General features: G+C 70.7%; 50 protein-coding genes, 1 tRNA gene and 1 pseudogene (2 of these 52 running past the window's edge). 13 read left to right on the forward strand and 39 right to left on the reverse strand.

The window, feature by feature from the left end; genetic code table 11:
* The 5 genes from JG616_RS09890 to JG616_RS09910 form a co-directional block, all read left to right on the forward strand.
* Window positions 1–629, forward strand: the 3' portion of a protein-coding gene (locus tag JG616_RS09890; protein ID WP_199392461.1) for an acyl-CoA dehydrogenase C-terminal domain-containing protein. 1,159 nt of this gene lie to the left of the window's left edge; 629 of the gene's 1,788 nt are visible here — the last part of the coding sequence; its start codon lies beyond the left edge, outside the window; it ends in the stop codon at window positions 627–629.
* Between the two features lie 89 nt (window positions 630–718).
* Window positions 719–1,327, forward strand: coding sequence for an HNH endonuclease (locus tag JG616_RS09895; RefSeq protein ID WP_234446640.1), 609 nt, complete (start codon window positions 719–721; stop codon window positions 1,325–1,327).
* Between the two features lie 158 nt (window positions 1,328–1,485).
* Window positions 1,486–2,628: a hypothetical protein gene (locus tag JG616_RS09900; RefSeq protein WP_199392462.1), complete on the forward strand. Its 1,143-nt coding sequence runs from the start codon at window positions 1,486–1,488 to the stop codon at window positions 2,626–2,628.
* Between the two features lie 67 nt (window positions 2,629–2,695).
* The gene (gene dxs / locus JG616_RS09905) at window positions 2,696–4,618 is read left to right on the forward strand and encodes a 1-deoxy-D-xylulose-5-phosphate synthase (protein WP_199359895.1); all 1,923 of its coding nucleotides are present in this window, start codon (window positions 2,696–2,698) and stop codon (window positions 4,616–4,618) included.
* 69 nt (window positions 4,619–4,687) lie between these two features.
* Window positions 4,688–5,788: a diguanylate cyclase gene (locus JG616_RS09910; protein WP_199359894.1), complete on the forward strand. Its 1,101-nt coding sequence runs from the start codon at window positions 4,688–4,690 to the stop codon at window positions 5,786–5,788.
* Between the two features lie 36 nt (window positions 5,789–5,824).
* Here the strand turns inward: JG616_RS09910 and JG616_RS09915 are convergent, their stop codons facing one another.
* From JG616_RS09915 to JG616_RS10015, 21 genes are all read right to left on the reverse strand, one after another.
* On the reverse strand, window positions 5,825–6,904 hold the full coding sequence (locus JG616_RS09915; protein WP_199392463.1) for a TraB/GumN family protein: 1,080 nt from the start codon (window positions 6,902–6,904) through the stop codon (window positions 5,825–5,827).
* 121 nt (window positions 6,905–7,025) lie between these two features.
* A tRNA-Pro gene (locus JG616_RS09920) sits at window positions 7,026–7,102 on the reverse strand.
* Window positions 7,103–7,168: 66 nt separating this feature from the next.
* Window positions 7,169–7,525, reverse strand: a complete 357-nt coding sequence (locus tag JG616_RS09925) for a MerR family transcriptional regulator (protein ID WP_189496771.1) — start codon at window positions 7,523–7,525, stop codon at window positions 7,169–7,171.
* Entirely contained in the window at window positions 7,518–7,820 is a 303-nt protein-coding gene (locus JG616_RS09930; RefSeq protein WP_199359892.1) for an integration host factor subunit alpha, read from the reverse strand. The genes JG616_RS09925 and JG616_RS09930 overlap by 8 nt, the downstream gene beginning before the upstream one ends.
* Window positions 7,821–7,833: 13 nt before the next feature.
* Window positions 7,834–10,209, reverse strand: coding sequence for a phenylalanine--tRNA ligase subunit beta (gene pheT / locus JG616_RS09935; protein ID WP_199392464.1), 2,376 nt, complete (start codon window positions 10,207–10,209; stop codon window positions 7,834–7,836).
* Between the two features lie 43 nt (window positions 10,210–10,252).
* Complete coding sequence (gene pheS, locus JG616_RS09940; protein ID WP_199392465.1) at window positions 10,253–11,281, reverse strand: phenylalanine--tRNA ligase subunit alpha; 1,029 nt, start codon at window positions 11,279–11,281, stop codon at window positions 10,253–10,255.
* 166 nt (window positions 11,282–11,447) lie between these two features.
* A complete protein-coding gene (gene rplT, locus JG616_RS09945; RefSeq protein ID WP_132985197.1) occupies window positions 11,448–11,807 on the reverse strand; it encodes a 50S ribosomal protein L20 in 360 nt (119 codons plus the stop codon).
* A 13-nt stretch (window positions 11,808–11,820) separates the two neighbouring features.
* A complete protein-coding gene (gene rpmI / locus JG616_RS09950) occupies window positions 11,821–12,018 on the reverse strand; it encodes a 50S ribosomal protein L35 (protein WP_055249161.1) in 198 nt (65 codons plus the stop codon).
* A 239-nt stretch (window positions 12,019–12,257) separates the two neighbouring features.
* Window positions 12,258–12,845: a translation initiation factor IF-3 gene (gene infC / locus JG616_RS09955; protein ID WP_199359889.1), complete on the reverse strand. Its 588-nt coding sequence runs from the start codon at window positions 12,843–12,845 to the stop codon at window positions 12,258–12,260.
* Window positions 12,846–12,869: 24 nt separating this feature from the next.
* A complete protein-coding gene (thrS, locus tag JG616_RS09960) occupies window positions 12,870–14,774 on the reverse strand; it encodes a threonine--tRNA ligase (RefSeq protein WP_199392466.1) in 1,905 nt (634 codons plus the stop codon).
* Between the two features lie 241 nt (window positions 14,775–15,015).
* Window positions 15,016–16,017: a type IV secretion system protein gene (locus JG616_RS09965; RefSeq protein ID WP_199359887.1), complete on the reverse strand. Its 1,002-nt coding sequence runs from the start codon at window positions 16,015–16,017 to the stop codon at window positions 15,016–15,018.
* Between the two features lie 7 nt (window positions 16,018–16,024).
* The gene (locus JG616_RS09970) at window positions 16,025–16,651 is read right to left on the reverse strand and encodes a hypothetical protein (protein WP_199359886.1); all 627 of its coding nucleotides are present in this window, start codon (window positions 16,649–16,651) and stop codon (window positions 16,025–16,027) included.
* A gap of 159 nt (window positions 16,652–16,810) precedes the next feature.
* Complete coding sequence (locus JG616_RS09975; protein ID WP_199392467.1) at window positions 16,811–19,249, reverse strand: VirB4 family type IV secretion/conjugal transfer ATPase; 2,439 nt, start codon at window positions 19,247–19,249, stop codon at window positions 16,811–16,813.
* Window positions 19,246–19,551 (reverse strand): VirB3 family type IV secretion system protein, encoded by a 306-nt coding sequence (locus JG616_RS09980; protein WP_199359884.1) that lies wholly within the window; start codon window positions 19,549–19,551, stop codon window positions 19,246–19,248. Before JG616_RS09980 ends, JG616_RS09975 begins: the two co-directional genes overlap by 4 nt.
* A complete protein-coding gene (locus JG616_RS09985) occupies window positions 19,544–19,939 on the reverse strand; it encodes a TrbC/VirB2 family protein (RefSeq protein WP_199392468.1) in 396 nt (131 codons plus the stop codon). The genes JG616_RS09980 and JG616_RS09985 overlap by 8 nt, the downstream gene beginning before the upstream one ends.
* 54 nt (window positions 19,940–19,993) lie before the next feature.
* Complete coding sequence (locus tag JG616_RS13795; RefSeq protein WP_199392469.1) at window positions 19,994–20,743, reverse strand: lytic transglycosylase domain-containing protein; 750 nt, start codon at window positions 20,741–20,743, stop codon at window positions 19,994–19,996.
* Window positions 20,740–21,795, reverse strand: a complete 1,056-nt coding sequence (virB11, locus tag JG616_RS09995; protein ID WP_199392470.1) for a P-type DNA transfer ATPase VirB11 — start codon at window positions 21,793–21,795, stop codon at window positions 20,740–20,742. Before virB11 ends, JG616_RS13795 begins: the two co-directional genes overlap by 4 nt.
* The gene (locus JG616_RS10000; RefSeq protein ID WP_199359880.1) at window positions 21,795–22,943 is read right to left on the reverse strand and encodes a TrbI/VirB10 family protein; all 1,149 of its coding nucleotides are present in this window, start codon (window positions 22,941–22,943) and stop codon (window positions 21,795–21,797) included. Before JG616_RS10000 ends, virB11 begins: the two co-directional genes overlap by 1 nt.
* Entirely contained in the window at window positions 22,940–23,710 is a 771-nt protein-coding gene (locus tag JG616_RS10005; protein ID WP_199359879.1) for a TrbG/VirB9 family P-type conjugative transfer protein, read from the reverse strand. Before JG616_RS10005 ends, JG616_RS10000 begins: the two co-directional genes overlap by 4 nt.
* Entirely contained in the window at window positions 23,707–24,552 is an 846-nt protein-coding gene (locus JG616_RS10010) for a type IV secretion system protein (protein WP_199359878.1), read from the reverse strand. Before JG616_RS10010 ends, JG616_RS10005 begins: the two co-directional genes overlap by 4 nt.
* Window positions 24,553–24,594: 42 nt before the next feature.
* Window positions 24,595–25,011, reverse strand: a complete 417-nt coding sequence (locus JG616_RS10015; RefSeq protein WP_199359877.1) for a hypothetical protein — start codon at window positions 25,009–25,011, stop codon at window positions 24,595–24,597.
* Window positions 25,012–25,282: 271 nt separating this feature from the next.
* On the opposite strand from JG616_RS10015, the gene JG616_RS10020 reads away from it, so the two are divergent.
* A complete protein-coding gene (locus tag JG616_RS10020; protein ID WP_199392471.1) occupies window positions 25,283–26,554 on the forward strand; it encodes an alkaline phosphatase family protein in 1,272 nt (423 codons plus the stop codon).
* Between the two features lie 88 nt (window positions 26,555–26,642).
* Here JG616_RS10020 and JG616_RS10025 read toward each other — a convergent pair whose 3' ends face one another.
* The 6 genes and pseudogenes from JG616_RS10025 to JG616_RS10050 all read right to left on the reverse strand — a co-directional run bounded on the left by JG616_RS10025 (window position 26,643) and on the right by JG616_RS10050 (window position 33,028).
* Window positions 26,643–26,996 carry a RidA family protein gene (locus tag JG616_RS10025; protein WP_255529243.1) on the reverse strand — a complete coding sequence of 118 codons (354 nt, stop codon included), beginning with the start codon at window positions 26,994–26,996 and terminating at the stop codon, window positions 26,643–26,645.
* Window positions 26,991–27,905, reverse strand: a pseudogene (locus JG616_RS10030) (M14 family metallocarboxypeptidase); the annotation flags it as partial. The pseudogene JG616_RS10030 and the gene JG616_RS10025, both read right to left, overlap by 6 nt.
* Before the next feature lie 49 nt (window positions 27,906–27,954).
* Window positions 27,955–29,622 carry a serine hydrolase gene (locus tag JG616_RS10035; protein WP_199359875.1) on the reverse strand — a complete coding sequence of 556 codons (1,668 nt, stop codon included), beginning with the start codon at window positions 29,620–29,622 and terminating at the stop codon, window positions 27,955–27,957.
* 64 nt (window positions 29,623–29,686) lie between these two features.
* The gene (locus JG616_RS10040) at window positions 29,687–30,274 is read right to left on the reverse strand and encodes a hypothetical protein (RefSeq protein WP_199392472.1); all 588 of its coding nucleotides are present in this window, start codon (window positions 30,272–30,274) and stop codon (window positions 29,687–29,689) included.
* Between the two features lies 1 nt (window position 30,275).
* Window positions 30,276–30,746 carry an RNA polymerase sigma factor gene (locus JG616_RS10045; RefSeq protein ID WP_199392473.1) on the reverse strand — a complete coding sequence of 157 codons (471 nt, stop codon included), beginning with the start codon at window positions 30,744–30,746 and terminating at the stop codon, window positions 30,276–30,278.
* Between the two features lie 152 nt (window positions 30,747–30,898).
* Window positions 30,899–33,028 carry an N-acetylmuramoyl-L-alanine amidase gene (locus JG616_RS10050; RefSeq protein ID WP_199359872.1) on the reverse strand — a complete coding sequence of 710 codons (2,130 nt, stop codon included), beginning with the start codon at window positions 33,026–33,028 and terminating at the stop codon, window positions 30,899–30,901.
* A gap of 198 nt (window positions 33,029–33,226) precedes the next feature.
* On the opposite strand from JG616_RS10050, the gene JG616_RS10055 reads away from it, so the two are divergent.
* Window positions 33,227–34,147 carry a hypothetical protein gene (locus JG616_RS10055; protein WP_199392474.1) on the forward strand — a complete coding sequence of 307 codons (921 nt, stop codon included), beginning with the start codon at window positions 33,227–33,229 and terminating at the stop codon, window positions 34,145–34,147.
* A 32-nt stretch (window positions 34,148–34,179) separates the two neighbouring features.
* Here JG616_RS10055 and JG616_RS10060 read toward each other — a convergent pair whose 3' ends face one another.
* Window positions 34,180–35,445, reverse strand: coding sequence for a formimidoylglutamate deiminase (locus JG616_RS10060; protein ID WP_235973076.1), 1,266 nt, complete (start codon window positions 35,443–35,445; stop codon window positions 34,180–34,182).
* Between the two features lie 119 nt (window positions 35,446–35,564).
* Here JG616_RS10060 and hutI point away from each other — a divergent pair, with 119 nt between their 5' ends.
* Both hutI and JG616_RS10070 read left to right on the forward strand, forming a co-directional pair.
* Window positions 35,565–36,788, forward strand: a complete 1,224-nt coding sequence (gene hutI, locus JG616_RS10065) for an imidazolonepropionase (RefSeq protein WP_199392476.1) — start codon at window positions 35,565–35,567, stop codon at window positions 36,786–36,788.
* A gap of 132 nt (window positions 36,789–36,920) precedes the next feature.
* A complete protein-coding gene (locus JG616_RS10070) occupies window positions 36,921–38,138 on the forward strand; it encodes a dipeptidase (RefSeq protein WP_199359868.1) in 1,218 nt (405 codons plus the stop codon).
* Between the two features lie 78 nt (window positions 38,139–38,216).
* Here JG616_RS10070 and JG616_RS10075 read toward each other — a convergent pair whose 3' ends face one another.
* Window positions 38,217–38,408: a 30S ribosomal protein THX gene (locus JG616_RS10075; RefSeq protein ID WP_199359867.1), complete on the reverse strand. Its 192-nt coding sequence runs from the start codon at window positions 38,406–38,408 to the stop codon at window positions 38,217–38,219.
* 80 nt (window positions 38,409–38,488) lie between these two features.
* Entirely contained in the window at window positions 38,489–38,890 is a 402-nt protein-coding gene (locus tag JG616_RS10080) for a MerC domain-containing protein (protein WP_199359866.1), read from the reverse strand.
* Between the two features lie 156 nt (window positions 38,891–39,046).
* Here JG616_RS10080 and JG616_RS10085 point away from each other — a divergent pair, with 156 nt between their 5' ends.
* The 3 genes from JG616_RS10085 to JG616_RS10095 all read left to right on the forward strand — a co-directional run bounded on the left by JG616_RS10085 (window position 39,047) and on the right by JG616_RS10095 (window position 43,471).
* Window positions 39,047–41,314, forward strand: coding sequence for a TonB-dependent receptor (locus JG616_RS10085; protein WP_235973077.1), 2,268 nt, complete (start codon window positions 39,047–39,049; stop codon window positions 41,312–41,314).
* Window positions 41,315–41,408: 94 nt separating this feature from the next.
* Entirely contained in the window at window positions 41,409–42,950 is a 1,542-nt protein-coding gene (locus JG616_RS10090) for a DNA-3-methyladenine glycosylase 2 (RefSeq protein WP_199359864.1), read from the forward strand.
* A complete protein-coding gene (locus tag JG616_RS10095; protein WP_199359863.1) occupies window positions 42,950–43,471 on the forward strand; it encodes a methylated-DNA--[protein]-cysteine S-methyltransferase in 522 nt (173 codons plus the stop codon). The genes JG616_RS10090 and JG616_RS10095 overlap by 1 nt, the downstream gene beginning before the upstream one ends.
* Here the strand turns inward: JG616_RS10095 and JG616_RS10100 are convergent.
* Window positions 43,468–43,968, reverse strand: coding sequence for a transcriptional repressor (locus JG616_RS10100; RefSeq protein WP_199359862.1), 501 nt, complete (start codon window positions 43,966–43,968; stop codon window positions 43,468–43,470). The genes JG616_RS10095 and JG616_RS10100 overlap by 4 nt on opposite strands.
* Window positions 43,969–44,255: 287 nt before the next feature.
* Window positions 44,256–45,656 carry a glutamate--tRNA ligase gene (gene gltX / locus JG616_RS10105; RefSeq protein ID WP_199392478.1) on the reverse strand — a complete coding sequence of 467 codons (1,401 nt, stop codon included), beginning with the start codon at window positions 45,654–45,656 and terminating at the stop codon, window positions 44,256–44,258.
* A gap of 662 nt (window positions 45,657–46,318) precedes the next feature.
* On the opposite strand from gltX, the gene lpxH reads away from it, so the two are divergent.
* Window positions 46,319–47,059, forward strand: coding sequence for a UDP-2,3-diacylglucosamine diphosphatase (gene lpxH, locus JG616_RS10110; protein WP_199392479.1), 741 nt, complete (start codon window positions 46,319–46,321; stop codon window positions 47,057–47,059).
* 144 nt (window positions 47,060–47,203) lie between these two features.
* Here the strand turns inward: lpxH and JG616_RS10115 are convergent, their stop codons facing one another.
* From JG616_RS10115 to JG616_RS10145, 7 genes are all read right to left on the reverse strand, one after another.
* Window positions 47,204–48,049 carry a ferritin-like domain-containing protein gene (locus tag JG616_RS10115; protein ID WP_199392480.1) on the reverse strand — a complete coding sequence of 282 codons (846 nt, stop codon included), beginning with the start codon at window positions 48,047–48,049 and terminating at the stop codon, window positions 47,204–47,206.
* 4 nt (window positions 48,050–48,053) lie between these two features.
* The gene (gene purF / locus JG616_RS10120) at window positions 48,054–49,526 is read right to left on the reverse strand and encodes an amidophosphoribosyltransferase (RefSeq protein ID WP_199392481.1); all 1,473 of its coding nucleotides are present in this window, start codon (window positions 49,524–49,526) and stop codon (window positions 48,054–48,056) included.
* Between the two features lie 36 nt (window positions 49,527–49,562).
* Complete coding sequence (locus JG616_RS10125; protein ID WP_199392482.1) at window positions 49,563–50,726, reverse strand: SPOR domain-containing protein; 1,164 nt, start codon at window positions 50,724–50,726, stop codon at window positions 49,563–49,565.
* 30 nt (window positions 50,727–50,756) lie between these two features.
* A complete protein-coding gene (folC, locus tag JG616_RS10130; RefSeq protein ID WP_199392483.1) occupies window positions 50,757–52,058 on the reverse strand; it encodes a bifunctional tetrahydrofolate synthase/dihydrofolate synthase in 1,302 nt (433 codons plus the stop codon).
* A gap of 3 nt (window positions 52,059–52,061) precedes the next feature.
* Window positions 52,062–52,706: a histidine phosphatase family protein gene (locus JG616_RS10135; protein WP_199392484.1), complete on the reverse strand. Its 645-nt coding sequence runs from the start codon at window positions 52,704–52,706 to the stop codon at window positions 52,062–52,064.
* Entirely contained in the window at window positions 52,703–54,796 is a 2,094-nt protein-coding gene (locus tag JG616_RS10140) for a S46 family peptidase (RefSeq protein ID WP_235973098.1), read from the reverse strand. Before JG616_RS10140 ends, JG616_RS10135 begins: the two co-directional genes overlap by 4 nt.
* A 136-nt stretch (window positions 54,797–54,932) precedes the next feature.
* A protein-coding gene (locus JG616_RS10145) for a S46 family peptidase (protein WP_235973078.1) crosses the window boundary here: on the reverse strand, window positions 54,933–57,029 show its 3' portion. The gene runs 102 nt beyond the window's last position; the window shows 2,097 of its 2,199 coding nt (coding positions 103–2,199); the start codon falls outside the window, past its right edge; its stop codon occupies window positions 54,933–54,935.

Consider the following 57,029-nt stretch of genomic DNA (forward strand, 5'->3'; position numbering starts at 1 on the left):
AAATCCTGGTGAGCTTCCTGACGCCGATTTCCAAGGCCTGCCAGACCGAGTGGGGAATCGAGAACACCTACAACGCGCTGCAGTGCTTCGGCGGCCATGGCTATATCGCCGAGCACGGCATGGAGCAGCTGGCACGCGACGCCCGGATCACCACGCTCTACGAGGGCACGACCGGCATCCAGGCCCTGGACCTGGCCGGGCGCAAGACGGCCTCCTCGCGCGGCGCCGGCCTGAAGCTGTTCCTGGCCGACGTCGAAGCCTTCTGCACGGCGCACGCCGGCGACGCCGATGTCGCGGCCGACATCGCAACCCTGCGCGCCCGGTGCGCCGAGTGGACCACGCTGACCACCGGCATGCTGCAGGCGGCCGCGGCCAATCCCGACGAGATCGGTGCCGCGTCCTGGGACTACCTGTTCTATTCCGGCTACGTCGTGCTGGCGTACTGGTGGCTGCGCGCCAGCGTAGCCGCCCGCGACGCGTCACTGCCGGCGGCGTTCAAGGATGCCAAGCGGGAAACCGCGCGCTTCTACTTCGCCCGCATCCTGCCGCGCACCCTGGCGCACGCCGAGGCCATGCGCGCCGGCGCAGGCCCGCTGATGGACCTCGACGCGGACAGCTTCGGCAGCTGACCGCGGGCGCTACACAAGGCGTCACCGGGGGCGTATAAGCTGTTGTTCCCATGGAACCCGACAGAGCTCGACTGGGCCTCGTCAGCGGCATGGAATCCCCGGCGACCGCCCAGGTGGCCGGCACGGGGGTCCCGGCGCTGGGACGCGTGCGCCTGCTGGCCCTCGATGCCCACGGCCGCGCACTGGACTGGATGAGCTGGCAGGAAGCGACCTGCCTCTATGTCCGCGGCGCGGTGGCCTGGACCCTGGGCCAGCCCTGCCTGGCCGTGCGCGGCGGCACCAGCCGCGCCACCGGCCAGCGCAGCCTGGTCGAACTGCATCCGATCGTGGCCGCACGCGGCCATGCCCACGCCCGGGCCATCGACCCCACGCCGGCCCTCACCAACAGCGCGCTGTTCGCGCGCGACCAGCACCTGTGCATGTACTGCGGCCACGGCCATGCCCGCCAGCAGCTCACACGCGACCATGTGCACCCGGTCTCGCGCGGTGGTGCCGACATCTGGGAAAACGTGGTCACCGCCTGCTTCGCCTGCAACTCGCGCAAGGGCGGACGCACGCCCGCGCAGGCCTCCATGCCGCTGCTGGCGGTGCCCTACCGCCCGAGCTGGATCGAGCACCTGATCCTGTCCAACCGCAACATCCTCGCCGACCAGATGGCCTTCCTGTCGAGCCAGCTGCCGAAGCGGCGCCGGCACTGACGCCCGCCGCGTTGCAGTTCGCAAAGCGCGCGCGACCGCGGTCACCAATCACCGCCGCAGGTGACGCGCAGCAGCCGTAACTGCCGTCCCGCGCGCGTTGACGCGGCTTGCGGGCTCCGCAACACTTCCTGACTCACCACCGTCGGGAATGCCGCGCGATGTCCTTGACCCTCGGCCTGACCGGGATGGATCCAGCCACCGAAGCCGCCCTCAAGGCCGCCTTCCTCGAGGCCAATGCGCGCCTCGGCCAGCGCTGGGCGCTGGTGCCCGACGCCGACGCGAGCCATGTCGTGGTCGACATGGACAGCATGTACGGACCGATGAGCTGGCTTCGCCTGCACGCCGCCGGGCGCCAGGTGATCGGACTGACGTCGGCACCGCGCACGCAGACCGACTACCGGTTGGGACGACCGTTCGACGTCGAGCAGCTCGCCGGACTGCTGGTTGATGTGGCGCGTGGCGCCGGCGTCGAGCTGCAGGCTGCTGACGCGGCGGCAGGCGCGCCAGCCACGGCCAGCGAGCCTGCTGCCGCAACGCGGACGGATGAAGCGCCGGCTGCGAGCGCGCCGGTCGAGGAGGCGGCCCCGGTACAGGCGGCTGTCGTCTCCGCGCAGGTCGAAACGCGTGGGACAGCGGTCGAGCTGGAGGGGCCGGACACGACGGCATCCGCACGACCCGCGGATGAATCCGCTGACAACTCCCCGCCGGCGGCCGCTGCAGCCGACATCGCGCGCATTCCCGGACTGGCCAGCTGGCTCGGACAGGGCGCGCTCAGCCGCCGCGTCCGCTTCCGCCACGCCGGCGGCACCACGCTGTTCATCGATCCTGCGGCCGATGCCTGGCACGGCCCGACTGCGCTGAAGTCGATCGCCGCCTGCTTCGAACATCCGGTTACCGCGGACGACTTCGAGGCGCTGGACGACGCCACCTGGCTGCGCGAGACCGCGTCGGCGGGCGCGCCGCAGCCGCTTCCGCGCCTGCGCTGGCTGGGCGGCCTCCTCGCGGGCAAGGGCGAACTCCTGCCGGGCTACGACGCCTCGGACCGCTTCCAGCTCAACAAATGGTCGCAGACCGAGCGCGAGTACCCGCGCCACTTCCGCATCGCGACCCAGATGATGAAGGGACCGGCGACGCTGGCGGAGATCGCCGAGGCCAGCGGCGTGCCCGGACCGGACGTGGCCGACTTCATCAATGCCAACCTCGCGACCGGCTTCGCCGAACCCGTGGTCGAGGCGCCGCCCGTGGTCGAGGAACCGGTCAAGGCCCGCGGCGGGCTGCTGGGGCGACTGCGAAGCCGCTGAACGGGCCCCTGGCCCGGGGCGGCGCCTGCATGCGCCGCAGTACGTCGCACCGTCTTACAATGCGTGGATGATCGACTCCACGCGCCATCCGCGCCTCGCGCGCATCGACAGCCCGGCCCGCCTCCGCGAATTCGACGAGGCGGAACTGCCCGCGATCGCCGACGAACTGCGCGCCTACCTCATCGAATCCGTCGGCAGGAGCGGTGGCCATTTCGGCGCCGGCCTGGGCGTGGTCGAGCTGACCACCGCCCTGCACTACCTCTATGACACGCCGCGCGACCGCATCGTCTGGGACGTCGGCCACCAGGCCTATCCGCACAAGATCCTGACCGGCCGCCGCGACAGCATCCACACGGTCAAGCAGAAGGACGGCGTCTCGCCCTTCCCCAAGCGCGAGGAAAGCGAGTACGACACCTTCGGCGTCGGCCACTCCTCGACGAGCATCTCGGCGGCGCTGGGCATGGCGATCGCCTCGGCGCGCGCGGGCGAGGACCGCCGCGTGGTCGCCGTGATCGGCGACGGCGCGATGACCGCGGGCATGGCCTACGAGGCGCTCAACCACGCCGGCGGCATGGAGCCCGAGCCGGACATCCTGGTGATCCTCAACGACAACCGGATGTCGATCAGCGAGAACGTCGGCGGGCTGACCAAGATGCTCGGCCGCGCCACCGGCAGCCAGACGCTCAACGCGCTGCGCGAGGGCGGCAAGAAGCTGCTGGGCGACCGCAACAACCCGACCGCGCGCTTCGTGCGCCGCTGGGAGGAGCACTGGAAGGGCATGCTGCTGCCGTCCACGCTGTTCGAGGAAATGGGCTTCCACTACACCGGCCCGATCGACGGCAACGACATGAAGGCGCTGGTCTCCGCGCTGAAGGTGGTCCGCGGCATGAAGGGGCCGCAGCTGCTCCATGTCATCACCACCAAGGGCAAGGGCTACGAACGCGCCGAGGGCGACCAGATCGGCTACCACGCGGTCTCGCCCTTCGATCCCGACCTGGGCGTGGTGTCCCGGCCCGGCGCGGTGAAGAAGCCGACCTATACCGAGGTGTTCGGCGCCTGGCTGTGCGACATGGCCACCGCGGACCCGTCGCTGATGGGCATCACCCCGGCGATGCGCGAAGGCTCCGGGCTGGTGCGCTTCTCGCAGGAGCACCCCGCGCGCTACTTCGACGTGGCCATCGCCGAGCAGCACGCGGTCACGCTGGCCGCGGGCATGGCCTGCGAGGGCGCCAAGCCGGTGGTCGCGATCTACTCGACCTTCCTCCAGCGCGGCTACGACCAGCTGGTGCACGACGTCGCCCTGCAGGAACTCGACGTGCTGTTCGCGATCGACCGCGGCGGCGTGGTTGGCCCCGACGGCGCGACCCACGCCGGCAACCTCGACCTCAGCTTCCTGCGCTGCGTGCCGAACATGGTGGTGATGGCCCCTGCGGACGAGAACGAGTGCCGGCAGATGCTGACCACCGGTTTCCGCCACGCCGGCCCGGCCGCGGTGCGCTATCCGCGCGGCAGCGGTCCCGGGACCGCGGTCGACGCCGGCCTGGACAGCCTGCCGATCGGCAAGGCGCAGCTGCGCCGCCAGGGCGCGGGCATCGCCCTGCTCGCCTTCGGCGCCACGGTGCCGGCGGCCGAAGCGGTCGGCGCGGACCTGGGACTGACGGTGGTCAACATGCGCTTCGTGAAGCCGCTCGACCGCGACCTGCTGCTGGAACTCGCGCGCACGCACCAGGGCCTGGTCACGGTCGAGGACAACGTCGTCATGGGCGGCGCCGGCTCGGGTGTCTCGGAGCTCCTGGCGGCCGAAGGCGTCGTGCTGCCGGTGCTGCACCTCGGCCTGCCCGATGCCTTCCAGCACCACGCCAGCCGCGAGGACCTGCTGGCCGAAGCCGGCATCGACGCGACCGGCATCCGCGCCTCGGTGCTGGCGCGCTGGCCCGACGTGGAGCAGGCTGCGGCCGAGACGCCCGGTCCGCGCAGCGCGGCCGGCTGAGGGCGGCGCGGGGCCTATACTCGGGACATCCGGCGCGTTGGCGCCGGCGGCCGACCGGGGGGAGGGCCAGTGGAGACAGCACCAGGGAGCGGACAGGCGGGCGCGACGGCGTTCAGCTCGCCGCGCGCGCGCGCGGCGCTGCCGCGGCGCGTGTACCGCTATCGCATGCTCGGCATGGGGCTGGGCGCACTCGCCATGGCCACGGTGCTGCTGGAGCTGCGTGCCGGACCGGTGCGCTGGATCCTGTGCGCGCTGACCGGGCTGGCCTGGCCGCACCTCGCCTACCAGCTGGCCAGGCGCAGCGCCGATCCCTACGCGGCCGAGCAGCGCAACCTGCTGGTCGATTCGGCGATCGCCGCGCTCTGGGTGCCGCTGATGCATTTCAACCTGTTGCCCAGCGTGCTGCTGCTGGCGCTGTCGACGGCGGACAAGATCAATTCCGACATCCCCGGCCTGGTGCGGCGCTCGCTTCCGGTGTCGCTGGCCGCGGTGCTGGCCGGGGGCCTGGCGACCGGCTTCGCCTTCGCGCCCACGTCGAGTACCGCGGTGATCCTGGCGAGCCTGCCGATGCTGCTGATCCACACCGGCATGGTCAGCCTCGGGCGGCAGCAACTGGTGCGCAAGGTGCTGCAGAAAAACCGCGAACTGGACCTGCTGGGCCGTGTCGACCGGGTCACCGGGCTGGCGCTGCGCGGCCACTGGGAGCGCGATGCCGCGACGGCCCTGCACGACGTCCACGCCCACGACCGGCCGGCCGCGCTGCTGCTGATCGACGTCGACGGCTTCAAGCGCGTCAACGACGAGAGCGGCCACGTCGCGGGCGACGCGCTGCTGCGCGCAGCCGGCGCGTCGCTGCGCACGCTGCTGCGGCCGGGCGACATCGCCGGCCGCTACGGTGGCGACGAGTTCGCGGTGGTCTGCCCGTCCACCGACCTCGAGGCCGCCGCCCGGCTGGCCGAGGCCTACCGGGCCGCGGTCGAGCGGATCGCCCTGCCGGAGGCACCCGGACAGGCGTACTCGGTGAGCATCGGGATCGCCCAGGCGCGCGCCAACCACGCACGCATCGAACACTGGATCAGCGCCGCCGACGCCGCCCTGTACGAGGCCAAGCGCGGCGGCCGCAACCGCCTGGTGCTGGCACCCGGCGAGGCGCAGGACGCCGGCGGCTGAACGCCCCGCGCGCCTGGGGCGCCCGGATCCGTGCGCCTAGGGCGCCTCGATCGTGTAACCGCGCGCGGCCAGCTTCTCCAGCATGCCGTCCGCACCCAGCAGGTGGTGCATCGGCAGCGACGCGAAGCTCGAGGGATGCTCGGCCAGGGCCTGGTCCACGTTCTCCAGCCAGGCGGTCGCGGCGCGCTGCCGCATGTCGGCGATCCCGAGCCGCTGCGCGAGCGCACTGCCGGTCAGGGCCTCCTCGCAGCTCGCGTAGTGGTTCTCGTAGGGCAGCGCGCGCAGCACGTCGATGTCGCCCACCGCCCAGGCGTTGGCCCGGGCACGCATGTTGTCCAGGTCGGTCTCGATCCGGCTCATCGTGCCGGCGAAGCATTCGCGGTCGGCCAGGTCGCTCTCGGCCAACTCCCTGAGCACGGTCTTCGGATCGTCGACCGTCAGCCGCACGGTGGTTTCGACCAGCGGCACGCCGCCGTCCTTGCGCGCCCTGCGCAGCACCGGCGCCACCACGCCGTCGGTGCGCAGCCCGGACTTGTCGAGCGCCGCTTCGTACAGCGCCTGCGCCGCCAGCAGCGGTCGGCGCTTCTCGACGCCACGGTCGCGGCCCATGTAGCGCGCCTTCAACACCAGCCAGCGGGCGTAGAGCTGTGGCGACACCACTTCGCTGAGCGGACGCTTGCCCGGGTTGTTGCGCGCGCGCAGCATCGCCGGCACCAGCGCCACCCCGCCGAAAAAGCCGACGTCGGCGTCCACCGCGATCGACGGCACGCCGATCACCACCTGCGAACCGGCGATGACCGCTTCGACGTCGGTCGAGCTCCACTCCATGCGCCGCGGAAGCGGCGAGACGGTGCCCAGGATGTGCAGCACGTGCTCGCCGTGGCGCACCTTCCACATACCCGGCCCCGGCTGCGCGCCCGACACCACCATGGCCTCAAGGTCGACGATGCCGTCGGCGGGCGGCAACGCCGCCGCGTCCGCGGTCGCGGCGGCGTCGGCGGGCGGTACTCCAGGGGCGTCCGCGGGGGCGGCGACCCTGCCCCGGTCTTCGGCACGGGCCGGCACCGGGAGCGCGGCGATCGCCGCAAGGAACAGCACGAGAACAGCAGTTTCCATCCGCTTCGCTTGCATGCCGCACGTCCTGTTGGCGATGAAGGCTGTTGGAGCGTGGCAGGCACGGAAGGTTCCCGCCTCCGGACGGCACGAAGCCCGCGCGTGGCGGGCTTCGTGGTTGAACTGGTCGGGGTAGCCGGATTCGAACCGACGACCACTTGTCCCCCAGACAAGTGCGCTACCAGGCTGCGCTATACCCCGGTCGGAGAATTATAGCCGCCGCGGCGCCACGATGGGAGCCGCAGGGCACTGAAACTTCGCCTGTGCTCAGCGCCGCAGCAGCTGCAGCACGTCCTCCAGCTCCATCCGCACCTGGCGGACGATCTGGGTGCTGAGCGCGGACTCCTGGCGTGCATCCTCGCCCTCGAGGCGCAGGCGCGCGCCGCCGATGGTGTAGCCCTGCTCGTACAGCAGGCCGCGGATCTGGCGGACCATCAGCACGTCGTGGCGCTGGTAGTAGCGGCGGTTGCCGCGGCGCTTGACCGGGCTGAGGCTGGGAAACTCGGTCTCCCAGTAGCGCAGCACATGCGGCTTCACGTCGCACAGCTCGCTGACCTCGCCGATGGTGAAGTAGCGCTTGGCCGGGATCGGCGGAAGCTCGCGGTTGCTGCCGGGGTCAAGCATGGGTGCCTCCCGCGTACGCTTCCACGCGCTCCTTGAGCTTCTGGCCCGGGCGGAAGGTGACCACGGTGCGTGCCGAGATCGGGATCTCCTCGCCGGTCTTGGGGTTGCGGCCGGGACGCTGGTTCTTGCGGCGCAGGTCGAAGTTGCCGAAGCCCGAAAGCTTGACCTGGCGGCCGGCCTGCAGCGCTTCGCGCAGGGCGTCGAAAAACGCGTCGACGAATTCCTTCGCCTCGCGCTTGTTCAGCCCGACCTCCACGTAGAGCCGCTCCGCCATTTCCGCCTTGGTCAACGCCATGCCGCCAGCCTCCTCATCCCCTGATCCGCGCTCCATGCGCGGCCGCGACCGCATCGGTGACCGAGGCCACCACCGCATCGACATCGCGGTCGATCAGCGTGCGCGAACCATCCTGCAGAATCAAGCCCATGGCCACACTCTTGAATCCTGTTTCCACGCCTGATCCGACATAGACATCGAACAGTCGCAGCTGCCGCAGCGACGGTCCGGCGGCGGCCGAAGCGGTGGCCTCGAGCTCGCCCCAGGAGACGCTGTCGGCAACGATGAATGCGAGGTCGCGGCGCACCGAGGGGAACCGCGACAGCGCCTGCGCCCTGGGCAGCCAGCGGGCGGTCAGCGCCGCGAGATCGAGCTCGAAGGCCACCGCGGGATGGTCCAGCTCCAGCGCCTGCTGCAGGCGCGGGTGCAGCTCGGCGATCGCGCCGACCACCTCGCCGTCGCGCAGCACCTCGGCGGCGCGGCCGGGATGCGCCCAGGCCGGCGCGGCGGCGCGGAATTCCAAGCGCGCGCCCGACAGCGCCGCGAGCGCCTCGAGGTCGCCCTTGAGGTCATGGAAGTCGACGCGGCGCGCGTGCATGCCCCACTGCTCGAGACCCGCGTCACCGCTCGCGACCGCGGCGATGCGCGGGGTTTCCAGCGGTGCCGCGCCCGCGCCGGCGGCCCGGAACACCTTGCCGATTTCGAACAGGCGCACCCGGCCCTGCTGGCGCGCGGCGTTGCGCGCCAGCGCGTCGACCAGGCCCGGCAGCAGCCGCGGGCGCATCACGCCCAGCTCGGCGCTGAGCGGATTGGCCAGCGGCACCAGCGCCTCGTCGGCCTGCCAGCGCGCCAGCAGCGCGGCATCGACGAAGGCGTAGTTGATCGCCTCGAGGTAGCCACGCCCGGCCAGCGCGCGGCGCAGGTCGCGCTCGGGCACGCGGCGCTCGCTCGGGGACACCAGGCGCGTGCCGCCGCCCGGCAACGTGGTCGGCACGGCGTCGTAGCCATGGATGCGCGCGACTTCCTCGATCAGGTCCTCCTCGATGGCGAGGTCGAAGCGGCGCGTCGGCGCGGTGACCGTCCAGCCGTCGGCGCCCGCTTCGACGCCGAGACCCAGCGCGCGCAGGATGCGCTCGACCTCGGCGTCGGCGATGTCCACGCCCAGCACGCGGGCCAGTCGCGCGCGGCGCAGCACGATCGTCACCGGGCGCGGCAGCGCCTCGGGCAGGACGGCTTCGGTGACCGGGCCGGGAGCGCCGCCGGCGATGTCCAGGACCAGCCTGGTCGCGTACTCGATCGCGGTGCGCGGCAGCTCCGGATCGACGCCGCGCTCGAAGCGGTGCCCGGCGTCGGTGTGCAGGCCCAGGCGACGGCCGCGGCCGATGATCGCGGACGGCGCGAAGTGCGCGGCTTCGAGGAAGACGGTCCGCGTGGCACCGGTGACGCGCGTATCGAAGCCGCCCATCAGGCCGGCCAGGCCGACCGGACGGTCCGCATCGGTGACCACCAGGAAGCCGTCGTCGAGCGCGGCGTCGCGACCGTCGAGCAGCACCAGCGACTCGCCGGCGCGTGCGCGCCGCACGCCCACCGGACCCTTGAGCAGGTCGCGGTCGTAGGCATGCATCGGCTGGCCGAGTTCGAGCATCACGTACTGGGTCACGTCCACCAGCAGCGAGACCGGCCGCACGCCGCTGCGGCGCAGCCGCTCGGCCATCCAGACCGGCGTGGCGCGCGCGGCGTCGACGCCCTCGATCACGCGCCCCAGGTAGCGCGGCGCGTCCGCGCCGGCCTCCAGGCGCACGTCGACCGTCGCCGTGCCCGCGGCAGGCACCGGTGCCACGCCCGGATCGGCCACCGCGCCACCGCAGGCCGCCGCCACGTCATAGGCGATGCCGCGGATGCCGAAGCAGTCGGCCCGGTTCGGGGTGAGCTTGAGCTCGAAGGTCGCATCGGGCAGGCCGAGATAGCCGGCCAGCGGCGCACCGACCGGCGCATCGTCCGAGAGCTCGAGGAGGCCCGACGCATCGGCGTCGATGCCGAGCTCCTTCGCCGAACACAGCATGCCGTTCGATTCGACGCCGCGCAGCTTCGCGGCCTTGATGGTCAGCTCGCCGACCGTCGTGCCGATGGTGGCCAGCGGCGCGACGAGGCCAGGACGTGCGTTCGGCGCGCCGCACACGATCTGCAGCATGCCCGCCGGCCCCGCGTCGACCTGGCAGACCTGCAGCCGGTCGGCCTCGGGGTGCTTCTCCGCCGACACGATGCGCGCCACCAGCACGCCGTCCAGGCCTTCGCCCAGCCGCGTCACCTCCTCGACCTCGAGGCCGATGGCGGTCAGCGTGGCCGCCAGCGCATCGCGCGTGGCGTCGGTGGGGACGTGCTGGCGCAGCCAGTTCTCGGAGAATTTCATCGCAACACCCGGTTGTCAGGGTCGAAGGACTGACGCGGGCGCGTCAGGCGAACTGGCGCAGGAAGCGCAGGTCGTTGTCGAAGAAGCTGCGCAGGTCGTCGACGCCGTAGCGCAGCATCGCGAAGCGCTCCACGCCCAGGCCGAAGGCGAAGCCGGTGTAGCGCTCGGGATCGATGCCGACCGCGCGCAGCACGTTCGGATGCACCATGCCGCAGCCGAGCACCTCCAGCCAGCGGCTGCTGCCGTCGGGCTGCGCCCACGCGATGTCGACTTCGGCGGAGGGTTCGGTGAAGGGGAAATAGCTCGGGCGGAAGCGCATCTCGAAGTCGCGCTCGAAGAACGCACGGACGAATTCGGACAGCGTGCCCTTGAGGTCGGCGAAGCTCGCGTGCTCGTCGATCAGCAGGCCCTCGCACTGGTGGAACATCGGCGTGTGGGTCTGGTCGGAGTCGGAGCGGTAGACCTTGCCCAGCGCGATCATGCGCAGCGGCGGCTGGCCACCGGCGGCGACCAGGTCCTGCATGTAGCGCACCTGCACGCCCGAGGTGTGGGTACGCAGCAGCCGGCGCTGGCCGCCCTCGCCCGGCGGGTCGACGTAGAAGGTGTCATGCATGGCGCGCGCCGGATGGTGCGGCGGGAAGTTCAGGGCCTCGAAGTTGTGCCAGTCGTCCTCGATCTCCGGCCCGTCGGCAAGTTCATAGCCCAGGCGGCCGAAGATGTCGGCGATCCGCTCCATGGTGCGGCTGACCGGATGCACGCCGCCGGCGTCGCCGTTGCGGCCCGGCAGGGTGATGTCGATGGTCTCGGACGCGAGACGCGCCTCGAGCGCCGCGGCGTCGAGGCCGGCCTTGCGCGCCAACAGCGCGCTGCCGATGGCATCACGCGCGCGGTTGATCGACTCACCCGCGGCCTTGCGCTGCTCGGCGGGCAGCGCGCCGAGCGACTTGAGCTGGGCGGTGACGCTGCCGCTCTTGCCCAGGAGCGCCACGCGCAGGCCCTCGACGGCGTCAGGGGTCGCGGCGGCGGCGATGTCGGCGAGCGCCTGCTCGCGGATGGATTCGATATCGGTCATCGGGGCACCATCGAAGGCCTTTCGGGGGCCGGAAACGAAACATGGGGAAGGACTTGCGCCCTTCCCCATGTGGGAGCCGCTATAGCGGCGATGTCGTCCTGCCTGCCCTGGTCGCGGCTATAGCCGCTCCTACAGGTTGCAGAGCGCGGGACGACGCCGGGCGGGCTCAGGCTGCGAGCGCGCCCTTCGCCTTCTCGGCCAGCGCGGCAAAACCCGCCGCGTCGTGCACGGCGATGTCCGCCAGCACCTTGCGGTCGAGGGTGATGCCGGCCTTCATCAGCCCGTTCATGAAGCGGCTGTAGCTCAGGCCGTTGATGCGGGCCGCGGCGTTGATGCGGGTGATCCACAGCGAGCGGAAATTCCGCTTCTTCTGCTTGCGACCGATATAGGCGTACTGCAGGGCCTTGGTGACGGCCTGCTTGGCAACGCGGAACACCTTGCGGCGCGCGTTGTAGTAACCCTTGGCCTGCTTGAGGACCTTCTTGTGACGGCGGCGCGCCTGAACGCCACGCTTGACTCGTGCCATGGTTCAGTCCTCCTCAGAGATACGGCAGCATGCGGTCGAGACGACCGGAGTCGCACGCCGGGATGTGGTTCGTCTGGCGGAGGTTGCGCTTACGCTTCGTCGCCTTCTTGGTCAGGATGTGGCTGCGGTTGGCATGGCCCGCCTTGTACTTGCCGGAAGCGGTCTTCCGGAAGCGCTTGGCCGCGCCCCGATGCGTCTTGATCTTGGGCATTGCTGTGTCCTTGTCGGTACGTCTTCTACTGGCCCGGGCGGTGGCCTGCGCCACGCTTTCCGTCCTGCCCTTGCCGGTTTGATGGCCGTGGTTCCATGGGAGCCGTGGCGGGTCCAACCGGCCCACACGCGCAAGGCATGCGGACCGAGCCGCGCATTATGCATGCGCGCGGCTTCTGTTTGCAAATCAGGAAGTCCTGCCTGCCGCCGCGCCCTTGGCGCACCGGGCGGCGCGCAGGGTCACTTCTTCTTGGGCGCGATCATCATGACCATCTGGCGGCCTTCCAGGCGCGGGCGCGACTCGATCACGATGTCCTCGCCCAGGTCGGCCTCGATGCGCGCGGCCATGCCGCGGCCCAGCTCCTGGTGGCTCATCTCGCGGCCACGGAAGCGGATGTTGACCTTGATCTTGTCCCCTTCCTCGAGGAACTCGCGCATCTTCCGCAGCTTGATCTGGTAGTCGCCCTCGTCCGTCACCGGACGGAACTTCACTTCCTTGATCTCGACCTGCTTGGACTTTTTCTTGGCTTCGTTCGCGCGCTTCTGCGCCTCGAACCGGAACTTGCCGAAGTCCATGATCTTGCAGACCGGCGGATCGGCGTTGGGCTGGATCTCGACGAGGTCCAGTCCTTCTTCCTCGGCCATGGCAACGGCTTCGTCGCGCGTGAGCACGCCGATCATCTCGCCGTCCGAGCCGATCACGCGTACGCGGGGTACGCGGATTTCGAGGTTCCTGCGGTTCTGCTTGTCCGGGGTACTGATATTGCAATCTCCGTGGGTGGCACTTCTGGCTGGGTCCGCTTCCGGGACCCAAGGCGCCTGCCGCATGGCAGGCACCGGGCTACATGATACTCAGGGACCCCGCTCCGCGTGCAGGCGGGCCGTGAAATCGGCCAGCGGCATCGAACCCAGGTCCTCCCCTGCCCGCGTGCGGACGGCGACCGCGCCCTGTTCCTTCTCGCGGTCCCCCACCACGAGCAGGTACGGCACGCGCGCAAGCGTGTGCTCGCGGATCTTATAGCCGATCTTCTCGTTCCGCAAATCCGATTCGACACGGAGCCCTTGATCCGCAAGGGTTTTCCGCACCTCGGCGGCCCAGTCGGCCTGGGCGTCGGTGATGTTCATCACCACCGCCTGGACCGGGGCCAGCCAGGCCGGGAAGGCGCCGGCGTGGTTCTCGATCAGGATGCCGATGAACCGCTCCATCGAACCCACGATGGCGCGGTGCAGCATGACAGGCGTGCGCTTCTGGCTCTGCTCGTCGACGTATTCAGCTCCCAGGCGGCCGGGCATCATGAAATCGACCTGCATCGTGCCCAGCTGCCAGGTCCGTCCGATGGCGTCCCTCAGGTGGTACTCGATCTTCGGGCCGTAGAAGGCACCCTCGCCGGGCAGCTCCTGCCACTCGACGCCGGCCGCGGACAGCGCATTGCGCAGCGCCGCCTCGGCCTTGTCCCAGGTGGCGTCGTCGCCAAGTCGCGACTCCGGGCGCAGGGCCAGCTTCACCTGCACCTCGGTGAAGCCGAAATCCTGGTAGACCTTCATCGCCTGGGCGTGGAAGTCGGTGACCTCGGACTCGATCTGCGCCTCGGTGCAGAACACGTGGCCGTCGTCCTGGGTGAAGCCGCGTACGCGCAGGATGCCGTGCAGCGCACCCGAGGGCTCGTTGCGGTGGCAGCTGCCGAATTCGCCGTAGCGGATGGGCAGGTCGCGGTAGCTGTGCAGGCCCTGGTTGAACACCTGCACGTGGCCCGGGCAGTTCATGGGCTTCACCGCGTAGGTCCGCTTCTCGGACTCGGTGAAGAACATGTTCTCCTTGTAGTTGTCCCAGTGGCCGGACTTCTGCCACAGGCTGACGTCGAGGATCTGCGGGCAGCGCACCTCGCCGTAGCCGCTCGCGCGGTAGACGCCGCGCATGTACTGCTCGACCACCTGCCACAGCGCCCAGCCCTTGGGGTGCCAGAACACCAGGCCCGGCGCCTCTTCCTGCAGGTGGAACAGCTCCTGGGCCTTGCCGATGCGGCGGTGGTCGCGCTTCTCGGCCTCCTCGATGCGCAGGACGTAGGCCTTGAGCTGCTTGGCGTCGGCCCAGGCGGTGCCGTAGATGCGCTGAAGCTGCTCGTTCTTGGCGTCGCCGCGCCAGTAGGCGCCGGAGGTGCGCAGCAGCTTGAAGGCCTTGAGGAACCGCGTGTTCGGCACGTGCGGGCCGCGGCACATGTCGACGTATTCCTGGTGGTGGTACAGGCCCATGGCCGTGACCTCGGGGCCCATGTCCTCGATCAGGCGCAGCTTGTAGTCCTCGCCGCGGGCCTGGAACGTGGCGACCACCTCGTCGCGCGGGGTCATGCGCTTGATGACGTCGTACTCGGTGTCGATCAGCTCGCGCATGCGCTGCTCGATCGCCGCCATGTCCTCGGGCGTGAACGGCTGCGCGCGCCAGATGTCGTAGTAGAAGCCGTCTTCGATCACCGGGCCGATCACCATCTTGGCGTCCGGGTACAGCTGCTTGACGGCATGCCCGACCAGGTGGGCGCAGGAGTGGCGGATGATCTCCACGCCCTCGGCGTCCTTCGGGGTCAGGATCTGCAGGCTGGCGTCGCGGTCGATGAGGTCGGAGGCGTCGACCTGGCGGCCATCAACCTTGCCGGCCACGGTGGCCTTGGCCAGGCCGGGGCCGATCGACTCGGCGACCTGCAGGACGGTGACGGGGGCTTCGAACTCGCGGCGGCTGCCGTCGGGGAGCGTGATGGTGATCATGGGGTCTGTGGGTCTACTCGTGCGGGGCGGCGCGCGCGGGGAGGAGGTCGCGCGGATCGCGGGCATGGAAAAGGCGCCACGCGGGCGCCTTTCGGATCGGCCGCGGGCGGGGTCAGCAGTGGGCGGTGGTAGTGTCCATGTCGCACGCTCGGCCGGCGCGTTGGCGCGGGCCACCTCTCTCCCGGATGCCGCCCGATTCTAGCCCAAACCCGGCGGGCCGACAGGGTCGGGCGGCCCGGTTTCAGCCCGCGCGCCCTGCGACCCCGGGTGGCAGGCCCGAGCCCGGCGGCGGCGCCTGGCTTCCGGTCGCCACGCCCACGGCGTTGTAGGGCGAGAACTGGCCCAGCACCCCGTTGAAGAACATCGCCGCCATCGGCGGGGCACTGACGATGAGCATCGTGAGGATGAGACCGAGCCCGCCCTGCTGCAGCGCCATCGACGACAGACTCTCCTGTGGTGCACCGGTCAGCCAGTCCGCGACCCAGAACGCGACCCCCACCGCGATCAGCATGTCCATGGCCAGCGTGACCATGACCGTCAGGAGCGCCAGCGAGAACAAGGTTCCGAGTCCGTAGTACAGCCACTTGCTGAAAAGCTGGCGGGTGGCGCGGAACAGCAGGCACAGGATGAAGATCGGCCCCAGCCCGACCACGAGTGCGATCGCGACCTTGTTCAGCAGCAGCATGGACGCGGCGATGATCGCCGGGCCACCCAGCCCGACCCCGGCAAGCCACATCGCGCGCGACTTCCGCTGCTCGGTGATGAGGTCGCCGCCGTGGTCGATCGCATCGATCACCTGCAGGGCCACCTGCATGATCGCCAGTGCCCGGTCGATGTCATCGTATGCGCCACCGTCCTCGTCGCCGGTCACCACCTGCGTCACCACATCGCCCAGCCCGTCGGTCAGGATGCGGTAGGTTGATCCCCCGCCGGCAGCCGCGCCGGTGGCGATACCGATCACCAGCACCGCCTTCAGCGCATCGCCCACCAGCGCCATCATCGGCTCGCGCGAGAGACCGGTGGCGATGCGATAGCCCTGCACCAGGATCCACAGCGTCAGCAGCGTCAGCGCCGCGGACCCGGCGACGGTCACCACCCGCCCAAGCAGGTTGCCGGCGAACTCGCCGATCTCGTCGTCGAGGAAGCCGTTGATCTCCTGAAAAAACACCATATTGGGCAGGCCCTGGACCTGGGCCCAGTCCATGCCCGTGGCGGCGAGCCCCACCAGGCTGTCGATGGACACCGGCGCCCTACCGTTCGCGCTCGCGCGCGCCGCGCAGGGCCAGCTTCAGCAGCGCGCCCTGCACCAGCGGATCGGTGGCGGAGCCGCTCCCGAGCGCCTCGTTCGCAAGCCGGACGTGGTTGTCCCGCAGCCCTCGAAGCGCGGAATCGTAGGCGCTGGTCAGCCGCTCGCCGCTCTGGACGTCGTTCTGCAGCTGGCCCTGGATCGAGAGGATGCGATTGGTATTGGATGCCAGCTTGCCCTCCTCTTCCTCGCGGATGCCGTTGCGCTCCTCGTAGGCCGCCCTCAGCTCCTGGTCGCGTGCGTTGACGTCGTCCAGCATCGCGACCAGGGCATTGAAGCGCCGGTTCTCGGTGCGCACGATCGACACGCAGTACGCATGCAGTTCCGCCCCCTTGGGAGCTTTCGGAGCCGTGGTCCCGCAGCGCTCGGCCACGCCTTCGTCCGCGGCCATCTCCCTGAAGTTCTCGCGATGACCCTTCTCTCCGTCGTAGCCCTGGCCGGTCACCAGCGACTGCTCGAACTGCTTGTCCAGCGACCGGAGCTGCTCGCCCTGCTGCTTGTAGTCCTCGATCATCTGCTGGTACTGCGCAACCCATCCCAGCGCCGTCTTGACCGTGTGGGGAAGATCCACGACGGCCCACTGCGCGGACGCAGGCGCCGCCGCGACACAGCCCAGTGCCGCCAGCACCACTCCAGCCATCCACCTGCGGGGCTTCCGTGCCCCTGCGACGTCCCTGTCACGCATGTCCCACTCCCTGGGTTGAATTGAACGGGGTTTTTTTCAACGACCTCATGGTGCCAGGACGGGCGACCGCCGCCCTTTCCTCTGCGACTGGAACGCCTCCAGCCAGTCCTCGGGGCCCAGCGCGTCCTGCGCGACCCCGAGCTGCGCTGCGCGCGACGCCATCACCGCGTGCATCACGCCGATGTTGTCGGTGGAGGCCGAGACCACGGCCAGGACGTCGTCCAGCCCGTCCAGGTCGAGCCGACACACGGCCGAGGCGTGCCCCTGCTTGACGAGGAAACACCGTGAGCGCTCGTCCAGGGCGACGACCACGCGGTACTCCGCGTCGGTCAACTTCAGCCCCTCGACATAGTCCTTGCGGCTGGCGTTCGGATTGGGCAACAGCACCAGGGTCGCCGTCTGCTCGACGATGGCGGCGGCGATGTCGCTCGCCAGCGCGTCCTCGGGGCTCTGCGTCGCGAAGATGCCAAGCCCGTTCTGCTTGCGGATGGTCTTCTGCTTGTTGCGCGCGAACTCCTTGAGCGCGCCGCCACCATCGAGGATCTTCCAGAACTCGTCCATCACATAGATCAGGCGCCGGCCATCGATGATGCCCTCCAGCCTGTGCAGCAGGTAGCGCACGACCGGAACCCTCACCTCGGCGTTGTCGAGAATGTCGGTGTAGTCGAAGCCGATGATGTTCGCACCCGACAGGTCGACCGTATCCCGCGGGTTGTCGAACACCCATCCCAGGCTGTGTCCGGAGGTCCATCGGCGCAGCCGCGCGTAGAGGCCGTCGTCACCCATGTTGGGAAGGCTCTTCTGCAGGTTCGCGATGCTGCGCAGGTGTGCAGGCGTGTCCAGCATGCCGTCGACGGCGCGGAAGATGTCCTCCTCCTCGCGTGCGGTGTAGGCCGGCTTGCCGGCGAGCAGCTTCACCAGGTCGGCAAGGAATTGCACGTTCGCCTCGCTCCGCTCGCACTGCAGCGGATTGAAGCCGGTGGGCTGACCGTTCTCGAGAGCGAGGTAGTTCCCGCCACAGGCCCGGACAAAGATCTCCGCGCCACGGTCCTTGTCGAAGAAGAACACCGTCGGCGCAGGGTCGAGCTTCTGCGACTGTGCCAGCAGGAAGTTGACCAGGGCGGTCTTTCCGGTGCCGGACTTGCCAATGACGAGGGTGTTCCCGAGGGCCTTCTCGCCGAGCGAATCCTCGGCGGGGTGCGTGGCGTGGAAGTTGAAGTGGTAGGGCTGGCCGTTGCTCGCCTGCAGGGTGGTGATGCACTCGCCCCAGGGGTTCCCCGACGCCTTGCCGCTGGCGAAGTTGTGCAGCGGCGACAGGCCGAGGAAGTTGAGCGAACTCACGTTGGCCAGCCGGGTCCGGTAGCGCCAGTTCGCGGGCAACTGCGCGTAGAACGCCGATGCCACCGCCAGGTCCTCCTTCGCCGACACGAAGCCGGCATTGGACAGCTCGGCGCGGGCCTCGGCGATGTTGCGCGAGAGGTCCTCCTGGTTCTGTGCGTGCACCGCGAGGCTGAAGTGGTACTCGCCCAGCACGAAATTGCCGGAGGCAAGCTGGTCCATCGCCTGGTCGAGTTCGACGATCTGGCTGACGGCGCGGTCGCCCGAGGAGACCATCATGCCCTTGGTCCGGTCGAGCACGCGCAGCGCGTCCTGGCGCCCCATGGGACTGAACGACTGCGTCAGCACGTACTCGAAGTCCAGGTATTTCAGCCCGTTCAGGATCCCGGGCCAGGTCGCCTCGCTGTATTCCTTGACGTTGAGGAGGGCGCCGTACGCGTACTGCCCTTCCGGCAGGGCCACGACGAAGTCCCCCGTCCGGGCCGAGAACGTGTGCCGGCTGACGGCGAGGTAGTCGGCGACCGGCGCCGCGAGGACCGGCACCGGCTCGTCCAGGCGATTGATGATGTAGCCGAAGAGCTCGAGCACCTCGGAGAAGACGACGCCGTTCTCGCGCTCGTACATGCCCAGCCGCCGTGGCGCATAGTCCTTGAGCACGGCTTCCACGTTGCCCGCGAGCTCATGCAGGCGGTCCGTCGCCTGCCGTTGGGCCGCGGCGAGCCGGCCGATGTCGGACGACCGTTCCACCAGCCGCCGCCCGGCCACGACCGGCCGGTAGACCATGGTCAGGTAGAGGTCGTTCTGCAGCGCCTCCCGCGCAGCGAGCTTGTGGAAGTAGGCGTCCGAGAGCGCCTGGTTGAAGGCGCCCTTGAAACGTCCTCCCCCGTCGATGCGCCGCCGCCGTCGGATGTCGTGGGTCCAGAAGGCGACGTTGGCAAAGTCGGGCGCGCGCAGCGTCTGCAGCATGCGATTGAACGTGGCGTGGCGATGCTCCAGATCCCATTCCTCCCGCCCGACGAACGGAAGCCCCTCCAGGCGCCAGCAGACGAGGTAGTCACCCCCCGTGGTCTTCACCACGTCGCTGGCGACGTGGCTCGACAGCGGGACGAACTCGCCAATCGCGGCGTCGGCTGCGCGCGCGTTCACCGCCGGCCTCCGGCCCCGCGTCCGGCGAGCGGCGCGAACGACCAGTCACCGCGGCGCACATGGCGGTTTCGCACCTTGGCCAGGAGCTGCCAGCGCAGGCCGATCAGCCTGAAGATCATCTCGTCGCGCCGGGCCATCTGGCGCATGCCCAGGACCACGAGCGGCATCAGCACCAGCAGGAGCAGGTTCACGTAGACGGCCAGCAACAGGCACGCACCTGCCCCGACGAAGAACGGGACGTAGGGCACGCCCAGGAACATCGCCGGCCGGGTGCAGCCGCGGAAGAGCACGTCCCTACGCATGGAACACCGGCAGCACCGCATCGATCATCGCCGTGCACTCGCCCGCTTCGGGTCCCAGCAGCATCCGGGCGATCTGGGCCGCGGCACCGATCAGCAGCCCGCCAACGAGGATGGGTGCGACGTCGGAAATCCGCTTGTGCGCAAAGGCGATCTGGTACCCGGCGAAGATGATCGCGATGGTGACCACGGCGATCGATGCCATGTTCAGCAGGCCGTTGACGTTGTCGAAGAAGCCGCAGACCTTTGCGTCGGCGCCTCCAAAGGCCTGCGCGAATGCCCAGCCCGGCGCCATGCCGAGGGCCGCCAGCATGCCTGCGGACGGTCGGGGGTGGGGGCGGCTGGGCTGCAGGCTGCTGACGAAGCCGGTGCGTTGGATCCAGGTGTTCATGAGGCGTCCTTGCGTTGGTGGTGACTGGGACCGAGCGTCCTGCTGCGGCTTGAATCAGAAGACAAAGGCGGAATCGGCAAGCTGCGCGCCGGCCGCTGGCGCCGGCACAGCGGCGGCAGGCGGCGACGCTGGCGGGTGTCCCCCGGTGACGTGCGGGACGAATGGGCCGTCGGGTGAACGTTCGTCCGACCCGGGCCGGGAGTGCTTCGCGGGCACCGGCGGCGTGTCCATCTCCAAGGCCGGCCCCGTTGGCGGACCGCCGGCCCGGCCGCGTCGCTCGCGAAGACTCGCCAGCCCCGGGCCCGGAGCCGTCGCTCCACGATTTCCAAGGACCGGGATGGCCGCGGCGTCCAGTCCGTTCACCCGCCCGGCAGCCTGGATCGAGCTCTGGATCTTCTGCACGTATCCGTCGCGGAAGCCGCGGACGAAGTTGCCGGAGTAGTAGCAGCTGAAGGCCTTGCCCCAGTGGCCCCCGGCACGGACGTGGCAGTCCGCAAGTATCCGTGACCCGGCCGCCAGGTTTTCGCAGGCGGAGAACGCCCTCTCGTAGCTGTCGAGTCCCTGGGGCGCCAGGTTGTGGCGGTTCACCTGCGCCAGGCCGAGCGAAAAGTTGTAGCCCTCGCGCTCCAGACGTGCCGCCGTCGCCACGGCTTCCTCGAGACTGCGCGGCTGCCGCTCCAGCCGGGCACCCACGACGCCGATGGCGTAGGGATTGAACGACGACTCCACGCGGACGACGTGCTCCATGACGTCCATGGGGACCGCAAGTTCCTGGCAGGCCAGCATTTCGAGGCCGGGGATCATGCAGCGCCTCCCATGCCCGCCGCCTTCGCGAGCGAAGCTCCGAACTCGACTCCGGTGATATGCCGATGCCCCCCGTGGGCGCTGACATGGACGACGATGTCGATGGTCATGGCGAGCAGGCGACGGATGGTGTCGAACTCAAGGCCCGCGCCTTCATCGGAGGCCTTCACCATCAGTGCCAGCTGGTCCCAGGTCTGCGATGTACTTCCGGCATGACAGCTGGTGATCGAGCCGGGATGCCCCGACGCGCAGTTGCGGATGAAGTAGAACGCCTCGTCGCCGCGCAGCTCGGCCAGGATGATGCGGTCGGGCTTCATGCGCAGGCAGGCCTCCATGCAGGACTTGGCCGTCACCTTCGCAGTCCCCTGCCCGCCCTTCGAATACAGCAGGTGCACGGCGTTGGGCTGGCTGATGAACAGTTCACGCGCGTCCTCGATGGTGACCAGGCGCTCGTTGGCCGGAATGTGCTCCACCAGGGCTTTCATGAACGTGGTCTTGCCGCTTCCGGTTGCGCCGGAGACGACGATGTTCCGTCGCAGCTGCACCGCACGCCGGAAGAAGTCCGCATGGCGGCCGGCGGAATGGAGTTCGAGCAGCGCGTCGTCGTCCTTGCACGGGCCGCGTCCGGAGCGCATCGAGGCAAAGAACCCTTCCGACTCATAGTCATCCAGGCGGCGGACCTGGCGTGACGGGAGCCGGATGGTGATCGACACCGCGCCCGCCTCGCACGCGGGAGGAATCACGAACTGCGCGCGTTGACCGGTCGGAAAGGTCAGCGAGACCACGGGCTCCGCGTCGGTGATGCGCTGGCCGGTGCCGCTTTCGTTCACGACGGCGGTGCAGAACTGGCGCGCCCGCTCCAGGCTCAGGCCGGGAACCGCCACGCGCTGCCAGCCGCCACGCCGCTCCAGCCAGACTTCACCCGGGCGGTTGATGCAGATCTCGGTGACATCCGCTGCATCCATGTACGCCGCGATGCCCAGCGCCTGGTACTGGTAGTCGAGGAAGGCGGCGCCCCCTGACTGCTGCAGCGCATGGGCAGGAACGGCCATCAGAGTCGCGCCACGACCGCGGAGAAGTCCACGTCACGGGCCACGTAGACGTTGAGCAGCGTGCCCTGTCGGATCGTCACGGTCGGAGGCCGGCGGTTGTCCAGCGCCTGGTTGGCGAGCCGCTCCAGCGTGCGCGCGGTGCTGCTTTCATAGGGAGACTGCAGGACGACCCCGCCTTCTCCGATCACCGTGCTGGCGGGGCCCTCCTTGGCCGCCGCGTACTTGAAGGCATCACTGACCAGGCTGACCAGCAGCGCAGAGCCGATCCTCGAACCCCAGTGCGCGCTGTAGTGGCCGGGATGACCGGCCCCGCCCAGGCCGTCCACTCCCGGACTTGCCATGCTAATGTCGATCCCGTTGGGCGTGGTGATGCGGTCCCAGACCACGGCCACGCGGGGGCCCAGCGGTTCCGAGTCATAGCGACCAAGCACCTTGGAGCCGCTTGGCAGCAGGAGGCGGCGACCGTTGATCGAATACACGGGTTCGGTCACCACGCACGAGGTGAAACCCGGCACGTCGGTGACGATGCGTGTTTCCAGCACGCAGCGGATGTAGGTCCCGCGCACCAGCAGCGCGTCCGGCCGGGCGATGGGGCGTGCCGCCGTGGTCGCAGCCGCTGCGGGCGCCTCCGTATCCTGCGTCTCGGCGCCGGGCAGGCCGGCCAGCATCGCCTGCATATAGGGGTTGGATGCCTGGCTCGTATCGGTGGTGCTGCTGCGGCGATCACGGAGGCTCGGTCCGGACGGAGCCTGCACAAGCGACGGTGAAGGCATGCTCCAGGGCGACGGCCGCAGCGTCGACGGTTCACCGGAAGGCAGCGGCACGACGGGCACGGGCTCCATCGGCATCGGCACGGGCGGCAGCGACGGTTCGGCTGTCACGCCGATGCGCGGCAGCTCCGGAATCACGACCTCCTGCTCGCGTGGCGCCTGCGTGGCCGCCTCGTCGCCGCCAACCGCACGGAGCATGCCGACGATGGCGAGCACCAGCAGGAGGACGATCGCCGCGAGGAACACCAGCGCCTTGCGGTTGAGCCGCTGCACGTCCTCCGGCCGCAGCACGGGGGCCGATGCGTCCAGGTCGGGCGCGGCCTGACGCGCCGCATAGTGACCAGGTCCTGCAGCCCCCTGCTCGCTCGATGCCGTCATCGCGCCGTCCTCCTGATTCCAACCACGTCATCGCCATGGCGCACCACGAGGAACGGCCAGGTGCCGTGCACGATGAGCACATCGCCTTCGACGGTGGTGTTGACCACGAACTCGTCCCCGTCCCGGCTGCTCCGTCCGAACACGGCCGGAAAGGTCCCCGTCGGCAGCGCCACCTGGCGGCTCATGCGCAGATAGGTGAAGCGGCCATCGTCGTAGACGTGCATCGGCACGAGCCAGGGCGGCGCCCGGCGGGCCGCCACGTCGTAATCGAAGTTGTAGAGCCTGTCCGGCGACAGGGCCGTGCTTTGTCCAGGCTCGACGGGCGCGGCCGCTTCCTCCGCGGGTCCGAATGCCGCGTCGGCCGGATAGCGGAAGCCGACGCGGTACTGCACCCCGGCGCGCCGGACCTGGTCGAGACTGGTCCAGTCCGCGGCCACCACCTTCAGTTCGAAGATGTAGGCATGCGCGCGCGTGCGCACCAGCATGTTGGTGTCGACGTCGCCATCCCGGGGGCGGAGGTAGAACACATTCCCGCGCCGAGTCAGGTCCCAGCCGCTGCTGAATCCGGTGCTGAAGTCGAGGATCTCTTCCGCCGGATCGAGTTCGATCTGGGTGGTGATGCCCAACGCGGTGCGCACCGGGTAAATGCCGCCGGGGACGTAGTCGAAGGTATCCACCTGCGGAGGCGCAGCGCCCTGCTGCGCAGTGGCTGCCGGAGGCGAGAGCAGGCCTGCGCAGAGCACCAACCCGGCGAGGAACGATTTCATGGTGCGCCCTCCGCTTGCGCCGACACCGCCGGCCCGTCGCCCATGACCGGCAGGGGGTTTACCGGCTCTTCCGCGGAAGGCGCGCTGCTGAAGACTTCCGGCTCGCTCTCCGCAGGAGGCACGGCCGCGAAATCGGCGTCGACGCGGTAGCTGGTGACCTGGAAGCCCAGCGGGTTCTCCAGCCTGTCCGGTTCGTCCATGCGCAGCGCCAGGTTGTAGCCGAAGCCAAGCGTCGCGATGCGGCTGTCCAGCGGCCGGGTGGCACCGCTGGCCTTGTCGTAGACGCTGCGCTGGAAACGCACGGTCGCGCCGCTCGGGATGCCATCGGGTCCATCGATGAGCTGGATGCTCAGGATCCGCACGCGGATGGCGCGGCTCCGGCCATAGGTACTGAACGGGCTTGACGGGTTGTTGGCCGCATGGAGCGCGGCGTATTCCTTGCCGACCTCCGGTGCCGACATCGCGTGCACGGCGCGCCAGTCACGCAGGTTCATCATCGCCACGTCGTAGGACTCGCGCAGCGTGATGAAGCTGGCGACGTTCGCGCGGGCGATCGCCTCGCTCGCGCTGAGGCTGCGATGGCGGAAGTTCTCGTCCAGCCGCGCCACGGTGGCGTTGCCGCTGGAGGCATCAGCCATCACCAGGAACGGCACGCGCTCCTTCAGCGGCATCACCTTGAAATAGCCGGCCCCCAGCAGCAGCGCGAGGGTCGAGGCCGTGGCCGCAACCCACCAGGCGCGCCGCTCGCTGCGAGCCGCGAGGTCCGCAATGCTGGTTTCATAGTTGACCGCGCGGGCGACCGCATCCCCGATCGCCGGCCCTGGCTGCTTCTGCTTGAACATTCTGCAATCCGTGCAATGTCCCGCGTCCATGTGCTGCGCCTGTCAGCTCCCCGGCGCACCCCGTGCCACGACCACCAGGCGCTCACCCTCCAGCCGCATGACGACGCCTTGAGCATCGAATGCCTGGGCCAGCTGCGCGAGCGCATCGGCAAGCGCGTGCGCACGCACGCCACGCACGGGCTGGTGCAGGCTGAAGTCCGATGGATGCCGGTAGTCCAGTTCGCTGCCGCTGTCACGCGCCCAGCGCGTGAGCAGGGTATGCAGCGTGCCGTCCATGGGCGACGCCTGGTAGACAGGCGTGACGGCCAGCGGGATGGCTTCCGTCGTGACCGCGTAAGCGTTCACGGGCGCCCAGCGCCCGCTGAAATCACGCGCCTCGCGACCGGCGCAGGCGGATGTTCCCGCCAGCGCCGTCGCGACCACGGCCACCCAGGCCAATCTGTCGGGCTTCCTGCCCATTCCACCTCTCCCTGGCCTAAACCCCTGAATCAAAGCGGCCGGAACGATCCTTGTCCTCGGCCGTGCTGCCCCGTCCGCCACGTTCACCGCGGCTGCGCGACCTGTTGCTCCCCTCGCGCCACGCTTCGAACGCTACGCCCGCGCCGGTTGCGGTTCAATACGGGTCTTGCTGCATTTGTGTGACTTGGGCCAGAGAACAGAGAAGTCTGACGAGGCTTTCAGATGCATGCGAGCCATCGAAGCCGTCATTCGCGGGCCGTATCATGTGCGCATGCATCCATTCGCACCTTGCGCGGCCGGGCGCGCCGCCTTTTCCGCCATCCTCGCCATCGTCCTGTCCGCCTGCAGCGCGGGGCCCGACGCTCGCCTGGCGGACGCCTCCGGACACGTGGTGGCGCGGACGCCCGCGCTGCTCCTGATCTCGATCGACGGCCTGCATCCCGACCGGGTCAACATGGCGGACGCGCCCCACGTCGCGCGCCTCGCCGCTTCCGGCGTCCAGGCGCGCTGGATGACACCGTCCTACCCCAGCCTCACCTTCCCCAACCACTACACCATCGCCACCGGCCTGCGCCCGGACCGCCATGGCATCGTTCACAACTCGATTCACGACGCCGAGCTCGGCACCTTCCGCCTCTCCGACCGCGAGGCGGTGGGCACCAGCGACTGGTGGGGCGGCGAGCCGATCTGGGTGGGCGCGGAGAAGGCCGGCCTGCCCACGGCCACGATGTTCTGGCCCGGCTCGGAAGCCGAAGTGGCCGGCGTGCGGCCCACGCGCTGGCACGTGTACGAGGAGTCGGTCCCGGCCGCCGAGCGTGCGGCCACGGTGGCCGACTGGCTGCTGGAAGGCGAGGCGACGCGCCCGCGCCTGGCCACGCTCTACTTCCACGCCGTCGACACCGCGGCGCATACGCACGGGCCGGATTCCGAAGAGGCCCGCGAAGCGCTGGCGGACATCGACGCCGCCATCGGCGAGCTGCTCGACCGGCTGCAGCGCGGCGGCCGGCTGGCGCACACCAACATCATCCTGGTCTCCGACCACGGCATGGCGCCGGTGCCGCCGGGACAGCAGGTTTCCGTCGGCGACATGGTGACGATGGAGGAGGCCCGCCTGGCCAGCATCGGCCAGGTGATCCAGGTGCAGCCCAATCCGGGTTTCGAGGCCCGGGTGGAGGCGCGCCTGCTGGGACGCCACGACCACTACGAGTGCTGGCGTCGCGACGCCCTGCCCGCGCGCTGGCACTACGGCACGCATCCGCGCATCCCCGCCATCGTCTGCCAGATGGACGAGGGCTGGGACGCGCTGCCGCCGCAGGTGATGGCGGCGCGCGCCGAAGGCGGCACGCGCGGCTCGCACGGCTACGACCCGGCGCTGCCGTCGATGCGCGCGGTGTTCATCGCCAGCGGCCCGGCGTTCCGCCAGGGCGCGGTCATCGATCCGATCGACAACGTCGACGTCTATCCGCTGATGGTGCGCCTGCTCGGGATTCCCGCCGCCGAGAACGACGGCGACGACCAGGCCCTGCTGCCGGCGCTGCGTTGAGCGGAACCGGTCGGGCGCGGGCAGCGCCTCTTCGGTGGCTGCGCGCCCCGTGCTTGACCGGGCCCGGGCCCGGGCGCCGGTGCCGCCCTCAGGCGGCGGCGGTCACCACGATCTCGACCTTCCAGCCCGGGTCGGCCAGGCGGGCTTCGACGGTCGCCCGCGCCGGTGCGTGGCCGGGGACCACCCACGCGTCCCACGCACGGTTCATCCCGTCGAAATCGGCGATGTCGGCCAAGTAGACCTGCGCGCGCAGGATCCGCGTGCGGTCGGTGCCGGCCTGCAGCAGCAGCGCGTCGATCGCCTCCAGCACCTCGCGGGTCTGGACCTCGATGTCCGCGCCCGCGGTTTCCGGCACCTGGCCGGCCAGGTGGACGACCCCGGCATGGATGCAGGCCTCGGACATGCGCGCGCCGGCGTCGATGCGCGTGACGTGCTGCGCCAGCGCGAAGTCGAGCGCGGCGCGCACGGCCACGGCCTGGGCAAGGTTGCACTGCTCGGGCGTCGCGCGCTGGCTGTCCGGATAGACCTCGGTGGTCGTGGTGTAACGGGCGCCGGACACGCCGGCGCACAGCCCCAGCGCGACGACGTCGTACTCGATGACCCCCGGCGCCACCACCGGCGAGCCGATCAGCGTGCCGTCCGGATCCGCCGGTGCGATGTGGGTGACCCGCGCCACCGCGTCGATCACCGCCTTCTGGAACGCCGGGCGCGGGTTGCGGCTGTCGTCGACCAGGTAGAAGCCGTCGGGAATCGTGCCGGGCTCAAAGGCCTTGCCGTCGCGCGCGGCGAGCGCCGGGCGGAACTCGCTCTCGTCGCTGTCGGTGGTTTCATGCAGGTCGACGTGCACCAGCACGCGGCCGCGCAGCGGCGCGACCAGGTCCATCAGTGCCGCCGACTCGCGGGCGGGGCTGTCCGGACGGAATGCGCGGTTGGGATCAACGGCCTCGGCATTCCAGCGCTGGAAGCGCTCGTAGCCCCATGGGCTGACGCAGGGGACGATAAGCAGGTTGGCGCGCCCGGCCCAGGCACCCGCATCCTCGCCAGCGAACCGCAGTGCACCGTGCACGCCGCTGGTCTCGTAACCGTGCACGCCACCGGTGACCAGGGCCACCGGAAGCGCCTCGTCCCAATCGCGGCTGCGCAGGGCGAACAGCCGGTAGCGGCCGTCCGCTCCGTAGTCCAGTTCGCCGTACTGCACGACGTCGTAGCGCTCGCGCAGCGCGTCGATCGCGGTGACCACATCGTCCCGGTAGCTGCGCTGGATGCGCTGGCGCGCGCGCCAGGCGGTTGTTTCAGCGGCACCCCAAGGCGTGCCCGGGGTACCGATGGTGTCGAGGCTGGTCTGGTTCATGCCCCCATTCTAGGGCTTCATGTCCAGCTGCCCGTGTCCGTGGCCGCCCTCAGTCGCGCGGCCCGCGCAGGATCTGCCCGCCCTGGTGGAGCTCCAGCGATGCGACGCCACCCTCCACGCCGCGGATGAACACGATGCCGATGCCGAAGGCCGGTGCATCGAAGCGGTCGGGGCCGGCGGCCTCGAGCGCGAACTCGCCCTGTCCGGTCGCCTGGGCGAACAGACCGCCATCGCGGCCGCGTACGCTCAGCACGAAGCCCGGCATGAGCGTGTAGTCACCGGCATACGCCGCGAGCGCGTCGGCCGGGAGTGCCTGCCGCCGCGGCGCGACCCCGTCGGCATCCAGCCGCGTGGCCGGCATCGCGCCACCGCCCTGCATCCAGGTGAAGGCATGGCTGCCGTCGGGCCGCCGCTGCGGCTTCAGCAGCGCATCCACCGCGAGCGGATGGAAGTCTCCGGCGCTGTCGTAGGCCAGCTCGAACTCCGGCTGCCCCTCCGCCTGCGCGAACAGCTTGCCGCCGCGCTGGCGCAGGCTGATCTTCATCATTCCCTGCAGCTGGTACTCGCCGGCCAGGCCGTCGAGCAGGGCCGGCGGTGGAGCCGCTGCGGTCCGTGGCTTGCCAAGCGGCAGCGACGCGTCCACCAGGTGCAGCGCGAGGCTGCCCAGGCCGCCGATGGCGGTCCAGCTGGTGTCGGACAGCACCACCACCCCGCGCCCGGCCTGGCGGTCGACCGAGACGAAGGAGGAGAACCCGCCCGTGCCGCCCTCGTGCACCAGCACGCTGCGGCCGGCCACCGGCATCAGCATCCAGTTCATCGCCATCGGCGGCTGCCCGCCGAGCGGCTGCTGCGCCAGTTCGATCGCCGCCTGCAGCGGGGTTTCCGACGGGTCCAGGTTGGCGTGCACATAGGCGACCATGTCGTCGAGCGTGGCGCGCACGCCGCCGGCACCGGCAAGCTCCGTCGGAAGGGTCCACGCGGGCGCGGGCAGTCCATTGGGGGTATGGCCGCCGGCCGCGCGCGTGCCATCGGGTCGCCGCGCGATGTAGGCGCCCTCCATCCCCAGCGGCTCGAACAGGCGGGTGCGCACCAGGGTCTCGAAGTCGAGCCCGGCGCGATGGGCCACGGCATGCGACAGCAGCATGGAGGCGAAGTTGGAGTACGCGAACCGCGTACCCGGCGCTTCCGCCAGGTGCACGTCGCCAAGCGACGCCAGCAGGTCCTCGAGCGTCAGGGCGGCATAGGGATCGGCCGGATTCGGGACCTGCATGCGCGACGGCAGCGCCGGCAGTCCACTGGTATGCATGACCACGTGGCGCAGCAGGATCGGTTGCCCCTCAAACTCCGGCACCGTGGTACCGGCCGGGAGCCACGCCGCCAGCGGGTCGTCGAGCGAGCCCTTGCCCTGCACGATGAGGTCGGCCAGGAGGGTCGCGGTCATGGTCTTGGCGACCGATCCGATCTCGAAGGCGCTGTCGGGCCCGATGCGCGTCAGCTGCGCGGGGGGGTCGGCACAACGGAAGGCACGCGCCACGGCTCCCTTGTCGATCACGGCCGCCGCCATGCACGCGCCCGTGCGGTCGCCGGCCAGACGCTGGTCGACAACCGCGGCGAGCGATGCGTCATCGGCCGCGTGGGCGTTGCACGTCGCGACCATGGCGATCGCGATAGTGATGGCGGCAGATACGGGGGCGATCGCGATGTGCCGGGTGACCATGGGTCCTTCCTCCTGTCGATGCTTGCGTGTGGGTGACGAATGCAGGGCGCGATCTGTGACGCGCTCAACCAGCGTCCTGTTCGAGCTCGCGGATCTGCCGTCGCAGCGTGTCGGCATGGGCGCGGAACCGCGTCCGCGCCGTGCGCCGGTTGAGCCACGCGATGCCGGCATACAGCAACAGGGCGGACGCGATGTAGATCAACGCCCCCTTTGTCACGCCATCGCGCGCAAGGGTCAGGCCGACAAGCCCGGTCGCCGGCGGCGTCAGGTACCACAGCCAGACTCGCTCCAGCATGCGTGCCTGCTCCAGCGCCGCGTCACGCTGGCGGCGCAGGTGATCCAGTATCGACACGGCCCGGCCATCCACCTCGGCTGCAAGGCGCGCGCGGCGCAACTGGAACGGCAGCCACGCGGCCCACGCGACGATCAACAGCGCGAACCCGGCCTGCACCCACTCGCGTTCGGCCATGGTTCCGAGCGCTGTCAGTGCGAAGAAGATGACCACGACGACCGCAGCCACCGTTTCCACCATGTCGCGCCGGCGCACCTTCTTCCACAATGAGGCATCGAGCGCCCGCAGCTCGTCCACCGCCATCAGGGGTGCCGCGGGCGCGGCGTCGCGCCACTGGTTGCGCATCTTGTCCCAGTCCACGTCAGTCCTCCAGGAAACGTTGTTCGAACAGCTGCCGCAGGCGCGTCATGCGCACGGCCACCGCATTGACGCTCAGCCCCAGCACTTCGGCCACGTGCTCGCGCGGCAGGCCTTCAAGATCGAGCAGCAGGATGCTGCGCTGCACCGGGTCGAGCATGGCGAGGAAGGCATCGAGCACCGCGAGTGGATCTCCGGCATGGCCGCCGTCACCCGGCTCGGGGACGTCGTCGAGCGCGTGGTGCTCGCGACGCGGCTTGCGCACGTGGCTGAGTGCGGTATTGAGCGCCACGCGGTACAGCCAGGTGGAGCGCTGCGCGCGGCCATCGAAACTGTCGAAGCTCCGCCAGAGCTGCAGCTGCATCTCCTGCAGCAGGTCCTGCCAGTCGTCGGGGCCTGCATAGCGCCGCGCAAGGCGCGCGAGGGCGCCGCGGTTGTCCTCGACCATGGCGGTGAACGCCGTTTCCCTGTCCATCCGGTTGCGAATGTCTTTCTGCGGGTCTCGAAAGGATTGGTTGCAGTGACCGGCGGAAATTTTCATCGGCCGCGCTGCGTGGCCGGACATCATGCCTGCGGACGGTTCCCGCAGGAGCGGCGGCCGGCATTGCACCGGCCACCGCGGGGACCTTACTGGCTCCAGACGCCCTGCTGGGCGGTCCAGAACAGCGTGCGGCGCTCGAAACGCTGCTTGCGGCCGTTGCTGCCGTGGGCTTCCTCTGCCGCCAGCGGATAGCCGAAGGCGGTTTCGCGACCGTTGTTCTCGAAGTGCGCCAGGATCGCCCCGTGCACGGGATGCGCGTCGGTGGCAGGCGACCACAGGAACAAGCCGTTCTCGAAGTACTGGAACTTGCCCCGTTGGCCCGACACCGGCGACACCGCGGCATCGAGCTCGTCGATGAGCGCGAAGCCCCAGCGCGTTTCCGAGCCGCTGGCGCGGAACCGGTCGAGGATCCTGCCGTTCACCGCGAATGCGCCGGTACGCGAATGCCACAGGATCATGCCGTTCCTGAACTGCTGGAAGCGGCCACCCAGCTGCGCGGCGGCTTCGGCGAGCTCGGGCACGCCCAGACGGCTGCGCACGCCACCCATGGCGTAGTACTTGGTGGCGATCGCGCCGTGCGGCAGCACTTCGCAGCGCGGCAGGTCGTAGCCGGCGTTGTCGCGTGCCTCGTCGTTGCCCCATCGCGACAGGTAGTAGGCCGAGACGAACTGGTTGGCCGGCCCCACGTCGAGGTCGGTCTTCAGCCACCAGCGGTTGAAGCTGGAACCACTGCGGATCTCGCGGCCCAGGCTCTTGCAGTACACGTAGTGCGTGCCCTGGTTCAGGGTGCCGCTCTGTGCGGTGCTGGTCGGCGAGGGGAAGCCAGGGGCCGCGGCCCAGGTGTCGACCGTATAGGTCGGCGTGGCCGCCGGCGGTGGGGCGCCGTTGTTGATCAGGGTGTAGAAGTTCGCCCACGGGAAATACCGTCCCGGGTCGTACCGGTTCTGGTTGCTGGTCAGCATGCCGTGGCCCTTGATGCGCACGTTGTCAGGCACGACGCGCCAGTAGTCGTAGCCGGGCCCCTGCCAGGCCGAGGCGCAGTTGACCGGCTGGCGTGCACAGATGCTGCGGGTGAGGCGCGCTGACGCGTTCACCATCGCGGCCGTCCAGTTGCCGGCGTCGGCTGCACGTCCGTCATGTTCGATGCCGATGGTGTAGTTGTTGTGGTACGCGGCGTGCCAGGCCTGGTGGTGTTCGCGCACCATCTGCGTGACCTGCCCATCCGAGCGCCGGATCACGTAATGCGCGGAGACGTTCGCCGTCGGGTTCTGGAACCAGGAAATGCCGCCGGCGTAGCTGCCCTCGATGGTATGCATGATCACCGCCGAGCGGCTGTTGGCGGCGGTGCTGTAGTTGGTCGAGTGCGCCGGGTTCCAGATCGCCTCGCCGAAATCGAGCGCAGCCCGGCCGATGTTGCCGGGCCTGGCAGTGGCGCGCGCAGGCGTGGCCAGGGCGGCCGGTTCGTCGAACGCGGTGACCGCATCCGCCGCGTAGTCCATGCGCAGTGCCGGGGCCGACAGGAGCGCGAGGCGCTCGCGCGGGAAGGCGCGCGCCATCTCCACCGGCATCGCCGGGATACGGACGCCGTCGGCATCCACGCCCCGCGCCAGGGTCTGCAGGACCTCATAGGCGAAGCTCTGGCGCGCGAAGCCCTGGATGTTGCCATCGCCGCTGCCGTAGCCGGCATACCGCGCCAGCGCACCCGCCATGGCTTCGACGCCATCGTCGACGCGCCCGGAATGGCCGTCGGCCTTCGCCGCGCGCGCCAGCAGCGCGGCGGCCGCCAGGATGTTGGTTTCCGGATCGAGCATCACCAGCCGCTCGCTCACGCCAAGCAGCTTCGCGCCTTCGGCAACCTGGTTGGCGAAGCCCTCGCCACGATAGAGCCCCATCACGCCGTGCGATGCGGGCATGTGGCGGTGCCCGGATGCCTCGTGCGGATCGGGCTGCACATGGGTCCAGTTGGTTTCCGCATAGGCGATGGCTTCCAGCACACCGCGTGGCAGCGACGGGTAGCGCTCGTAGGCCTGCTCGAAATAGTCCGGATAGGCCGCGCGCTCCCTGGCCTGCAGGGCGATTGCGGCGCCCTGCTCCTGTTCGAGCGCCCGGACCCCGGCCGCCAGCGCCTTGTCATCCCTGGCGGCATGGGCGCCCGCGCTGCCCAATGCCGTGGCGGCCAGCAGCATCGCGGCTGCCGGCAACTTCAGTGTCTTCATGGAATCTCCCTTCCTGCTGTGTTCGTGGCCCCCTGGTGCGGCCACGGGACCACAGAGGCACGGGGGGGCGCCACATGGGGCAATCCCGATGCTGGGTCAATCCGCGAGCGCGGTCGCACCTAGGCCCGCCCCCAGCTTGTCCGTGGGTGCCCGGGTCCAGAGACTCGCTTCGCCCCCAGGACGAGAAGGTTTCCACCCATGCTGCAGCCGATCATCCAGGACGCCCTCCGCGCCGCCGACCAGTTCTTCCGGCAGATCCAGGCCGAACTCGGTCCGTCACGTGGACATGTCGCACCGCGCGATGCCGGCTTCGACCAGTCGGTCAGCGGCGCGCAGCCGCACTGGGGCTTCGATGGCGCAATGGCCGACGTTGCCAGTGCCGTCTATGCGCGCAGCGATGCGCCGGGCTGGCAACGCATGGGTGATGGCGAGCTGGCCGCTGCCGGCATCGACCCGGGCCTGCTCTATGCCGACGGCATGGAAGCGGGCGTCTATACGGACGGCAATGGCCGCTTCGTGGTCGCCTACGCCGGGAACGACACCGGCGGCGTGGAGGACGTGGGCACGGTGATCGCGCAGTCGGCCGGCTTCCAGACCAGGCAGTACGACAACGCCGTTGCACTGGCGCACCAGGCGGAGAACGCCTTTGGCGGGGACAACGTGGTCTACACCGGCCACTCGCTGGGCGGCGGACTGGCCTCGCTCGCGGCCGCGGCCACCGGCAGCACCGCGGTGACCTTCAGCGCGCAGGGCATCCACGACAACGTGCTGCGCCAGCATGGCCTCGACCCGGTGGTGACGCGCCACCGCGCCGACCAGGGGCAGATGCGCCACTACAGCATCGACGGCGACTTCGCGAGCTTCGTGCAGCGGCAGATGCCGATCTTCGACATGCTGCCCGACACGCTGGGTACGCACATCCAGTTCAACAACCCGGCGGGACTGTCGAACATCCCCGACGCGCACAACATCGCACCGTTGAAGGCGCAACTCGAGGCCAAGGCCTCCTACCGGCTGGAGTTCACCGATCCGGTTGAACGCGTGCTGCAGGAAGTCTATTCCACGGTGACGTCGATCATCGCCAATGCTTGGCGTGCGGTGGCGCCCCCGATCGTCTGATCCACGCGGGCGGCCTGCAGCGGCGGTGGCGGCTACGCTCCCTGCAGCAGCCTGCCGACGGCCTCCCGGTACCGCGGCAGCACCAGGTCGCGCGCGACGTGCATGCCATCGGCCACCACGCGTCGCCCGCCCACGCGCACCTCGCGCACGGCCGGGCGGTTGCCGCTGAAGATCCAGCGGTCTGCCACGTCGGCCGCGCCCGCGCCGGCGAGCAGCGGGGAGCCCGCGTCGAGCACGATCGCGTCGTCCTCGACCGCGAAACCGGTGGCGTTGCTGGCGCTGGCCAGGGCGCCGTGGAGCAGCGCTTCGCCCACGCTTGGGGTCGCGGCCGACACCGCGATGTTGCGACGCTGGCGCAGCAGGCGCTGGCCGTATTCCAGCCAGCGCAACTCCTCCACCGGCGACACCGAGATGTGCGAGTCGGAGCCGATACCCCAGGCACCGCCGGCGGCCAGGTAGTCGCCGAAGCGGAACAGCCCGTCGCCCAGGTTCGCCTCGGTGGTCGGGCAGATGGCGACCGTCGCTCCGCTCGCGGCGATGCCGGCCAGCTCGCGGTCGTCGAGATGGGTGGCGTGCACCAGCGTCCAGCGCGCGTCGACGGCCGCGTTCTGCAGCAGCCACTCCACCGGCCGCAGGTCGCGCATGGCGAGGCAGTCCTGCACTTCGCCAACCTGTTCGGCGACATGGATATGGATGCGTGCATCCGCCGGCAGCGCGGCGAGGACCGCACGCATGGCGTCCGCCGGCACCGCACGCAGGCTGTGCAGCGCGCAGCCGATGCGAAGCATCCCGTCCTCCTCCTCTGCACGCAGCGCATCAAGCAGCCGCAGGTACGTGTCCACGCCATGGCCGAACCGTTTCTGGCGCTCACCCAGCGGGCGGCCATCGAAGCCACCGGTCATGTACAGCACCGGCAGCAGGAGCAGGCGGATGCCGGTGTCGCGTGCGGCCTGGACCAGCGCGCGCGACATCGCCGCCGGATCGTCGTAGGCACGTCCGTCGGGCGCATGGTGCAGGTAGTGGAACTCGCACACGGTGGTGTAGCCGGCTTCCAGCATTTCCACGTAGAGCTGGCTCGCGACTGCATGCAGCGTGTCGGGATCGAAGCGCGCCGCCATGCGGTACATGGTGTCGCGCCAGGTCCAGAACGAGTCCTCGGGATGCGTCTGGCGCTCGGCAAGGCCGGCCATGGCGCGCTGGAAGGCGTGCGAGTGCAGGTTCGCGATCCCCGGCAGGCGCCAGCCACCGTCGACCTGCTGGACGAGGACGGCGTCATCGCGGGCGGGACGTGCGGTCATGGCGGGGCGATCCGGCAGCAGGGTGCGATAGGCTACCGCGTCGACGCCAGACGAGGTCCGCGCCATGCCACATCCGCCCGACGCCCTGTTTGCCCGGGCCCTTCCCAGCGGGGTCCTCGATGGTCGCTGAGCGCTGGGATGGCCTCCTGACCGGCGCACGAGTGGCGACCCTGGACACGGACGAGGGTTACGGCCTCATCAAGGACGGCGCACTGGGCTGGCGTGACGGACGCATCGTGTATGCAGGCGCGATGGCCGGTCTTCCGGCGGCGCCTGCCGCACTGGCGCGCGAGGTGATAGACGCCGGCGGCGACCTGGTCACGCCCGGCTTGGTCGATTGCCACACGCATCTGGTGTTTGCCGGCGACCGCGCCGGTGAGTTCGAGCAGCGCCTTTCGGGCGCGGGTTACGAAGAGATCGCGCGCGCCGGTGGCGGCATCGTGTCCACGGTGCATGCCACGCGCGCGGCCGACGAGGACGCGCTGCTCGCGCAGTCGCTGCCGCGCGCGCGCGCCCTCGTCGCCGATGGCGTGACCACGCTGGAGCTGAAGTCGGGCTACGGGCTGGATTTCGACAACGAGCGCAAGATGCTGCGCGTGGCCCGGCGGCTGGGCGAAATCCTCGGCATCCCGGTCCACACCACCTTCCTGGGCGCGCATGCACTGCCGCCGGAATACACGGGCGATGCCGACGCCTATATCGATGCGGTCTGCGCCTGGCTGCACCGCCTGCACGCGGAGGGCCTGGTGGACGCCGTCGATGCCTTCTGCGAGCGCATCGGCTTCAGCGCCGCGCAGACGCGCCGCGTGTTCGACACCGCGCGCGGGCTGGGCCTGCCGGTCAAGCTGCATGCCGACCAGCTGAGCGATGGCGAAGGCGCGGCGCTCGTGGCGGAGTTCGGCGGGCTCTCGGCCGACCATGTCGAGCACACCTCGGCAGGCGGCGTCGCGGCGATGGCCGCCGCCGGCACCGTGGCGGTGCTGCTGCCGGGCGCCTTCCACGTGCTGCGCGAAACCACGCCGCCGCCGATCGACGCCTTCCGTGCCGCCGGCGTCGCCATGGCGATCGCCACCGACTGCAATCCCGGCACCTCGCCGCTGATGTCGCTGCGGCAGGCGATGCAGCTGGCCTGCACGCACTTCCGGCTGACGCCGGCCGAAGCGCTCCGCGGCGCCACCCTGCACGGCGCGCGCGCACTGGGGCTCGATGACCGCGGCGTGTTGCGCGCGGGACTGCGCGCGGACTTCGTGCGCTGGCGCGTGCGCGAGCCCGCGGCGCTCTGCTACTGGCTTGGCGGCGCGCTGGTGGAGTCGGTGCATTGCGCCGGCCGGCGGCTGGCGTGATCGTGCACCGTGCACCGCCTGCATGACCACGACGCCAGCGCCTTGCGCCACCTTCGCCGTCCATCCCTGCGCGCCGGCTGCGGCTGTGTGCGCCGCTACCTCCAATCCGCTTCCATCCCGAGGACCCGCCTGATGCCACGACGCCTCCACCGCCACGCCCTCGCACTTGCCCTTGCCTCGCTGGCGCTCCCGGCAGCCGCCCTGGCGCAGGCCACCGATGCCGCACGCGCGCTGGCGCGGGACGCCCTTATCGTCGACACGCATATCGACGCGCCGGGTGTCCTGGTGTCCAACTGGGCCGACCTCGGGGAAGCCGCGCCCGACCGCGAGTTCGACTGGCCGCGCGCGCGCGAGGGCGGTCTGGACGTGGCCTTCATGTCGATCTACACCTCGGCGCGGCAAGACGAAGCCGGCGGTGCCTGGCAGGCGGCCAACGCGCAGATCGATGCGGTCGAGGCCCTGGCCGCACGCCATCCCGACCGCTTCGCCATCCTCACGTCGCCGGGCGACGCCGGGCGCCTGCTCGAAGGCGGTCGCGTGCTGCTGCCGCTTGGCCTGGAAAACGGGGGACCCATCGGCGACGACCTCGCGCAGCTCGCCTTCTTCCACCAGCGCGGCGTGCGCTACATCACGCTCGCGCACAGCGGCAACAACCGCATCGCCGACTCCTCCTACACGGTGGAGAAGCGCTGGAACGGGCTGAGCCCGTTCGGGCGCGAGGTGATCGCGGAGATGAACCGGCTCGGCATCATGGTCGATGTCTCGCACATCTCCGACGAGGCCACCCGGCAAGCGGTCGCGCTGAGCCGGGTGCCGGTGATCGCCAGCCACTCGGCGCTGCGCCACTTCACGCCGGACTTCGAGCGCAACCTCAGCGACGAGCTGGCGCAGCTGATCGCGTCGAAGGGCGGCGTGGTGCAGATCCCCTTCGGCACCGCCTTCGTCAACCCCAAGGCCGCGGCCAACACCCGCGACTGGTTCCGCGAGTCGCTGGCCTTCGACCGTCGCAGCGCCGAGCGTGTCGCCGCCGGCGAGCCGGCGCTGGACCGCACGGCCTTCGAGGCGCAGTGGGCGGTCGACCATCCGAAGGTGGAGGCGCCGATGAGCGACGTGCTCGACCAGATCGACTATGCGGTGAAGCTGATCGGAGTGGACCACGTCGGCATCGGGTCGGATTTCGACGGCGTGGACGGCGAGCTGCCCGAAGGGTTGCGCACCGTCGCCGACTTTCCCAACCTGGTCGCCGGGCTCCAGGCCCGCGGCCATTCCGACGCGGACATCCGCAAGATCCTCGGCGGCAACCTGATGCGCGTCTGGGCGGAGATCGAGGCCGGCGCCGGTACGCCCTGAAACGACGAAGCCCCGCACTGGCGGGGCTTCGCTGCGACTGCGTCCGCGGCATGCCGCCGCGGGGTCCCTTAACGGGGGTCAGTCCTTGGCAGCGGTCTTCTTCGCCACGACCTTCTTGGCCGGAGCCTTGGACACGGTCTTGGCCGAGGCCTTCTTCGCGACCGGCGCGGCGGACGTGCCCGCGGCCTTTTCGGTGGCCTTGCTGCGCGCGTTGCCGTAGCTGGAGTTGTAGCGCTTGCCCTTGGCCGTCTTGCGGTCGCCCTTGCCCATCTGTTGCTCCTGGATTCGTATCGTTCGGTGGGCGCGCCCTTGCACGCCACAGGGCGCGCATCCTAGCACGGGCGCGGGTTTCACGCCGGCTGGCGGGCCGCCGCGGCGTGGGTCAGGCGCAGGTTGAGCAGGTGCGCGCCGGCGATCATCAGGCCGCCGACGGTCATCAGTCCGGCGTGCAGCGGGCCATGGTCATGCAGCGGGCTGAAGGCACCCACCCAGACCAGGGCCAGGCCTGGGACCAGCAGCATCCAGGCGCGGAACGCGCGGTGCCGCCGCCAGCCGATGGCCAGCGTCGTGCAGCCCAGCAGGGTCGCGAACACCGTCACCGCCTGGTCGATGTCGACCCAGCCACCCGCCGACAGCCCCAGCGTCGGCATCAGCGCGAGCACCAGCGGCAGCAGCGCGCAGTGCAGCGCGCACAGGAAGGACGCGGCGAAGCCGATCCGGTCGGCTCTCTTGAGCTTGCACGTTGAGGCCATGACGTTGGTTGGGTGGCGTCGGAGATGAAACAATATAACATTCCACCAATGTCCACGCACGCCAGACCGATGCCACAGCCAGCCCACCCCGCAGCCCGCCCCGACGCTTCACTCACGGCCCCCCGTTGCGCCCCGTCCAGCGCGACGCCCTGCGCCTTGCCCGCCCGAACCCTGGCCGCTGCCATCCTGCTCGCCCTGTGGAGCCTGCCCGTGACGGCGCAGGATGTTCCTGTCGCCGATGCCGGCGGCCACGACCACGACCACGACCACGACCACGACTACGACCACGGCGTCACCGATCTCGACGCGCTGACCGTGCGCGCCAACCCGATCGCGCGCACCGCCGAGGACCTGGCGCGGCCGGTCGCCGTGCTCGCGGGCGAGCGCCTGGACGAGGCGAAGGCCGGCTCGATCGGCGAGACCGTTTCGCGCCTGCCCGGCGTGCAGTCGTCGTTCTTCGGCGCCGGCGTGGGCCGGCCGATCATCCGCGGCCTCGAGGGCGCGCGCGTGCAGGTGCTGAGCGACGGCCTGGCCGCGGGCGATGTGTCCACAGTCAGCGTCGACCACGCGGTCAGCATCGAGCCGTTCCTCGCCAGCCAGATCGAGGTGCTGAAGGGCCCCGCCAGCCTGCTCTATGGCAACGGCGCCATCGGCGGCGCGGTGAACGTCGTGGACGGGCGCATTCCCGAGGCGGCGACGTCGCGCCCGCTGGAAGGCCGCGCCGAGCTGCGCGCCGGCAGCGTCAACGACGCGCGCACCGGCATGGTCCGCCTCGACGGCACCTCCGCATCCGGCCACCTGGTGTTCCACGTCGACGCCCTGCACCGGGAGACCGGTGACATCGACATCCCCGGATATGCGGAAAGCGCCGCGCTGCGCGCCGGACACGGCCACCCGGACCAGGACCACCGCGGCGACCAGGGGGACGCCGACCATGGCGGCGCGGAGGACCACGCGGACGCCTACGGCACCCTGCCCAACAGCTTCGTGCGGACCGACAGCGGCGCCCTTGGACTGTCGTGGGTCGGCGACCGCGGTTTCCTCGGCTTCGGCCAGAGCCTGTTCAACACGCGCTATGGGGTGCCGGGCCATGTCCACGCCGACGACGGTGCCCACGGACCCGACGACGGCCACGGGCATGACGGGCAGGAGGCTCACGGCGACGCGGGCGGCGTGCACGGCGTGCGGATCGTGATGGACCAGCGCCGCAGCGAAGCGCGCGGCGGGCTCGACGACGTCGGCCCGTTCCAGAGCCTGCGCGCACGCGTCGCACACACCCGCTACACCCACACCGAATACGAAGGCGACGCGGTCGGCACGGTGTTCGACAACACCACCCTCGAAGGCCGTCTGGAACTGGCGCACCGCGCTGTCGGCGGCTGGGAAGGCGCGTTCGGCCTGCAGTGGCTGCAGCGCGACTTCGCCGCGCTCGGGGCCGAGGCCTTCGTGCCGGATTCGGACGCGCGTGATGCCGGCCTGTTCTGGATCGGCGAACGCGACTTCGGCCGGGCCCGCCTCGAGCTGGGCCTGCGCCATGACCGCAACCGCATCGACGTCGCCGCCGACGACGGCCGGTCGCGCGCGTTCGGGACCACGAGCGCGTCGCTGGCCTCGCGCTGGGACCTCGGGCCCGACGTGCACCTGTCGTTCGGCCTGGACCGCGCGCAGCGCTCGCCCACGGCCGAAGAGCTGTATTCCCGCGGCATGCACGTGGCGACGCAGAGCCACGAACTCGGCGACGCCGGCCTGGACGTGGAAACCGCCAACCGCGCCGAGTTCGGCCTGCACTGGCACCGCGGCCCGCTGCGCGTGGGTGCCTCGCTGTACCACGTGCGCTACGCCGACTTCATCCACCTCGCCGACACCGGCATTGTCGACGCCGGGTTGCCGGTGCGTGCGTGGACGCAGGCGGACGCGCGCTTCAGCGGCGGCGAACTCGAGGCGGAATGGACCTTCATCGACAGCGACGCCGGGGCCTGGACGCTGCGCGCGTTCGGCGACGTCGTGCGCGGCAGGCTCGACGGCCAGGGCACGCGCGAGGTCGCGCTGTCCGTTCCGCACGGCCACCACAGCCACGAGCACCTCGCCACCCTGGCGCTTTCGGGCAACCTGCCGCGGATCGCGCCGGCGCGCACGGGTGCCGACCTGCGCTGGGCCGGCAACCACTGGCGCGCGGCGGTCGGTGCGGTGCGCTACGCGCGCCAGGACGACGTCGCGGCCCACGAGACTGCCACCGACGGCTACACCCTGGTACACGCGAACATCGCCTGGCACCTGGACACGCCGTCGGGCAACGCGGTGGAACTCTTCCTCGACGGCAGCAACCTGCTCGACCGCGAGGCGCGCGTGCACACCTCGTTCCTCAAGGAGCTCGCGCCGCAGGCCGGGCGCGGCGTCAGCGCCGGCGTCCGCATCCTGTTCTAGGCCGCCGCCCGCCCGGGAGGGGCGTGCCCATGCCGCCGGTGCCCGTGTCCGAAAACGGCGAGTCCCGGCTGGCGGCCGGTGCTAGCCTCGGTCAATGCCCCAGCCCGCCCTGCCATCGCCGCAGACCTGTGACCAGGCACGTCGCAGCCGCGACCCGCGCTTCGACGGGCTGTTCTTCACCGCCGTCCACAGCACCCGCATCTACTGCCGCCCGGTCTGCCCGGCCCCGTATGCGAAGCGGGTGAGCTACTTCGCCAACGCCGCCGCCGCGGAGGCCGCCGGCTATCGCCCATGCCTGCGTTGCCGCCCGGAGCTGTCGCCGTCCGACGGCGCGTGGCGCCGCGGCGATGCCGCGATCGCGCGCGCACTCGCGCTGATCGACCAGGGCGCGCTGGCCGGGGCGCCGCTCTCGGCGCTCGCGGGGCGCGTGGGCCTGGGCGAGCGCCAGCTGCGCCGCCTGTTCGTGGAGCGCCTGGGCGCGCCGCCGGTGGGCGTGCACGGCACGCGCCGCCTGCTGTTCGCCAAGCAGCTGCTCACCGAAACCGCGCTGCCGATCACCGAGGTCGCCCTGGCCGCAGGCTTCGGCAGCCTGCGCCGCTTCAACACCACCTTCCGCGACGCCTACCGCATGGCGCCCCGCGACCTCCGCCGGCAGCCCGGCGCCGCCGCGCGCGCGGGTGGCGACACGCTGGCGCTGCGCCTGGGCTACCGCCCGCCCTACGACTTCGCGGCGATGCTCGACTTCCTGCGCGGCCGCGCCCTGCCCGGAATCGAACGCGTGGATGCCGGCGGCTACGCGCGCGTCATCGGCGGCCCCGGAGGCGCGAACGGCTGGCTGCGGGTCTCCCAATGGCCGGCGGAGCATGCGCTGAAGCTGGAGCTGCACGCGCCGCTGGCATCGCGCCTGCTCGACATCGTGCAGCGGCTGCGGCGCATGTTCGACCTTGATGCCGACCCGGAGGTGATCTCCAGCGCGCTGTCGTCGGATCCACGCCTCGCGCCCCTGCTCCGGGCGCGACCCGGGCTGCGCCTGCCCAGTGGCTGGGACGGCTTCGAGGTCGCGGTCCGCGCCGTGCTCGGCCAGCAGGTCAGCGTGACCGCGGCACGGACCTTGGCGACCCGGCTCGCGCAGCGCTATGGCGAGGCCCTGGGCGCGCCATTCGGTGACGGACTCGAACGCGTGTTCCCGACGCCGGAGGCCCTGGTGGACGCCGATCTCGGCTCGATCGGCCTCACCCGCGCCCGCGCCGACACCCTCCGCGGAATGGCCGCGGCGCTGCTCGACGGTCGCGTCGACTTCAATCCGGAGCGTCCGCTCGACGCCTTCGTCGCGCGCTGGGTCGCCCTGCCCGGCATCGGACCGTGGACGGCGCAGTACATCGCCCTGCGCGCGCTGGGCCACCCGGACGCATTCCCGGCAGGCGACCTGGTGCTGCGCAAGGCGCTCGCCGACAACGGCGGCGCACTGTCGGAAAAGGCCGCCGCGGCGCGCGCCGAGCGCTGGCGGCCGTGGCGCGCCTACGCGGTGATCCACCTCTGGAAAGAGGCCATGCCGACACCTGCCGTGAACGCTTCCGCGCCACGTCCGGCACTGCGCCCCGCCCGTCCCCGGCGCCCGATACGAGGAACCCCCTGATGCCCAGCACCACCTTCATGCACCTGGACACGCCGATCGGCGTGCTCACCCTGGTCGCGGACGACACCGGCCTGCGCCGCATCGACTTTCCCCCGCCGCGTCCGCCACCGCCCGGACAGGACTGGACCGAAGGCAGCAACGACGTGCTGGTGCAGACCGTCCGCCAGCTCGAGGAGTACTTCGCAGGCACGCGCCAGGCCTTCGACCTGCCGCTGTCGCCCCATGGCACCGGCTTCCAGCGCGAGGTGTGGTCCACCCTGGCGCAGATCCCCTATGGCGCCACCTGGAGCTATCGCGACCTTGCCCAGCGCATCGGGCGACCGTCGGCCATGCGCGCCGTCGGGGCCGCGAACGGCCGCAATCCGCTGCCGATCGTGCTGCCCTGCCACCGCGTGATCGGCGCCAACGGTGCGCTCACCGGATTCGGCGGCGGACTGCCGACCAAGGCCTTCCTGCTGCGGCTGGAGGGTTCGCTGCCCGCCGGCAGCGAGGACCTGTTCCCCGCCGCAGTGGCACGCTAGCGGGCGATCCCCTCGTTGGCCGCACAGTCGCGGCAGGTGCCGTGCACTTCCAGGGTCTGCGCCCGCGGCTGGAACCCCAGCGCGCGCGCGCGCTCATCCAGCGCCGCGACGATCTTGCTGTCCTCCAGCTCCACCGCCGCATGGCAGGTATCGCAGATCAGGAACGGAACGGAATGCTGGGCGGTGCTCGGGTGGTGGCAGGCGACGAAGGCGTTGACCGACTGCAGCTTGTGGATGAACCCGTTGGCCAGCAGGAAATCGAGCGCGCGGTAGACCGTCGGAGGCCCCGCGGCGCCGGGACCGCCACCCTCGCGTACCCGGTCCAGCAGGTCATAGGCCTTGATCGGCTGCTCGGCCTCGGCGATCAGGCCCAGCACATGCGCGCGGATCGGCGTCAGGCGCAGGCCACGCTCGCGGCAGGCGCGCTCCACAGCGTCCACGAAGGCGGCGCCGTCGTGGACATGGTGCTTGGGATCGGTGCAGGCATGCGTGGGCATGCCAACGATGATGGTGCCGAACAGGTGGGGACTCAAGCCGCACGGCCATTGCCATCGCCCCGGCTGACATCGCAAGGCTCCATCACCCCCGGTCATCACAGGCTGCCATCACCAGCTGTGGGAGCCGCTATAGCGGCGATCGCCGTGCGACGGAACAGGTCGGACACCCGCGCCAATCGCGGCCATGGCCGCTCCTGCATCGGGGGTGCGCGGCCGATCGCGGCCATGGCCGCTCCTACATCGAGGGTGCGCGCCGATCGCGGCCATGGCCGCTCCTACAAGTGGGGTCAGGCGGGAATGCGCGCGATCGCGGCGTCGATGCGCGCCAGGGCTTCATCGCGGCCGGCCAGGTAGACCGTGTGCGCGATGTCCGGGCTCACCTGGGTGCCGGTGATCGCCACCCGCAGCGGCTGCGCGACCTTGCCCATGCCGAGGCCCAGGGTTTCGGCCGTGGCCTGCAGGGCTTCGGCGATGGCTTCGACCGACCAGCCCGTCAGGGCCTCGAGGCGATGGCGGGCTTCGGCCAGCGGCGCCTGCGCCTCGGGCTTGAGGTGCTTGGCCACGGCCTTGTCGTCGTATCCGCTGAGCGGCTGGTACCAGACGGCGGCGCGTTCGGCCATGTCTTTCAGCGTCTGCACGCGGTCGCGCAGGGCGAGCACCACGTCGGCCGGCGCGGGGCCGGCGGCGAGGTCGTAGCCGGCGTCGCGCAGGTGCCACTCCAGGTGCTTCGCGACATCCTCAGGCGCGTCGTCCTTCAGGTACTGCTGGTTCAGCCAGCCAAGCTTCGCCATGTCCAGGCGCGCGGCCTTGGCATTGACGTCCTTGAGGTCGAACAGCGACTTCATCTCGTCGATCGAGAAGATCTCCTGGTCGCCGTGCGACCAGCCCAGGCGCACGAGGTAGTTCAGCAGCGCGTGCGGCAGGTAGCCGGCATCGCGGTATTGCATGACGTCGGCGGCGCCGGTTCGTTTCGAGAGTTTGGCGCCCTGCTCGTCGAGGATCATCGGCAGGTGCGAGAACGCCGGCACCTCGGCACCCAGCGCGCGGTAGATGTTGATCTGGCGCGGGGTGTTGTTGACGTGGTCGTCGCCGCGGACGACGTCGGTGATGCCCATGTCGAGGTCGTCGACGACGACCGCGAAGTTGTAGGTCGGATAGCCGTCCGGTCGGAAGATCACCAGGTCGTCGAGTTCGGCGTTGCTGATCTCGATGCGGCCCTTGACCTTGTCCTCCCAGGCGACCACGCCGTCGAGCGGGTTCTTCAGGCGGATCACGCGGTTAAGATCGTCGCGGTACGGCGCGCCCTGCTCGCGGTAGGCGCCGTTGTAGCGCGGCTTGTCGCCCTTGGCCATGGCGGCCTCGCGCATGGCGTCGAGCTCGTTCTTCGACTCGTAGGCGTAATAGGCCTGCCCGGCAGCCACCAGCTGCTCGGCCACTTCGCGATAGCGCTCCACGCGCGAGGTCTGGTAGATCGGGCCCTCATCGTAGTCGAGGCCCAGCCAGTCCATGGCTTCAAGGATCGCGTCGATCGCGGCCTGGGTGCTGCGCTCGCGGTCGGTGTCCTCGATGCGCAGGATGAAGCTGCCACCGTGGCGGCGCGCCTCCAGCCAGCAGTACAGGGCGGTGCGGGCGCCGCCGATGTGCAGGTAGCCGGTGGGGCTGGGGGCGAAGCGGGTGCGGACGGTCATGGCATCGTGGACTGGCTCGGATGACCGGACATTTTAGGTGCTTCCCTCAACCGCGGGGAGATGCGCCGGCCGGCGGCACGCCTGTGGGAGCGGCTACGGCCGCGATCCTGTCGGAGCGGCTACAGCCGCCATCCTGTGGGAGCGGCTATAGCCGCGATCGGTGACGCCGCCAGGTTCGTCGCTGCGAGGAAGCGGCTCCGTCATGCACCTCGCTGCCCGTCCCGCACACAGGGGGTGTGCTCCCCCGTCCTGTCCGCGTCCTGCTCCCAAGGCCCGCCGCAGGCCATCCATGGCCGGCTGTCCGCACACCCCCTGTGCGCGGGACGGGCTGTGGCATTTCTCGGCTTCGGCTTGAAACGCGACCGCAATTGCAACAGTCAACGACCACATCCGACGCCACATGATGAGCGAAGCGATCGCGGCTGTAGCCGCTCCTACAGGGGAAGCGGCGGCGAGCGGCGAGTGGCTGGTTCTCCTTCCAGACCGCGAGAGAGGTGGTGCCCGGCGCGGGCGCAGGAGGGGATGCCCAGAGCCGGCCATGGAAGGCCGGCGGCCGGAACTGGAAGCAGGACAGCGCAAATTCCGGCTGGACATCCGCTCCTGCGTCCGCGCCGGGCGGCCGAACCCGAAAGGGAGCAGCGCCGTGGATCTACAATCAGGCGATGACGACGCTTTTCATCTCGGACCTGCACCTGGATCCGGAACGGCCGGGGATCACCCGGCTGTTCGGGGAGTTCATCGACGGCGAGGCGCGTGGCGCGGACGCCCTGTATATCCTCGGCGACCTGTTCGAGGCCTGGGTCGGCGACGACGATCCCTCGGACACGGGTGCGTTCGTGGCGGACAGGCTGCGCGCGCTCGCGGACGCCGGCGTGCCGGTGTTCTTCATGCACGGCAACCGGGACTTCCTGCTGGGCGCGGACTACGCGCGGCGCGCGGGCATGACCCTGCTGGTGGATCCGGCGGTCGTCGACCTGCACGGACGGCGCGCGCTGCTGATGCACGGCGACACTTTGTGCACCGACGATCTCGCCTACCAGCAGTTCCGCGCCCAGACCCGCGACCCCGCGTGGCAGGCGCAGTTCCTCGCGCAACCGCTGGACGCCAGGCTCGCCTTCGCCCACCAGGCACGCGCCGCCAGCCAGGCCCGCCAGGGCGAACTGCGCGACGCCGGCACCATGGAAACGATCACCGACGTCGCACCCGAAGCCGTCGATGCCGCGTTCCGCACGCATGGCGTGGACCTGATGATCCATGGCCACACCCACCGCCCTGCTGTGCATGCGCTCGCGGTCGACGGCCGCGCCTGCACGCGCGTCGTGCTGGGCGACTGGTACGAGCAGGGTTCGGTGCTGCGGGTGGAGGCCGGGAGGCTGGAGCTGCAGGCGCTGGGGACGCCGTAGCGCTGGGGCACCGAAGCGGCTGTAGGAGCGGCTAAAGCCGCGATCCGGAGTGTCGCAATACCTGCGTGCCGCCGATCGCGGCTATAGCCGCTCCTACAGCCGCTCCTACAGGCGCTCCGATCGTCCCCGGATGCGCTGTGGGCGTCAGCCGGCCAGTTGCTGCAGCGCCGCCAGCTCGTCCTCGCTGAAGCCCGCCGCGCTGCGCGCATCGACGTTGAACGGCCCATGCAGCACCGCGCGCGCGTACTCGGCCAGCAGCTCGCGGAAACGCGGCTCCGGCGCGATGCTTTCGCGCCCGCAGCACCAGCGGAACCACCGGCTGCCGGCGGCCACGTGCGCCACTTCCTCGCGCAGGATCACCTCGAGGATGTCGGCGGTGGCATGGTCGCCCAGCGCACGCAGCTTCACGATCATCCCGGGCGTCACGTCCAGGCCACGCGCCTCCAGCACCCGCGGCACCAGCGCCATGCGCGCCAGCACATCGTGCGCGGTCTTCTCGGCCATCTCCCACAGCCCGTTGTGCGCGTCGAACGCGCCGTAATCGAAGTCCATCGCCTGCAGGCGCGTGCGCAGCATCGTGAAGTGACGCGCCTCGTCGTCGGCCACCATCACCCAGTCGGCGTAGTACTGCTCCGGCATGTCGCGGAAGCGGTAGACCGCGTCCCAGCCCAGGTCGATGGCGTTGAACTCGATGTGGGCGATGGCGTGGATGAAGGCCGCGCGGCCCTCGTCGGTGCCGAAGCCGCGGCGCGGCAGCTCGCGCGGATGCACCAGGCGCGGGCGCGGCGGGCGGCCGGGCATGCGGATCGGCTCGGGCCCCGCCGCGTCGCCGGTGCCGCCATGGCCGTCGGCGCCGGCAGCGCGACCGGCGTGGACGGTCAGTGTGCCCTCGCGGAACGCCGCCGCCGTCGCGTGCGTCATCGCCACCTTGTCGTCGGGCGACGCTGCATCGAGGCACGCGCGGGCGGCGTCGAACAGCGAACCCGCCATCGCCTCAGGCACCCGCGCGGCGCGTCGTCTTCGCCTCGTCCGAACGCAGCTGGCGCAGGCTGTCGAAATAGCCCGGCTCGATCCCGGTGACGTACTCGCCGCTGAAGCAGGAACTGTCGAAGCGCCGGCCCGGGAACTTGTGCCCGGCCACCGCCGCCTCGAGGTCGGCGAGGTCCTGGTACACCAGCCAGTCGCAGCCCAGCAGCGCCTCGATCTCCTTCTCGCTGCGGCCGTTGGCCACCAGCTCTTCCACCGACGGCATGTCGATGCCATAGACGTTGGGGTGGCGCACCGGCGGCGCAGCCGAGGCCAGGTAGACCTTCCGCGCACCCGCATCGCGGGCCATCTGCACGATCTGCTTCGACGTCGTGCCGCGGACGATCGAATCGTCCACCAGCAGCACCACCCGGTTGCGGAATTCCAGCGGGATCGCGTTGAGCTTGCGCTTGACCGACTTCGCGCGCTCGCCCTGCCCCGGCATGATGAAGGTGCGGCCGACGTAGCGGTTCTTGACGAAGCCCTCGCGGTATTTCACCCCGAGCACGTTCGCCAGCTCCATCGCCGAATCGCGCGAGGTGTCCGGGATCGGGATCACCACGTCGATGTCGTGCCCGGGCCACTCGCGCAGGATCTTTTCGCCCAGCGTCACGCCCATGCGCATGCGCGCCTTGTGCACCGAGATGTTCTCGATCATCGAATCCGGGCGCGCGAAGTACACGTATTCGAAGATGCAGGGCGCGTGCTCGGCGGGCTCGGCGCACTGGCGCGCGTGCAGTTCGCCGCACGCGGTGATGACGAGACCTTCGCCGGGCGCGACGTCGCGCACGCGCTCGAACCCGAGGATGTCCAGCGCCACCGACTCCGATGCCACCGCGTACTCGGTGCCGGTCTCGACCTCGCGCTTGCCCAGCACCAGCGGGCGGATGCCGTTGGGATCGCGGAACGCGACCAGGCCCAGGCCCAGCACGAGCGCGACGGCGGCGTAGCCGCCACGTGCGCGGCGATGCAGCCCTTCCACCGCGTTGAGCGCGGCATCGGGCGTCAGCGCGCGCTGGCCGTCCAGCTCGTGCGCGAACACATTGAGCAGCACTTCCGAGTCGGACTCGGTATTGATGTTGCGGCGGTCGGTCTCGAAGATCTCGCGACGCAACGCATCGGTGTTGATCAGGTTGCCGTTGTGCGCCAGCGCGATGCCGTAGGGCGAATTGACGTAGAACGGCTGCGCCTCGTCGCTGCCCTCGCTGCCGGCGGTCGGATAGCGGCAATGGCCGATGCCGACGCGGCCGTCGAGCAGGGCCATCGCCTCGGCGTCGAACACGTCGCGCACCAGGCCGTTGCCCTTGTGCACGCGCAGGCGCGTGCCCTTGCCGGTGGCGATGCCGGCCGCATCCTGCCCGCGATGCTGCAGCACGGTCAGACCGTCATACAGCGCGGCTGCGACTTCAGTGGTTCCGACGATGCCGACGATGCCGCACATGAGCTGGTTTCCGGGTGTCAGTTGGAGCGGGGGGAATCAGGGATGCGAGCGCACGAGGCCGTCGATGCCGACGCTCGACTTCACCCGCGACCGGAGCTGGTCGGCCTCGGCGCGGGTCACGACCGGACCGGCCTTGACGCGCGTGAGCGTGCCCTTGTCGGTCTGCACGGTCTCGGTGAACGCGCCGATGCCGGCGCCACGCAGGCGATCGCGCAGCGCGTTGGCCTCCGCGGCGTTGCCGAAGGCCCCCAGCTGCACCGCGAAGCCGGTGCCCGCGGCGGCGCTCGCCGCCGGAGCGGCCGGCGTGCTTGCCGACGAAGCGGCACTGTCAGGCGCTCGGGCCGCCGGAGTCCGGGCGCTGGACGCGGCAGCCGGCGTGCTGGACGCGGGCGCCGCCGCGTCGAGCGCCACCACCGAGGCCTGTGCCCGCGAGCCGATGCCGCCGGCACGCACGCGTGCCGCTTCGGCATGGGCCTGCGTGGCATAGGGGCCGATGCGCACGCGCCAGGCGTCGCGGCCGCCCACCCGGGTCTCCTCGACGTAGGCGGGGAGGTTTTCCTGGCGCAGGCGCGTCACCACGGTGCCGGCGTCCGCGCGGCTGCCGTAGGCACCGAAGTTCACCGCGTAATCGCCGCCGGCGGTCGCGGGCGGCAGGCGCGCGGGGGCGGCCACCGGATCGGGCTTCGGCGGGTCCGGCTTCGCGGGCTCGGGCCTGGCCGGTTCGGGTGTCTGTGCCGCGACCTGCGCGGCCCGCGCCTGCGCCGCGGCGGCTTCGCGCGCGGCAGCGGCGGCGCTGGCACCGTCGGCCGGATCCGGACCCGCCGCCGGCATCGGCATCGGCGCCGGCAGCGGCTGGACCGCGGGACCTGCGGCGTCCTGCAGCGGCGCGGTCTCCACGCCGGAGGCCAGGTCGGCCGCATCGTCGGACACGCCTTCGCCAGCAGGCTGCGCGGTCGCGGTGTCCACCGTCGCCAGGCTGCCGTCGTCGGCCAGCAGGCCGGGGCTGTCGGTGGCCGCCGGCGCAACCAGCGGCAGGTCGCGGGTGACGTAGTCGCCCGAGGGCGCACCGGGCACGTGCAGCGAAAGATCGGACACGCCGCTGTCGGGTGCGGGACCCTGCACCAGCATCGGAAGGAAGATCACGGCCAGGGCGATCAGTACCGCGGCGCCGATGAGGCGCTGTTTCAGTCCGGAATCCATGGGCGCTCGGGCAGCGGGGAGGCCCGCGAATTATACGGCCCCGCCCGCTCCGGCTTCTGAACCTGCGACAGCGAGCCAGGCCAGCGCCGCGGCCGCGACGTGGAACGAGCCGAATGCCAGCACCCGTCCGCCGGCGCCCGCATCGGCCAGCGCCGCCTCCAGCGCCGCGTCGACGTCGTCGTGGCGCGTTGCATCGGCGGCGGCGGTGGTACCGAGACTCGCAGCCAGCGACTGTGCGTCACGGCCCCGGGTGCCGGCCGCGGTGGTGCCGGCCAGGTGCCAGCCGTCCACCTGACCGGCCAGCGCGTCCACGACCCCGCACGCGTCCTTGTCGGCCAGCGCACCGTAGACCGCCACCGTGCGCAGCGGCGGCGCGGCGCGCAGCCAGTCCGACAGCGCGCGCGCGGCCTGCGGGTTGTGGCCCACGTCGACGAGCACTTCGACGCCGCGGCGATCAAAGCGCTGCAGCCGCCCCGGCACCTGCGCCGCGGCCACGCCGCGCGCCCAGGCACCCTCGTCGACCTCCACGTCGAGCGCGCGCAGCGCCGCGATCGCCGCCGCGGCGTTGCGCAGCTGCGCCGGCGCCGCCAGTCCGGGCAGCGGCAGCGCGAGCTCGAAGCCGGGCTCCCGCCACCACCAGCCCTCGCCGCCCGCGTCCCGGCCGAAGCGGTAGTCGCTGCCGGCGCGGATCGCCGAGGCACCGATCGCGTAGGCGTGGCCGAGCACGCTCGACGGCGGATCGTCCTCGCCCAGCACCAGCGGCGTCCACGCGCGCGCGATGCCCGCCTTCTCCGCGCCGATCGCCTCGCGGTCGTTGCCGAGCCAGTCCTGGTGGTCGAGGTCCACGGTCGTGATGACCGCCACGTCCGGATCCACCAGGTTGACCGCATCCAGGCGCCCGCCCAGGCCGACCTCGAGCACCGCGAGGTCCAGGTCGGCGCGTTCGAACAGCCAGAGCGCGGCGAGCGTGCCGACCTCGAAATAGGTCAGCGAGGTTGCGCCGCGCGCGCCTTCGACCGCTTCGAAGGCCTCGACCAGCGCGGCATCGCCGGCGTCGGCGCCATCGATGCGCACGCGTTCGTTGTAGGCCAGCAGATGCGGGGAAGTGTAGGCGCCCACCCGCAGGCCGGAGGCGGCGGCGATCGCCTCGATGAAGGCCACGGTCGAGCCCTTGCCGTTGCTGCCCGCCACCGTGGCCACCAGGCGCGCCGGCCGGCCGAGGCCCATGCGCAGGGCGACTTCGCGCACGCGTTCCAGGCCGAGGTCGACCTCGCGCGGATGCCGGCCCTCGATGTCACGGAGCCAGTCCTGCAGGCTGCGCGGATCGGCCATGGCTCAGAGCGCCCGGTGCACCGCTTCGCCGAACAGCAGGGTGTGGTGCGTGCAGTCGTTCAGGCGCACCACCTCCAGGTGCTGCGGGTCCGGGCCTTCCAGCAGGTTGAGCGTCGCCGGTGCCTGGCGGAACGTCCACAGCCGGAACAGCGGCAGGCCCAGCACGCGGCACAGCAGGACGCGGTTGACGGCGTCGTGCGAGACCACCAGCAGCGTGTCCTCCGGCCCCAGTCCCGCGCAGGCGTTGGAGAACGCCGGCCAGGCGCGCTCCAGCACCTGCTTCAGCGACTCGCCGCCCGGCATCTGCACCTTGTCGGGTGCGTCGCGCCAGGCGGCCAGCCGCTCCGGGTCGGCCTCGCGGATCTCGCTGGCGAGCTTGCCTTCCCAGCTGCCGTGGGCGATCTCCATCAGCCCCTCGTCGACTTCCAGCATGTCCGCCCGCGCCTCGCCCAGCGCCAGCCGGGCGGTGTCGTAGGCGCGCGCCAGTGGCGACGCCACCGCACGGTCGATGCGCACGTCGTGCAGGCGCTCGCCCAGGCGCAGCGCCTGCTTGGCACCGGTGTCCGACAGGGGGATGTCTTCCTGGCCCTGGTAGCGACCCTCGCGGTTCCAGCTCGTCTCGCCGTGGCGGGCGAGGAGGATTCTCACCGCCTGGGCTCCAGCCCGAGTTCGGCCAGCACGCGTGGCGCGGGGTAGACCTCCTGCATGATCCAGCGCATGTAGCGCTGGTCGACCGAGATCATCCGCGTCATCACCGGGTCGAATACCCAGTTCGAGGCCACCGACTCCCAGTTGCCATCGAAGGCCAGGCCGACCAGCTTGCCGTTCGCGTCCAGCACCGGCGAGCCGGAGTTGCCGCCGGTGATGTCGAGGTCGGACAGGAAGTTCACCGGCACCGACTTCAGGCGGCGATCGGCCAGCCCGCCGTGGCGCTTGGCGGCGACGGCGTCGAGCAGGGCCTTGGGCGCGTCGAACGGGTCCTCGCCGGTGTCCTTGGCCGGGATCTCCTCGAGCACGGTGAAGGCCTTCTGCGGCGTGCCGTCGAGCTTGGTATAGGGCTTGACGTTGCCGAAGGTGATGCGCAGCGACGAGTTGGCGTCCGGATAGACGAATTCGCCCTTGCTGGCCTTGTAGTCGGCCACCGCCTGCAGGTAGACCGGGCGCGCCAGCAGCGCGTCGCCGGCGCGCGCCTTGCGCTCCGCTTCCTGCGCCAGCAGGGTCGGCATCACCGCCACCGCGTAGCGGATCGCCGGGTCCTTGCTCGATTCATAGGACTTGCGGTCGGCGCGCAGCCACTTTAGCCGCGCGTCGGTGCCGTCCGCCAGTTCGCTGCGGCCGAGGCGGTCGAGCGCGCCATTGATGGCGCGCTCGGTGCTGCCGCCCAGCCACGCGTCGAGAGCCTCGATGCGCTGGCCTTCCGGCAGCTTCGCGTACGCGTCGAGCCAGTAGCGCTGCAGGCCGCGGTCCATCTCCGGCACGTAGCGGCGCTCCATCTGGCGCACGGCGCCCTCCAGCGTCGGCAGGTCGCGTTCCTGGTAGCCCTGCTCGCGCTGGGCGTCGGGCTTCTCGCGCTCGATGGCCAGGCGGTAGCCGCGGATCGCGGTCGACAGCAGGCCGGTGCCGTTGAACTGGCCGAAGACCAGGTCGCGGTCACGGGTCGCGCGGCTGGCGGCATTGAGTTCGAGCAGCTTCGCGTGCGCATCCAGCACGCCCTGCCCGGCCTCGCCCTGCTCCCGCGCCCAAGCGAGCACGGCCGCTTCCTGCGCTTCCTTGGTGGCCATGGCACCGGTGCGCTGGAAACCCTGCAGCTGGCTGTCGTAGTTCTTGTAGACGTTTTCCCAGCCACGCATGGTGCTGGCGTATTTCACCTCGATGTCGGGATTGGCCTTGCCGGCCTCGGCCACCATCTTCTGCATCGCCTTGTAGTGGCGGACGATGGTCGGGTACTGCCAGTCCTGGGTGTCCTGGAACTCGCTGGCCAGCGCGTAGCGCGCGGTGCGGCCCGGATAGCCCGCCACCATGACGAAGTCGCCCTCGCGCAGCGGCTTGTCGGCGAACTTCAGCCAGCGCTTCGGCGTGTAGGGGACGTTGTCCTCGGCGTAGGGCGCGGGCTTGCCGTCCTTGCCGACGTAGGCGCGGTAGAACGCGAAGTCGCCGGTGTGCCGCGGCCACATCCAGTTGTCGACCTCGCCGCCATAGGCGCCGACGCTGCCCTGCGGCGCGTAGACCAGGCGCACGTCCTGGATCTCGAGGTTCTTGAACAGCCGATAGGTGTTGCCGCCGGCGAAGCTGTACAGGCGGCAGCGGTAGCCGGCCTCGGCCTCGCAGTCGGCCACCAGCGACTTCTCGATCGCATCCAGCGCGTTGGTGCGGCCCAGCGCATCCGGCGCGCCGGCGACCGCGGCCTGCACCTTGTCGGTGACGTCCTCGATGGCTTCCAGGGCGAAGATGCGCGAGGTCGGCCCGGCGCTGATCTCGTCGCCGATGGCTTCGGCATAGAAGCCGTCGCGCATCAGGTTCTTCTCCGGCGTCGAGTTCAGCTGGATGGCACCGTAGGCGCAGTGGTGGTTGGTCGCCACCAGGCCCTGCGGCGAGACGAAGCTCGCCGTGCAGCCACCCAGCGAGACCACGGCGCCCAGCGGATCACCGGTGAGGTCGGCCAGCTGCTCCGGCTTGAGCCTGAGGCCGGCGCGCTTGAGCGGCTGCGCGATCTCGGGAAGCTGCTGCGGCACCCACATGCCCTCGCCCCCGTGTGCGGGAGCGGGACTGGAGATGGCGGCGACGAACGCGGCCGCGGCGGTGGCGAGGACGGTCTTGCCCATGTCTGGTTTCCTGGTGCGGTGTGGAAAGAAGGTCGGAACGGATGGCCCGAGTCTAGCGGCCAGCGGCGGCCGCCGGCACGGCAGGGCGATCGGCGCCGTCGAGCGGAAGCCCCATCTCGGCGAGCAGCTGCGGCGCCGGATAGACGCGCGCCATGATCCAGCGCATGTAGCGCGCGTCGACGTGGATCGCGCGCTTGTAGCGCGGGTCGAACTTCCAGCTGGCGCTGACCGCCTCCCAGTTGCTGTCGAAGTTCAGCCCGATCAGCCGGCCGCGCGCGTCCATCACCGGCGAGCCGGAATTGCCGCCGGTGGTGTCGAGGTTGGTGAGGAAGTTGACGGTCTGGGTGCCGAGGCCGGGATCGACCGTGGCGCCGAAGTCGCGGCGCGCGATGGCGGCCAGCAGCGGGTCCGGCGCATCGAAGGGCGCGACGCCGGTGTGCTTTTCCACGATGCCTTCGACCGTGGTCAGCGGCGACCAGCTCACCGCGTCGCGCGGCTGCAGGCTCTCGATGCGGCCATGGCTGACGCGCAGGGTGGAGTTGGCGTCCGGATAGACCGCCCGGCCTTCGCTGCGCGCGTGGCCGATCATCCCGCGCATGTAGGCCGGACGCAGCCGCAGCAGTTCGCCGGCGCGCGCCTTGTCCTCGGCCTCGAAACGCAATGTCGCCTGTTGCAGCGCGGCGGCCGCGCGCATCAGCGGATCGCTGGACGCCTGCACCTCGGCCGGATCGGCGGCCAGGAGGCGCAGGCGCTCGGCTTCGGAGGCCAGCGCGGTGTCCGCGTAGAGCGCCTGCAGCGCGGCTTCCGTGGCCGCCGCGTCGGTGCCGAACACGGCATTGATCTCCGGCACCTGCTGGTCGGCCGGCAGCGCGCGGTGGCGCGCCAGCAGTTCGGCGAGGAGCGCGCGCTCGACCGCCGGCGCGTAGCGGCGCTGGGCCTGGCGCAGCGCGGCCTCGATGCGGGCCTCGTCGCGCAGCTGGTAGCCGCTTTCGCGCCCGGCGTCGGGCTTGCCGCGCTCCAGCGCCAGCCGCTGCAGCTGGACGGCGCTGCGCAGGAGCTGGGTCTGGGCCTGCATCAGGCCGAACAGCTGGTCGCGCTCGCGGGTGGCACGGGCCGAGGCGATGACCTCGGCCGCCGACGCGATGTCCGCGACCGTGGCGGCGGCATCCGGCTGGCCCGCGAGCCAGCGCGACATCGCCGCTTCCTGCCGCCGGCGCTCGGCCACCGCATGGCTGCGGCGCAGGCCGTCGAGCTCGCCCTGGGCGCGCTTGAGGGTGTTCTTGAGGCTGGCCACCTGGGCCGCGTAGCGCACCTCGGCATCGGCGTCCTCGGCCGTGCCGCGCTCCACGGCCGCCAGCAGCGCCGTCATCAGCTCGACGCGCGACGGCAGTTGCCACTCGACCTGGTCGGCGAACTCGGCCGCGGTGCGGTGGCGGAAGGTGCGGCCGGGGTAGCCGGCCAGCATGGCGAAATCGCCCTCGGCCAAGGGCTCGGTGGACACCGTCAGCCAGGCGGCCGGCTTGAACGGCACGTTGTCCGGCGAATGCGCGGCCGGCTGGCCGTCGGGGCCGACATAGGCCCGGTAGAAGGTGAAATCGCCGCTGTGGCGCGGCCACATGAAGTTGTCGATCTCGTCGCCATAGCTGCCGATCGCGTCGGGCGGCGCATAGGCCAGGCGCACGTCGCGGATCTCCAGCTGGCGCACCAGGTGGAAGTCGGTGCCGTAGTACATGTCGACCACGCTGCAGCGGTAGCCGGGCTCGGCCTCGCACTCGGCCACGGCGGCCTTGGAGGCGGCGTCGACCGCGTCGTGGTAGGCGCGCCCGGTCTTGCCGCGGGCATCGGCGAGGATGCGGTCGGTGATGCGCTCGAAGCGGTCGGTCACCAGCACGCGCGCCCCCGGGCCCGCCGGGAGCTCGTCGGCCATCGTCGGGGCGTTGAAGCCGTCGACGATGAGGTTGTTCTCCGGAGTCGAATTCAGCTGGATCGCACCGTGCGCGCAATGGTGGTTGGTGACCACCAGCCCCTGGGGCGAGACGAAGCTCGCAGTACAGCCGCCCAGCGAGACGACCGCGCTCATCGGCGGCTTCGACAGGTCGGACAGGTCCTTGGGGTCGCCCTGGAAGCCCGAGCCGCGCATGGCCGATTC

The organism is Luteimonas sp. MC1895, from assembly GCF_016457215.1.
GTDB lineage: Bacteria > Pseudomonadota > Gammaproteobacteria > Xanthomonadales > Xanthomonadaceae > Luteimonas.

Coding starts and splice junctions, on each gene's coding strand:
- JG616_RS09895 (WP_234446640.1), top strand. CDS start 719: ATGGAATCCCCGGCGACCGCCCAGGTGGCCGGCACGGGGGTCCCGGCG.
- JG616_RS09900 (WP_199392462.1), top strand. CDS start 1,486: ATGTCCTTGACCCTCGGCCTGACCGGGATGGATCCAGCCACCGAAGCC.
- dxs (WP_199359895.1), top strand. CDS start 2,696: ATGATCGACTCCACGCGCCATCCGCGCCTCGCGCGCATCGACAGCCCG.
- JG616_RS09915 (WP_199392463.1), bottom strand. CDS start 6,904: ATGGAAACTGCTGTTCTCGTGCTGTTCCTTGCGGCGATCGCCGCGCTC.
- JG616_RS09925 (WP_189496771.1), bottom strand. CDS start 7,525: ATGCTTGACCCCGGCAGCAACCGCGAGCTTCCGCCGATCCCGGCCAAG.
- JG616_RS09930 (WP_199359892.1), bottom strand. CDS start 7,820: ATGGCGTTGACCAAGGCGGAAATGGCGGAGCGGCTCTACGTGGAGGTC.
- pheT (WP_199392464.1), bottom strand. CDS start 10,209: ATGAAATTCTCCGAGAACTGGCTGCGCCAGCACGTCCCCACCGACGCC.
- pheS (WP_199392465.1), bottom strand. CDS start 11,281: ATGACCGATATCGAATCCATCCGCGAGCAGGCGCTCGCCGACATCGCC.
- rplT (WP_132985197.1), bottom strand. CDS start 11,807: ATGGCACGAGTCAAGCGTGGCGTTCAGGCGCGCCGCCGTCACAAGAAG.
- rpmI (WP_055249161.1), bottom strand. CDS start 12,018: ATGCCCAAGATCAAGACGCATCGGGGCGCGGCCAAGCGCTTCCGGAAG.
- infC (WP_199359889.1), bottom strand. CDS start 12,845: ATGCGGCAGGCGCCTTGGGTCCCGGAAGCGGACCCAGCCAGAAGTGCC.
- thrS (WP_199392466.1), bottom strand. CDS start 14,774: ATGATCACCATCACGCTCCCCGACGGCAGCCGCCGCGAGTTCGAAGCC.
- JG616_RS09980 (WP_199359884.1), bottom strand. CDS start 19,551: ATGCGTAGGGACGTGCTCTTCCGCGGCTGCACCCGGCCGGCGATGTTC.
- JG616_RS09985 (WP_199392468.1), bottom strand. CDS start 19,939: ATGAACACCTGGATCCAACGCACCGGCTTCGTCAGCAGCCTGCAGCCC.
- JG616_RS13795 (WP_199392469.1), bottom strand. CDS start 20,743: ATGATCCCCGGCCTCGAAATGCTGGCCTGCCAGGAACTTGCGGTCCCC.
- virB11 (WP_199392470.1), bottom strand. CDS start 21,795: ATGGCCGTTCCTGCCCATGCGCTGCAGCAGTCAGGGGGCGCCGCCTTC.
- JG616_RS10000 (WP_199359880.1), bottom strand. CDS start 22,943: ATGACGGCATCGAGCGAGCAGGGGGCTGCAGGACCTGGTCACTATGCG.
- JG616_RS10005 (WP_199359879.1), bottom strand. CDS start 23,710: ATGAAATCGTTCCTCGCCGGGTTGGTGCTCTGCGCAGGCCTGCTCTCG.
- JG616_RS10010 (WP_199359878.1), bottom strand. CDS start 24,552: ATGTTCAAGCAGAAGCAGCCAGGGCCGGCGATCGGGGATGCGGTCGCC.
- JG616_RS10015 (WP_199359877.1), bottom strand. CDS start 25,011: ATGGGCAGGAAGCCCGACAGATTGGCCTGGGTGGCCGTGGTCGCGACG.
- JG616_RS10020 (WP_199392471.1), top strand. CDS start 25,283: ATGCATCCATTCGCACCTTGCGCGGCCGGGCGCGCCGCCTTTTCCGCC.
- JG616_RS10035 (WP_199359875.1), bottom strand. CDS start 29,622: ATGGTCACCCGGCACATCGCGATCGCCCCCGTATCTGCCGCCATCACT.
- JG616_RS10045 (WP_199392473.1), bottom strand. CDS start 30,746: ATGGACAGGGAAACGGCGTTCACCGCCATGGTCGAGGACAACCGCGGC.
- JG616_RS10050 (WP_199359872.1), bottom strand. CDS start 33,028: ATGAAGACACTGAAGTTGCCGGCAGCCGCGATGCTGCTGGCCGCCACG.
- JG616_RS10055 (WP_199392474.1), top strand. CDS start 33,227: ATGCTGCAGCCGATCATCCAGGACGCCCTCCGCGCCGCCGACCAGTTC.
- JG616_RS10060 (WP_235973076.1), bottom strand. CDS start 35,445: ATGACCGCACGTCCCGCCCGCGATGACGCCGTCCTCGTCCAGCAGGTC.
- hutI (WP_199392476.1), top strand. CDS start 35,565: ATGGTCGCTGAGCGCTGGGATGGCCTCCTGACCGGCGCACGAGTGGCG.
- JG616_RS10070 (WP_199359868.1), top strand. CDS start 36,921: ATGCCACGACGCCTCCACCGCCACGCCCTCGCACTTGCCCTTGCCTCG.
- JG616_RS10075 (WP_199359867.1), bottom strand. CDS start 38,408: ATGGGCAAGGGCGACCGCAAGACGGCCAAGGGCAAGCGCTACAACTCC.
- JG616_RS10080 (WP_199359866.1), bottom strand. CDS start 38,890: ATGGCCTCAACGTGCAAGCTCAAGAGAGCCGACCGGATCGGCTTCGCC.
- JG616_RS10090 (WP_199359864.1), top strand. CDS start 41,409: ATGCCCCAGCCCGCCCTGCCATCGCCGCAGACCTGTGACCAGGCACGT.
- JG616_RS10095 (WP_199359863.1), top strand. CDS start 42,950: ATGCCCAGCACCACCTTCATGCACCTGGACACGCCGATCGGCGTGCTC.
- JG616_RS10100 (WP_199359862.1), bottom strand. CDS start 43,968: ATGCCCACGCATGCCTGCACCGATCCCAAGCACCATGTCCACGACGGC.
- gltX (WP_199392478.1), bottom strand. CDS start 45,656: ATGACCGTCCGCACCCGCTTCGCCCCCAGCCCCACCGGCTACCTGCAC.
- lpxH (WP_199392479.1), top strand. CDS start 46,319: ATGACGACGCTTTTCATCTCGGACCTGCACCTGGATCCGGAACGGCCG.
- JG616_RS10115 (WP_199392480.1), bottom strand. CDS start 48,049: ATGGCGGGTTCGCTGTTCGACGCCGCCCGCGCGTGCCTCGATGCAGCG.
- purF (WP_199392481.1), bottom strand. CDS start 49,526: ATGTGCGGCATCGTCGGCATCGTCGGAACCACTGAAGTCGCAGCCGCG.
- JG616_RS10125 (WP_199392482.1), bottom strand. CDS start 50,726: ATGGATTCCGGACTGAAACAGCGCCTCATCGGCGCCGCGGTACTGATC.
- folC (WP_199392483.1), bottom strand. CDS start 52,058: ATGGCCGATCCGCGCAGCCTGCAGGACTGGCTCCGTGACATCGAGGGC.
- JG616_RS10140 (WP_235973098.1), bottom strand. CDS start 54,796: ATGTGGGTGCCGCAGCAGCTTCCCGAGATCGCGCAGCCGCTCAAGCGC.